This is a genomic window from Weissella thailandensis (assembly GCF_001932615.1).
In the GTDB taxonomy this organism is placed as follows: domain Bacteria; phylum Bacillota; class Bacilli; order Lactobacillales; family Lactobacillaceae; genus Weissella; species Weissella thailandensis.
On the sequence record NZ_CP014332.1, the window covers coordinates 1553764 to 1611434 of the forward strand.

General features: G+C 39.7%; 53 protein-coding genes, 1 pseudogene and 2 other annotated features (2 of these 56 only partly in view). Of the genes and pseudogenes, 1 reads left to right on the forward strand and 53 read right to left on the reverse strand.

The window, feature by feature from the left end:
- The 22 genes and pseudogenes from thrS to FOL01_RS07885 form a co-directional block, all read right to left on the reverse strand.
- A pseudogene (thrS, locus tag FOL01_RS07780) lies at positions 1 to 1530 on the reverse strand (threonine--tRNA ligase); its annotated part reaches 331 nt to the left of the window's first position; the annotation flags it as partial.
- Between the two features lie 82 nt (positions 1531 to 1612).
- Positions 1613 to 1815, reverse strand: a binding site (T-box leader).
- Between the two features lie 44 nt (positions 1816 to 1859).
- Positions 1860 to 2321 (reverse strand): flavodoxin, encoded by a 462-nt coding sequence (locus tag FOL01_RS07785; RefSeq protein ID WP_075270088.1) that lies wholly within the window; start codon positions 2319 to 2321, stop codon positions 1860 to 1862.
- Positions 2322 to 2349: 28 nt separating this feature from the next.
- On the reverse strand, positions 2350 to 4377 hold the full coding sequence (gene mutL / locus FOL01_RS07790) for a DNA mismatch repair endonuclease MutL (RefSeq protein WP_075270089.1): 2028 nt from the start codon (positions 4375 to 4377) through the stop codon (positions 2350 to 2352).
- A gap of 14 nt (positions 4378 to 4391) precedes the next feature.
- On the reverse strand, positions 4392 to 7049 hold the full coding sequence (gene mutS, locus FOL01_RS07795; RefSeq protein WP_075270090.1) for a DNA mismatch repair protein MutS: 2658 nt from the start codon (positions 7047 to 7049) through the stop codon (positions 4392 to 4394).
- Between the two features lie 94 nt (positions 7050 to 7143).
- Entirely contained in the window at positions 7144 to 7689 is a 546-nt protein-coding gene (locus FOL01_RS07800; RefSeq protein WP_075270091.1) for a YceD family protein, read from the reverse strand.
- 16 nt (positions 7690 to 7705) lie between these two features.
- Entirely contained in the window at positions 7706 to 8887 is a 1182-nt protein-coding gene (locus tag FOL01_RS07805) for a nucleotidyltransferase (protein ID WP_075270092.1), read from the reverse strand.
- Between the two features lie 17 nt (positions 8888 to 8904).
- Positions 8905 to 9651, reverse strand: coding sequence for a class I SAM-dependent DNA methyltransferase (locus FOL01_RS07810; RefSeq protein WP_075270093.1), 747 nt, complete (start codon positions 9649 to 9651; stop codon positions 8905 to 8907).
- Positions 9651 to 10025: a ribosome silencing factor gene (rsfS, locus tag FOL01_RS07815; protein WP_075270094.1), complete on the reverse strand. Its 375-nt coding sequence runs from the start codon at positions 10023 to 10025 to the stop codon at positions 9651 to 9653. Before rsfS ends, FOL01_RS07810 begins: the two co-directional genes overlap by 1 nt.
- Before the next feature lie 3 nt (positions 10026 to 10028).
- Positions 10029 to 10625: a bis(5'-nucleosyl)-tetraphosphatase (symmetrical) YqeK gene (gene yqeK / locus FOL01_RS07820; protein WP_075270095.1), complete on the reverse strand. Its 597-nt coding sequence runs from the start codon at positions 10623 to 10625 to the stop codon at positions 10029 to 10031.
- Entirely contained in the window at positions 10615 to 11253 is a 639-nt protein-coding gene (locus tag FOL01_RS07825; protein ID WP_075270096.1) for a nicotinate-nucleotide adenylyltransferase, read from the reverse strand. The genes yqeK and FOL01_RS07825 overlap by 11 nt, the downstream gene beginning before the upstream one ends.
- Before the next feature lie 24 nt (positions 11254 to 11277).
- On the reverse strand, positions 11278 to 11592 hold the full coding sequence (gene yhbY / locus FOL01_RS07830) for a ribosome assembly RNA-binding protein YhbY (RefSeq protein ID WP_075270097.1): 315 nt from the start codon (positions 11590 to 11592) through the stop codon (positions 11278 to 11280).
- Positions 11593 to 11594: 2 nt separating this feature from the next.
- Entirely contained in the window at positions 11595 to 12737 is a 1143-nt protein-coding gene (yqeH, locus tag FOL01_RS07835; RefSeq protein WP_075270098.1) for a ribosome biogenesis GTPase YqeH, read from the reverse strand.
- The gene (locus tag FOL01_RS07840; RefSeq protein WP_075270099.1) at positions 12730 to 13257 is read right to left on the reverse strand and encodes a YqeG family HAD IIIA-type phosphatase; all 528 of its coding nucleotides are present in this window, start codon (positions 13255 to 13257) and stop codon (positions 12730 to 12732) included. Before FOL01_RS07840 ends, yqeH begins: the two co-directional genes overlap by 8 nt.
- Before the next feature lie 212 nt (positions 13258 to 13469).
- The gene (locus FOL01_RS07845) at positions 13470 to 14618 is read right to left on the reverse strand and encodes a D-alanine--D-alanine ligase family protein (RefSeq protein WP_075270100.1); all 1149 of its coding nucleotides are present in this window, start codon (positions 14616 to 14618) and stop codon (positions 13470 to 13472) included.
- A gap of 80 nt (positions 14619 to 14698) precedes the next feature.
- A complete protein-coding gene (locus tag FOL01_RS07850; RefSeq protein WP_075270101.1) occupies positions 14699 to 15682 on the reverse strand; it encodes a DUF2785 domain-containing protein in 984 nt (327 codons plus the stop codon).
- A 130-nt stretch (positions 15683 to 15812) separates the two neighbouring features.
- Positions 15813 to 17648, reverse strand: a complete 1836-nt coding sequence (locus FOL01_RS07855; protein ID WP_075270102.1) for a potassium transporter KimA — start codon at positions 17646 to 17648, stop codon at positions 15813 to 15815.
- A gap of 373 nt (positions 17649 to 18021) precedes the next feature.
- Positions 18022 to 19647: a chaperonin GroEL gene (gene groL / locus FOL01_RS07860; protein WP_075270103.1), complete on the reverse strand. Its 1626-nt coding sequence runs from the start codon at positions 19645 to 19647 to the stop codon at positions 18022 to 18024.
- Positions 19648 to 19680: 33 nt separating this feature from the next.
- Positions 19681 to 19956: a co-chaperone GroES gene (locus FOL01_RS07865; protein ID WP_075270104.1), complete on the reverse strand. Its 276-nt coding sequence runs from the start codon at positions 19954 to 19956 to the stop codon at positions 19681 to 19683.
- A 207-nt stretch (positions 19957 to 20163) separates the two neighbouring features.
- Positions 20164 to 22116 carry an ABC-F family ATP-binding cassette domain-containing protein gene (locus FOL01_RS07870; protein WP_075270105.1) on the reverse strand — a complete coding sequence of 651 codons (1953 nt, stop codon included), beginning with the start codon at positions 22114 to 22116 and terminating at the stop codon, positions 20164 to 20166.
- Between the two features lie 85 nt (positions 22117 to 22201).
- Positions 22202 to 23539, reverse strand: coding sequence for a bifunctional folylpolyglutamate synthase/dihydrofolate synthase (locus FOL01_RS07875; RefSeq protein ID WP_075270106.1), 1338 nt, complete (start codon positions 23537 to 23539; stop codon positions 22202 to 22204).
- 164 nt (positions 23540 to 23703) lie between these two features.
- On the reverse strand, positions 23704 to 26370 hold the full coding sequence (locus tag FOL01_RS07880) for a valine--tRNA ligase (protein WP_075270107.1): 2667 nt from the start codon (positions 26368 to 26370) through the stop codon (positions 23704 to 23706).
- 75 nt (positions 26371 to 26445) lie between these two features.
- Positions 26446 to 26656 (reverse strand) — a binding site (T-box leader).
- Between the two features lie 76 nt (positions 26657 to 26732).
- Positions 26733 to 27350 (reverse strand): LysE/ArgO family amino acid transporter, encoded by a 618-nt coding sequence (locus FOL01_RS07885; protein WP_207649838.1) that lies wholly within the window; start codon positions 27348 to 27350, stop codon positions 26733 to 26735.
- Between the two features lie 134 nt (positions 27351 to 27484).
- On the opposite strand from FOL01_RS07885, the gene trhA reads away from it, so the two are divergent.
- Positions 27485 to 28141 (forward strand): PAQR family membrane homeostasis protein TrhA, encoded by a 657-nt coding sequence (gene trhA / locus FOL01_RS07890; protein ID WP_075270108.1) that lies wholly within the window; start codon positions 27485 to 27487, stop codon positions 28139 to 28141.
- A gap of 97 nt (positions 28142 to 28238) precedes the next feature.
- Here trhA and FOL01_RS07895 read toward each other — a convergent pair whose 3' ends face one another.
- The 31 genes from FOL01_RS07895 to FOL01_RS08045 all read right to left on the reverse strand — a co-directional run.
- The gene (locus tag FOL01_RS07895; RefSeq protein WP_075270109.1) at positions 28239 to 28952 is read right to left on the reverse strand and encodes a hypothetical protein; all 714 of its coding nucleotides are present in this window, start codon (positions 28950 to 28952) and stop codon (positions 28239 to 28241) included.
- Positions 28953 to 29082: 130 nt separating this feature from the next.
- Positions 29083 to 29925 carry a hypothetical protein gene (locus FOL01_RS07900; protein WP_075270110.1) on the reverse strand — a complete coding sequence of 281 codons (843 nt, stop codon included), beginning with the start codon at positions 29923 to 29925 and terminating at the stop codon, positions 29083 to 29085.
- A gap of 157 nt (positions 29926 to 30082) precedes the next feature.
- Entirely contained in the window at positions 30083 to 30553 is a 471-nt protein-coding gene (locus FOL01_RS07905) for a universal stress protein (protein WP_075270111.1), read from the reverse strand.
- Positions 30554 to 30671: 118 nt separating this feature from the next.
- Positions 30672 to 30950, reverse strand: coding sequence for a hypothetical protein (locus FOL01_RS07910; RefSeq protein ID WP_075270112.1), 279 nt, complete (start codon positions 30948 to 30950; stop codon positions 30672 to 30674).
- A 361-nt stretch (positions 30951 to 31311) separates the two neighbouring features.
- Positions 31312 to 32601: a replication-associated recombination protein A gene (locus tag FOL01_RS07915; RefSeq protein ID WP_075270113.1), complete on the reverse strand. Its 1290-nt coding sequence runs from the start codon at positions 32599 to 32601 to the stop codon at positions 31312 to 31314.
- A gap of 30 nt (positions 32602 to 32631) precedes the next feature.
- Entirely contained in the window at positions 32632 to 33081 is a 450-nt protein-coding gene (locus FOL01_RS07920; RefSeq protein ID WP_075270114.1) for a YueI family protein, read from the reverse strand.
- 164 nt (positions 33082 to 33245) lie between these two features.
- Positions 33246 to 34226: a ketopantoate reductase family protein gene (locus tag FOL01_RS07925; RefSeq protein ID WP_075270115.1), complete on the reverse strand. Its 981-nt coding sequence runs from the start codon at positions 34224 to 34226 to the stop codon at positions 33246 to 33248.
- Between the two features lie 259 nt (positions 34227 to 34485).
- Complete coding sequence (locus FOL01_RS07930; RefSeq protein WP_075270116.1) at positions 34486 to 34695, reverse strand: hypothetical protein; 210 nt, start codon at positions 34693 to 34695, stop codon at positions 34486 to 34488.
- Complete coding sequence (locus FOL01_RS07935; RefSeq protein ID WP_075270117.1) at positions 34692 to 36263, reverse strand: peptide chain release factor 3; 1572 nt, start codon at positions 36261 to 36263, stop codon at positions 34692 to 34694. Before FOL01_RS07935 ends, FOL01_RS07930 begins: the two co-directional genes overlap by 4 nt.
- Positions 36264 to 36435: 172 nt before the next feature.
- Positions 36436 to 36990, reverse strand: a complete 555-nt coding sequence (ntdP, locus tag FOL01_RS07940; protein ID WP_075270118.1) for a nucleoside tri-diphosphate phosphatase — start codon at positions 36988 to 36990, stop codon at positions 36436 to 36438.
- 80 nt (positions 36991 to 37070) lie between these two features.
- Positions 37071 to 37865 carry a RecX family transcriptional regulator gene (locus FOL01_RS07945; protein ID WP_075270119.1) on the reverse strand — a complete coding sequence of 265 codons (795 nt, stop codon included), beginning with the start codon at positions 37863 to 37865 and terminating at the stop codon, positions 37071 to 37073.
- A gap of 87 nt (positions 37866 to 37952) precedes the next feature.
- A complete protein-coding gene (phoU, locus tag FOL01_RS07950) occupies positions 37953 to 38627 on the reverse strand; it encodes a phosphate signaling complex protein PhoU (protein WP_075270120.1) in 675 nt (224 codons plus the stop codon).
- A gap of 48 nt (positions 38628 to 38675) precedes the next feature.
- On the reverse strand, positions 38676 to 39434 hold the full coding sequence (gene pstB, locus FOL01_RS07955; protein WP_075270121.1) for a phosphate ABC transporter ATP-binding protein PstB: 759 nt from the start codon (positions 39432 to 39434) through the stop codon (positions 38676 to 38678).
- 15 nt (positions 39435 to 39449) lie between these two features.
- The gene (gene pstB, locus FOL01_RS07960; protein ID WP_075270122.1) at positions 39450 to 40280 is read right to left on the reverse strand and encodes a phosphate ABC transporter ATP-binding protein PstB; all 831 of its coding nucleotides are present in this window, start codon (positions 40278 to 40280) and stop codon (positions 39450 to 39452) included.
- A gap of 18 nt (positions 40281 to 40298) precedes the next feature.
- Complete coding sequence (gene pstA, locus FOL01_RS07965; RefSeq protein WP_075270123.1) at positions 40299 to 41192, reverse strand: phosphate ABC transporter permease PstA; 894 nt, start codon at positions 41190 to 41192, stop codon at positions 40299 to 40301.
- A gap of 1 nt (position 41193) precedes the next feature.
- On the reverse strand, positions 41194 to 42111 hold the full coding sequence (gene pstC / locus FOL01_RS07970) for a phosphate ABC transporter permease subunit PstC (RefSeq protein WP_075270124.1): 918 nt from the start codon (positions 42109 to 42111) through the stop codon (positions 41194 to 41196).
- A 12-nt stretch (positions 42112 to 42123) separates the two neighbouring features.
- On the reverse strand, positions 42124 to 42996 hold the full coding sequence (locus FOL01_RS07975) for a phosphate ABC transporter substrate-binding protein PstS family protein (RefSeq protein ID WP_075270125.1): 873 nt from the start codon (positions 42994 to 42996) through the stop codon (positions 42124 to 42126).
- Between the two features lie 99 nt (positions 42997 to 43095).
- Positions 43096 to 44253, reverse strand: a complete 1158-nt coding sequence (locus FOL01_RS07980) for a hypothetical protein (RefSeq protein ID WP_075270126.1) — start codon at positions 44251 to 44253, stop codon at positions 43096 to 43098.
- A gap of 111 nt (positions 44254 to 44364) precedes the next feature.
- Positions 44365 to 45144 carry a TIGR01457 family HAD-type hydrolase gene (locus tag FOL01_RS07985; RefSeq protein ID WP_075270127.1) on the reverse strand — a complete coding sequence of 260 codons (780 nt, stop codon included), beginning with the start codon at positions 45142 to 45144 and terminating at the stop codon, positions 44365 to 44367.
- A gap of 1 nt (position 45145) precedes the next feature.
- Complete coding sequence (locus FOL01_RS07990) at positions 45146 to 45817, reverse strand: YutD family protein (protein ID WP_075270128.1); 672 nt, start codon at positions 45815 to 45817, stop codon at positions 45146 to 45148.
- Positions 45818 to 45834: 17 nt separating this feature from the next.
- Positions 45835 to 47211, reverse strand: a complete 1377-nt coding sequence (locus FOL01_RS07995; RefSeq protein ID WP_075270129.1) for a bifunctional metallophosphatase/5'-nucleotidase — start codon at positions 47209 to 47211, stop codon at positions 45835 to 45837.
- Positions 47212 to 47215: 4 nt separating this feature from the next.
- Positions 47216 to 47836, reverse strand: a complete 621-nt coding sequence (locus FOL01_RS08000; protein ID WP_075270130.1) for a metallophosphoesterase — start codon at positions 47834 to 47836, stop codon at positions 47216 to 47218.
- Between the two features lie 15 nt (positions 47837 to 47851).
- Positions 47852 to 48304: a phosphoesterase gene (locus FOL01_RS08005; protein ID WP_075270131.1), complete on the reverse strand. Its 453-nt coding sequence runs from the start codon at positions 48302 to 48304 to the stop codon at positions 47852 to 47854.
- Between the two features lies 1 nt (position 48305).
- Positions 48306 to 49403: an aminopeptidase P family protein gene (locus FOL01_RS08010; protein ID WP_335673821.1), complete on the reverse strand. Its 1098-nt coding sequence runs from the start codon at positions 49401 to 49403 to the stop codon at positions 48306 to 48308.
- A 39-nt stretch (positions 49404 to 49442) separates the two neighbouring features.
- Positions 49443 to 50549 carry an o-succinylbenzoate synthase gene (gene menC / locus FOL01_RS08015; RefSeq protein ID WP_237342663.1) on the reverse strand — a complete coding sequence of 369 codons (1107 nt, stop codon included), beginning with the start codon at positions 50547 to 50549 and terminating at the stop codon, positions 49443 to 49445.
- Between the two features lie 30 nt (positions 50550 to 50579).
- A complete protein-coding gene (menH, locus tag FOL01_RS08020; protein WP_083603470.1) occupies positions 50580 to 51383 on the reverse strand; it encodes a 2-succinyl-6-hydroxy-2,4-cyclohexadiene-1-carboxylate synthase in 804 nt (267 codons plus the stop codon).
- Entirely contained in the window at positions 51380 to 53059 is a 1680-nt protein-coding gene (menD, locus tag FOL01_RS08025) for a 2-succinyl-5-enolpyruvyl-6-hydroxy-3-cyclohexene-1-carboxylic-acid synthase (protein ID WP_075270135.1), read from the reverse strand. The genes menH and menD overlap by 4 nt, the downstream gene beginning before the upstream one ends.
- On the reverse strand, positions 53049 to 54230 hold the full coding sequence (locus tag FOL01_RS08030) for an isochorismate synthase (protein ID WP_075270136.1): 1182 nt from the start codon (positions 54228 to 54230) through the stop codon (positions 53049 to 53051). Before FOL01_RS08030 ends, menD begins: the two co-directional genes overlap by 11 nt.
- Before the next feature lie 204 nt (positions 54231 to 54434).
- Complete coding sequence (locus tag FOL01_RS08035) at positions 54435 to 55625, reverse strand: DUF2075 domain-containing protein (protein WP_075270137.1); 1191 nt, start codon at positions 55623 to 55625, stop codon at positions 54435 to 54437.
- Positions 55626 to 55744: 119 nt separating this feature from the next.
- Entirely contained in the window at positions 55745 to 56098 is a 354-nt protein-coding gene (locus tag FOL01_RS08040; RefSeq protein ID WP_075270138.1) for a YisL family protein, read from the reverse strand.
- 293 nt (positions 56099 to 56391) lie between these two features.
- Positions 56392 to 57671: the 3' portion of an ISL3 family transposase gene (locus FOL01_RS08045; RefSeq protein WP_075269323.1), read on the reverse strand. Its footprint extends 61 nt past the window's final position; 1280 of the gene's 1341 nt are visible here — the last part of the coding sequence; its start codon lies beyond the right edge, outside the window; the stop codon is at positions 56392 to 56394.

A 57671-nucleotide genomic window follows, 5' to 3' on the forward strand; every position in this document is an offset into this window, starting at 1 on the left:
ATCTGAACCAACATAAGTCACATCAAAACGCTCTGGTAATAGGAAGTCCAGCTGAATGGTTGATAGTGTTTCTTCACCACCCAAGGCTGTCTTGATTTGTACATCCAACTTTGGACCGTAGAATGCCGCTTCACCTTCGGCCTCAAAGTATGCCAAGCCCATGTCATCCATGGCACCCTTCAACATGCGCTGTGCTTTCTCCCACATATCGTCATCATCAAAATACTTCTCAGTATTCTTAGGATCACGGTATGACAAACGGAAACGGTAATCAGTGATATCAAAGTCTTTGTAAACATCGACCATCAACTGCAAAATCTTCTTAAATTCATCCTCAATTTGGTCAAGCATCACAAAAGTGTGACCATCATTCAATGTCATTTCACGGACACGTGACAAACCAGTCAACGCTCCTGACTTTTCATAACGGTGCATCATACCAAGCTCAGCAACACGGAATGGCAAATCACGGTATGAACGTTGTTGGTGCTTGTAGACCATGATATGTGATGGACAGTTCATTGGACGCAATTCCAAGAATTCACCATCGCCCATATCCATTGGTGGGAACATATCATCACGATAATGATCCCAGTGACCAGATTGCTTATATAGGTTTAGATTTGACAAAACTGGCGTATAAACATGTTGATAACCGTCTTGTACTTCACGGTCAACAATATAACGCTCTAATGTACGACGAATGGCAGCACCATTAGGCATCCATACGGCTAAACCTGAACCAACTTCTTGTGAGGTAAAGAATAGGTCTTGATCGGCACCAATCTTACGATGGTCACGTTCTTTAGCTTCAGCACGGCGCTTCATTTCAGCATCCAACTCATCGGCATTCCAAAATGCGGTTCCGTAAATACGCTGTAGCATTGGATTAGATGACTTACCACGCCAGTAAGCACCAGCAACAGATGTCAACTTAAAGTGCTTGATCCAACCTGTTGATGGCACTAAACCACCACGGTCCAACTCAACATGTTCACCTTGAACAGCAATTGAAATGTGCTCATCAGCAGGTAAATCATTAATTAATTCAATTTTATATGGATCATTCTTGAACATATCCAAAGCTTCATCGCGGGTAATCTCGCGAGATACAATTGGTAAGTTCTCTTTAACGATCCGCTTCATCATCTTTTCAATTTCAGGAAATTGTTCAACTGAAATTTGGTTTCCTTCAACCTTATCAGTATCGTAATAGAAACCATTAGAAATAAATGGTCCGACCCCATAATGAATCTGGTCTGGGTAAAGACGATTCAAAGCTTGTGCCAATAAATGTGACACGGAATGACGAAGTAATTGTAGAGCTTCTTCATCATCTTTTGTAATTAATTCAAAATCACCACTCTCTTTGATTGCATCATGCATACCAACATATTCACCGTTTAACTTTCCAGAAACGGCCTTTTTAGCTAATGATGTTGAAATACTTTTTGCAATTTCTAATGGTGTCGTATCAACTGAAAATGTTTTTTCTGCACCATCTGGAAATGTAATTTGTACATCTGCCATAATTATTTCTCCTTAATATCTGTTGTCGATTAAATCACATCGGAATAAAACAAAAAGCGTCCCATTATCAGAATTTATCTGATAACGGGGCGCTTATACACGGTACCACCCGAATTTATAACAGTAAAACTGTTACACTCTCATCCCTTAACGCGGGAAACGTTGCCGTTTATATCACAGCACACTCGGAAATAGTACCGTCTGACCTATGTTACCAACTCACACCACCGTTGGCTCTCTATTAACATAACCTGTCAAACGACATGTTTTCTTCAACGTTTTTATATTCGACTATTATTATACCTGAAAAGTTTAAAAATAAAAGGGTTTTATTTTGCTTGCTCGTCAGCTGTTACAATGAGTTGCTTTGTAAAGGCCTGTAATGCCTTAGTAGCCGTTGCATCAGGACTCAAATTAACCTTCACACCCTCAGCACCTTTAACGGCACCAGTTTTTTCAAATTGTTGTTCAAATTTATCAATGGCAACCGCAAAATCATCACCATAGAAATCGTCACCTGATCCTGATACACCGTAAACGATGCCGCTAAGATCTGTATCAACTAAGTCTTCATAAAAATCCAATGCTTCATCAGGTAATGATCCCTTATCAAAGGTGTATGGTACCACGACAACAATATCTGTATCTGTGCTTGAAATATCCTGAGGATCAACTAATTGGATATCTTCCTTAGTGACTTCAACTGATTCATTTTGAAATGTCTCAACAATCACATCGGCCACATCTTCGTTATTACCCGTAATCGTTGCAAAATAAACTTTTGCTTGCATTTATCTTTCCCCTTACTTATCTATTAAATTAAAATGGATGATTATCGTATTCAACCCATGATTCATGAGAATCTTGAATTCGCTTAAACATTTTTTCCATATCTGTGTTCGTAAATGATACTAAGACCGGTCGACCATGTGGACAATTATAAGGATTTTTAGCCTGTGCCAGTTGCTTCAACAAGCCACGAGCTTCATAATCATTCAATGCCCAATTGGCTTTAATTGATCGTTTACATGACATCATAATGGCTGTTTTTTCACGAAAATCTTTTGTTGTAATATTACCATCACGAAGTAACCAATCAATCATTTCACGGATAGTCGCTTCTTCTTGACCCTTCACCATCCAACCTGGATGTTCACGGACAATTAAAGCATCCTCGCCAAATGATTCCAAATACAAACCGACCTGTTCCAATTGCGTTTCATGTGCCTGTATTTTTAAAATATCTATTTTGGGATAGTTCAATACAATCGGTACTAACAATTTTTGACTTTCCAGGCCGACCTGGCTAATCTCTTCACGATAATATTCATATTTAATTCGCTCTTGGGCAGCATGTTGGTCAACAATATAAAAACCATCTGGTGATTGAGCAAATAAAAAGGTACCATGCATTTGACCAATATATTGCAAATCAGGAAATGGTTTATCCTGCCGCTGGTCGTCAGCCACTTCCGTATCTGACCACGTTAACGTCACATCTTCTGCAGCTACCGGGTTAGCCATTTCCGTAAATGGCTGAACGTCTTGGCTATCCGAATACTTGGCCACAAAATCTTTTACAGATTTTTCTGATAAATCTGCCGATTTTGTGACAATAACTGGCACAACTTCATCATTTTTCGATTGCGTTAGCATTAAATCCGATTGATTAGCTGTTGGTGTTTCTAACACTTCATTGTTCTCATGGTGACTGTCCTGCGGCTGCTGATCAGCATCAGAATGAAAAGTTACTGAAGCTTCCCGTAACTGGGTCATAAATCGATCATTATCATGTTCTGGCTCAACGTGATTCGCTTGTTGGCCTTGCAGGTAATTCTCATAAGCATCCGGTATCAGATTTTCGTTAATAAAACGCTGCACAATCATTTCTTCAATCAAAGCCATTAACTGGGGCTCTTTTGATAGACGAACCTCGTGTTTTTGGGGATGAACATTCACATCAACTAATAGTGGATCCATTTTAATCTGTAAGACAGCAATTGGAAAACGTCCCACCATTAATTTCGATCCATAACCTTTAACAATGGCCTTACTCAAATTATAATTTTTGACAAAACGACCATTGATTAAGATTGAAATATATGAACGATTAGAACGTGTTAACTCTGGTAAAGAAACAAAGCCATTGATTTCAAAATCATTGTCATGCGTGTTAACAGCCAACATTTTACGGGCTTGCTGGACACCGTACACACTGGCAATAACTTGTTGTAAGTTACCATTACCCGCTGTCTGCAATAACTCTTTACCATTATGCACTAAGTGAAAAGCAACATCAGGGTAACTCATTGCTAAGCGGTTGATCACATCAACAATCTGCGATAATTCCGTTGCTTGAGATTTCAAATATTTTAAGCGCGCCGGCGTGTTAAAAAACAAATCTGACACAGTAATGTCTGTTCCTCGGCGTGCATTAGTCCCCGTTTCAGTAATTAGTTTCCCACCCTGATAGTGTACCTGGGCACCTTGTTGCGCATCATCAGTAGCTGTTTGTAACGTCACATCTGCCACAGACGCAATGGATGGCAAAGCCTCACCACGGAATCCTAATGAGTGCACACGAAATAAATCTTGTCGCGAACTAATTTTTGACGTTGCATGTCGTAAAAAAGCCTGAGCCACTTGATTAGTAGGAATACCTTCCCCATTATCAATAACCCGAATCGATTTAACACCTGCTTCTTCAACTAAAATATCAATTTGAGTGGCATGCGCATCCAAAGCGTTCTCTACCAATTCTTTGACAACAGAACCTGGCCGTTCAATTACCTCACCAGCCGCAATTTGATTGGCAAGGAGTTCCGATAATTCATGAATTTCAGCCATACATTCTACCTCACTTATTGTATTGTTTGTTGCCACTCATTTAGTTTCATCAACGCTTCTAATGGTGTCATACCTGCAACATTAGTATTCTTTAATTCCTCAACAACTTGTTTCGTCGCCGGATCGATTGGATCGGGTAAATCAAACAAAGATAATTGTGCATCCGCTTGTGTTTCTGTTACTTGTGCTTGCTCAATTGGTGTGTCGGTTGCTGACGTGTCAGTCGTTGCCATAGTGGTAACAGTATCAGCCAGTTGCGTCGCTTGCATCGGCGCTGTCTTTAATGATACATCTTGCGTTTCCAAATTTGCCAAAATCTTAGCTGCGCGATCAATTAAACTTTCTGGTAACCCGGCCAACTTGGCAACATTGATACCATAACTTTGGTCAGCTGGGCCTGGTAACACTTTATGTGAAAAAATCAATTCGCCGTTTTCTTCGTTTGCCCCAACATGTACATTACGTAGTGCGGTCAATTCATCTGCCAACGCTGTTAATTCATGATAATGGGTCGAGAATAACGTCTTCGCTTGCGTATGTTGATGAACATACTCAATAATTGCTTGCGCTAACGCCATCCCATCATACGTAGCGGTTCCACGTCCTAGTTCGTCAAACAAAATTAATGAATGCTTTGTTGCATTTTGTAGCGCCGTATTGGCCTCAGCCATTTCAACCATAAACGTTGAATTTCCTGAAATCAAATCATCAGCTGCTCCAATACGGGTAAAAATTTGATCAAAAACTGGTAAGGTAGCTTCTTCAGCTGGCACGAACGAACCAATTTGAGCCATGATAACGATCAAAGCTAGTTGCCGCATATAAGTAGACTTACCAGACATATTCGGACCAGTAATCAATAAAATCGTATCACTCGGTTGCATATCAACATCATTAGCCACGTAAGATTGGTGTCCTAACACTTTTTCCACCACCGGATGACGACCTTCTTTTATCGCAATCGTTTGTTCATCAGTCAATGTTGGCCGTACAAAATGATACTTTTCAGCGACAGTAGCTAACGATTGTAAGACATCTAATTGTGCTAAATGAGCTGCTAATCCTTGTATACGCTGAATATTCTCTTTGATAATACCGCGAACTTTAGCAAATAATTGATATTCCAGTTCACTTGACTTTGATTCTGCTTCTAGAATCAATTGTTCACGTTCTTTTAACTCAGGTGTAATAAAGCGTTCAGCATTAACTAACGTTTGTTTACGTGTATATCGTTCCGGATCCAGCTTTGAAATATTGGCTTTAGTGACTTCAATATAATAGCCAAAGACTTTGTTAAAACCAATCTTTAGTGAATTAATACCCGTCGCTTCACGTTCATGTGCTTCTAATTCAGCCAACCAGGTCTTACCGTTTGTCATAATATCTCGGTAGCTATCTAATTGCTCATCATAGCCCGCACGAATGACGCCACCATCAGTCACAGAAATTGGTGGCTCATCTGTAATGGCATCACTGATCAATGTTTCAATGTCAGCCACAGGATCAATTTGCGCATGGAGTTGGCCAAATATTGCGGGATCCAAGTCTCCTAGAATCGCTAATATTTCCGGAACCTGGCGTAATGAATTACGTAATTGCAATAAATCACGACCATTAGCAGTCCCATAAGCAACGCGACCTGCTAGTCGCTCTAAATCATATACGGCTTGTAGTGCTTCTTGTAGCGCTGCACGACCAAAGAAGTCCTTAATTAGTTCACCAATCTTATCATAACGTTGGGTCAATAAGTCAGCATCTAACAATGGTTGTTCCAACCATTGTTTGAGGGCTCGACCACCCATGGCGGTCTTCGTTTCGTCTAATAACCATAATAGTGTTCCTGACCGTTGTTGCGTCCGTAAATTAACGGTTAATTCCAAATTAGCACGTGAATGCCGATCCATTTTTAAATATTGCGCAACTTCGTATGCCGTCGCTTGCTGCAAATGATCCAATGAGCGCTTTTGCGTCTCAAACAAATATTTTAATAACGTATCGGCAGCCGTTTTATGGGCCGTTTTTGTCAGGTTCTGTATCAAAAAGGCAATTTCCGCATGTTCATCAGTTTGTTGATCAATTTTAGAAACCAAGATACCTAGGTTAGTTAAACTAGCCTGTAAATCACTTGGTAATTCATCTGCTGTGACAACTTCCTTTGTCTCTAAGCGACTAATTTCATTTAAAACACCATTCACACTTTGTAAATCAGTTACTTTAATTTCACCCGTCGATAAATCAGTATAAGCTAGCCCATAGTCATCGATATTTGTAGTGGCTAGACCAACTAAATAATTGTTTTCCTTGGCTGCATCAGCAGACGTTTTCATCCGTGTTCCTGGCGTCACCAGCTGGACAACCTCACGCTTAACCATTCCTTCTGCATCAGCGGGGTTCTCCATTTGTTCAACCACCGCCACTTTATAGCCCTTATCAACCAAAATATCAATATAATTTTGGGCTGCATGATGGGGCACACCGGCCATTGGAATTGGCTTAGCAGAATTTTTATTACGTTGCGTTAATGTTAATTCGAGAATTTGTGACCCAACAACCGCATCCTCATTAAATAGCTCATAAAAGTCTCCCAGTCGATAAAATAAGAAAGCATCTGGATATTGTGCTTTGATTTCATTATATTGGGTCATCATGGGAGTCGTTTTTGGTTTAGCCATTCTAAGCAATCCTTTCTCTAACAAACAAGACCAGAACACGATTTGCTCTGGTCTTGTCCCTATTATATGTTTATCAACAAACAATTACCAAGATTTATTTTTCATCATCTTTCAATAGATCAGCTAAACCTGACAAAGGTGTATTTTGTTGTTTGGTCTCTTGCTTTTTCTTTTCAAACGTTTCTTCTGAAATCACTGACCAGTCTTCACCTGTGGGCATCGCTCCGTTGGTCATTTCTTCCTCGGTCAAAACTTGTAGTGGAATTGATAGCACGATGTATTCAAGGATAGCTTCATCAAAATTGATTTTACCATCATCAACGACAATCACTGATTCTTCATCACTGTAGCGATCTTCATGTTGCTTATCTTGAATATAAATTTCATCAATACCCAAATCAATTGGCAATGTAACTGGTTGTAATGATCTTGTCGAAGGTGTTACTAACTCTCCCGTTACGTGGGCATGAATAAGGACGTCATCATCGTCACTTTGTGCAAAACCAGAAACATTAACTGGTGTAATGTCCTTGATGACATCACCAAATTGCGTTAATAAGTCTTCCTTAAGCGTTACCGTTTCATTAAATGGTAGTGGTTCATCTTTATAAGTTTGTAATTCTGAAAATTGCCACTTCATATATTTACTCCCTTTCTCATTTAGTAAATAGCGGAATACGACCTGTATCCATCGCTTGTCGTACTGGTTGTTTTATCATTAATTCATACAGCTTGCCGGCACGATAATCCAATGTCAAGATGCCTGTCGTATCCTCATGGGTTACATGATTGACAACAGGTATTGATACATGCTTTCGTTGCTGTTTAATAAACGCTCGCCCTGTTTTACTTGCACCTAATAGTCGCAAATAAGGTTGATCTAATGCCTGTTGCATCTCTTGCTGACGAATATTAAGTAACGTGTACAACAATGTTCGTTGTAATCTTGACCAAGTATATCGCTTACTTTTAAACGACGTCATAAACGTTTGGTAGTCAGCATCTGTCTGACGTGTCATCTGTTCTTTTAGTCGATAGGCTAGCCCATCATTCAGCTGATAAATTGTTGATAAGTCTTCAACCGGTGTAGTCAATACCTTATATTGCAACAAATGATACCAATCCGTTGACCATTCTTTTGTTTGTGGTCCCTGACTAAGTAAACCTGCCGCCTGCGACGAAACAAATGCCTCGTATTCATGCGCTGATACTCGCCGTTGCATAAGGTCACGTAAGGCAGTTGCACTTGCAATCTGGCTATCCGTAATTGCAGTTTGGTGGTATGCTGCCCCGATTCGTTGAATTGGTAATAAACGGATTTCATCCGCTAAATCAAGTTCTAAAACCGCTGTCGCATATGCAAATCCTAGCAGATCATTAGGCTCAGAAAGCCGTTCACCAGTTGCCTGAGCCAACACATCATTAAACACAGTGGCATAAGTTTGTGTATAATCTGTCCGAAAAGCCTGATTACTCATTAATAAACTGCGCGCCTGCTTGGCCAAAGCAAGAAAATCTAATTGGGCATGTTCAGCACCGAAGACAATCGTATCTACACCAGCTCTAGCTAATAAGTTAACGGCACCACGCGCAAATAAATGCGCTGGTTGAACAGCAAATGCAAATGGTAATTCATAAACAACATCAGCCCCACCCTCAAGCGCAAGCGATGTGCGTTGCCATTTATCAAATACTGCTGGTACACCACGTTGTACAAAATTGCCTGACATCACGACAACAGCCGTTTCTGCACCGGTTAACATCTTGGCTTGCGCTAAATGATAAGCATGCCCATTATGAAACGGATTATATTCTGCAATAATACCAACTGCTGTCATAACACATCTTTCCTATCTTATGCCTTTGTAGCACTAAAGAACCAACGATCTGACTCTGGTGTCACTTCACTTCTACCAAAGTCTGCGGAAACCTGAATATCTTTGAATCCTGCTTTTTTTAGCAATCGTTGATATGTTTCAATGTCATAAGTGCGTTCTGTATGAATTTCTTGAATTTGTTGGTAGCCATCAATATCCTCGTTATAAACAAAGAAAGTTAATTCATGTTCAACGGTATGCGGCATATCTTCAATACCATACGTCGACCACATAAATGCCGTTTCTTCATCATGCCAGTTATACATATATCCCGGATAGTACACATCTGTCTGCCAAGGTGAAATCACATCAAATAAAAACTGACCATTGGGTTCAAGATGACTAGCAACTTGCTTAAACGTTGCTAAAACTTCTTTTGTGTTTGCTAAATAATTAAAAGAGTCGGCAAATGAAGTAATTGTGGTATATTTCTGTTTTAAATCCGACCATTCACGCATATCACCCTCGATTAAGGGAAGGTCAACTTGTGCTTCTTCAGCATGCTCAGCCGCCAACGATAGCATTTCCGGCGACAAGTCAAAGACGGATACATCTTCAAAACCGTGCTGCTTTAATAAAATAGCCAAACGACCAGCACCACCAGCCAGCTCAAGCAACTTGCCAGTTTTTGAATGAACATGTGTTTGTGCATATGATTGCCAGTCAGCATATGCATCTTCATCGAATAAATCGTCATACAATTTAGCAAACGTTTGATAATTCATTAGAAATCTTCCTTAATGATCCATTGATCAATTTCAACTTCTGGTGCAGCTTGCCAGCTTTTTTCTAGTTGATAGAATTCACGAGTTTCCGTTTTGAATACGTGAACAATCAAATCACCGAAGTCTAATAGTACCCATTGACCTTCAGTACGTCCCTCTTGATTGACCAAGTTAAAACCTGCTTCTGCCATTTTATCGATTATTTCATCAGCAATCGCGATAACTTGTCGTTCAGTTGGGGCGCTTAAAATCAAATAATCATCTGCAATGATACTCATTTCATGAATATCCAATGCGACTAAATCTTCTGCTCGCTTACTATCCGCTGCTTTAACAGCTACTGCCAACATGTCATTAACATTACTACTTATCATTTTTTATTTAACACTCCATGCATTATACGTTAGTAAAGTTCCCGGATAAATTTTTACTTGCTTATCCACAAGATAAGCTAAAGTATGGGCCGTTTGCCAGCCAACACTGGCTGCTAAATCCTTAAATGCCAGTGCTCGTACTTCATCGATACCTGGAAAATCACGAGCTTCTTCAATATAATCTGCCATGTATAGAACCTGACTTAATTTGGTCATGGTCACACCGCCAGTTGTATGCTGACGAATGGCGTTTAAAATATCTTCATGGTTAATACCTAATTCATCTTTAACCATTTCAGCGCCAACAACACCATGCCAAACATTATTTCCCCAATTTTTTAAATCGGTATCTAACTTTTTTTCACTGATTTTGTTCAAAAAATCGATGTCAGAACGCTCTTTAGCATAGTCGTGTGTTAGAGCGGTAATCGAAGCTAACTCTTTATCAACCTGCCATTGATCAGCTAATTTAATAGCCATCTCTTCAACCCGCAAAACATGCTGGAATCGCTTGTCTGATAAAGCTGCTTTAACTTTTTCTACCAACTCTTCTCGAGAACCATTATAAATATTTTTTGTATAAACTAGTTTATCTGTCATTTAAATATAACCCATTTTCTACAATATACGCAGCGACTAAATCAGGGACCAAGTAACGCACACTCTTATGGTGTGCAATTCGATGCCGAATATCTGTTGAACTGATCGCTAAGTTAGGCACATCGACCCATAGAACTGGATACGCAGCCTCCCGTGATTGCCCCGGTCGATTAACACCAACAAATTTTACTAATTTTAATAAATCATCAATGCGATACCAGGTATTGAGATAGGCCACTTCATCCCCACCAATAATAAAGTAATAATCATAGTTAGGATGTTCAATCGTTAATTGCAACATTGTGTTATAAGAATAACTTTTTCCACCCCGTTGTACTTCTAATAGCTCAATATCAAAATGACTATTACCCGCAATGGCGGCTTGAACCATGCGTGCACGGTCAATCGGATCGATTGCTTCCTTTGTATCAACGTGGGGTGGCTTTGCATTCGGCATAAAATATACTTTATCCAAGCCTAGTTTATCTGCAACCTGCTCGGCAATGATGAGATGACCAACATGTGGTGGATTAAATGTGCCACCAATAATCCCTATTTTTTTCTTTTTATCAGCGGACTCAGGCTCTACCTGAATCTGCGTAACAAATTGCTTTAATGTGGTTGCCATACGCCATCTCCCATTGCTTATTTCTTAAATTTTTTGAACAGCCACTGAATAGTGACGATTCTCCTTTTCTTGAGATTCGCCAAACAATACCAAGGTACGACCAATTGTTTGTACAACTTGAATAGACGAATTACTTTCAATAAATTGCTTTAATTCAGTTACGTCAACATCTGCATTTGCTAGAATGTTAACCTTAAAAAGTTCACGTTTATTAATAGCATCGACCAATTGGTTTAACCAATTTTCAGTCAACCCTTGCTTACCCACACTAAATAGTGGTCGCATATCATGTGCAGCTGCTCGTAAATAGCGTTTTTGTTTTCCTCGTAGTGATATCATGTTTAAATCATTGCCCTTCGTGTTAATACTGAAACACCCTTTGGTGCCCATCCTGCGACGACGGTATCAGCTGGTACAGTTATCCAACCCAAACCATCAATCACAATGTCCGTCTTTACTATCGTTTTAAATTCATGCCGTTGTAATGGTGGCAATTCATCTAGGCCTGCTGCCGTTGGTGGTGCCAATAGATCACCAGCATGCTTATCATAAAAATTATCGGCATTTGCCAACTTTGTTCTATGTATCAATAAGTTATTTTCAAAATAAGCTGTAATTCCTGCACGATCACCTTGAATGTAATCAAAGCGTGCTAGCGCTCCCATGAACAATGTTTGTCCAGCATTTAATTGGAACGTTGTCGGCTTAATTTCCTTTTGTGGTGAAACGTATTTCAAGTCAGCAGCACTTAGATAATGTGCCATTTGATCCTGATGAATAATTCCTGGCGTATCAACAATGTTACTTTCATCATCTAACGGAATCTCAATACGATCTAAAGTTGTTCCAGGGAAACGCGACGTTGTAATAACATCGTCACGATCACCAGTAACTTCTTTAATGATTTGGTTAATCAAAGTTGATTTTCCAACATTCGTTACGCCGACTACATAAACTGAACGGCCATGACGATATTTTTCAATTAAATCAAGTAAATGAGCAATTGCATCACCATTTTTTCCTGAAGTCAGGGCAACATCAAGCGGACGTAACCCAGCAATATTTGCTTGCTGTCTCATCCAATCCTTAATTTTTGTGCGCTTTAACGAACGTGGTAATACATCAACCTTGTTTCCTACTAACAACACATCATTATTACCAACAAAGCGGTGCAATCCTGGAATTAATGAACCAGAAAAGTCAAAGACATCCATTACATAAACAACTAATGAGTTCGTATCTGCAATTTGTTCTAACAAACGACGGAAATCATCATCGGTTAAATTAACTGGTTGAATTTCATTATAGTGTCGTAAACGGAAGCATCGTTGGCAAAACACCTCATCATTCTCAAAGCTCTTCAAAAGAGCTGAGATTGGTGTATAACCAATCTCATTTTTATTATCAGTTTGAATCAATGCACCACAGCCAATGCACCGTAATCCTTCATCAATGTACTGACGTACAGTCTCTTCGCTAGTCAAGCTCTTTCCTCCATTGCAATTGTGGGTTATCTTTTAGCATATTGCGCTTTACGCCTTTCTCAAAAAAGCGGTTAATTTTTGTATTCCATTGGTCTGTTTCAATCAGCGGCTTCACTAAAATACTTCGCATGCCAGCATTATGCGCTGACCAAACATCAGTTAACAACTGATCACCTACCATAACAACCTCACTTGGTTGTAATTGTAGAATAGTTGTTGCTTCTTTTAAACCACGTGTCATTGGTTTTAAAGCTCGAGAAACAAAGTTCAATTTGAGCGGATCAGCAACCCGCGCAATCCGGCTTGCTGAATTATTTGAAATAATCATCACTGGTATCTCTGCTTGTTGCATTTCTAACAGCCAATCATGCAACTCTTGTGTCCCATCCGGGTTATTCCAAGCCACTAATGTATTATCTAAATCCGTTAAAACTGCCTTGATATTATGCTGACGTAATTGTTCTGGCGTTACACAATAAATTGCATCAATCATCCAAGTTGGGGTAAATGAATTCGTCATTTTTCGTCCTTTTCCACTATTAATCTTATTATAAAGTATACGCTAAATGAGCAATTTTAGAAAGAACCCAACTACTGGCCTCTTATAACAAATTCCGCGCTCAAGCGTATCTATTTCACTGTCGACTGTCACGTTTATTTTACATTATAATTGTTACTTTTAAACAAAAAGAAACTGGAACACTTACTTATGTCCCAGTTTCATTTATATGTTTATTTAGCTACTTCAGCATTGTATTGCTTTTCACCCATTTGTTCCTCACCAAGAGACACAAAATCATATGATAACTTATTTTGACGATCAAATTCGGCAATTCCGTATGCAATCAATTCATCAATCAAGTTAGTATAACTAATACCAGAAACTTCCCACATTTGTGGATACAATGAAATATTAGTGAATCCTGGCAAAGTATTTGGCTCACCAAGATATGGTACACCATCGTTATCAATCATGAAGTCCATACGTGTCAAGCCAACTAATCCAAGTGCCTTATATGCCTTCAAGGCCATCTCAGTAATTTCATCTGTCAATGATTGATCTAACTCAACAGGCAATTCGAACACCATACCAGAGGCATCCACGAATTTGTTGTTGTAGTCGTACCACACATCGTCTTCTGGTAATACGATTCCCCCTAGACGAGAAGCACGTGGGTTTTCATTACCTAAGATTGAGATAAAGACTTCACGTGGCTTATCAAGAGCACCCTCAACCAAGATTTTATAATCATACTGGAATGAGTCCTTCAAAGCTGCCTTATATTCATCTTCATTGGTTACACGAGAAACACCAACAGAAGATCCTTGGCTAGATGCCTTAACAAACAACACGTTTGAATTTAGTTCTTTAACTAACTCTGCGTATGTGTAATCTTGATAATTTTGATCAGTCAATAGTACGTAATCCGTATTACGTACACCGGCTTGATTCAAAATACGCTTCGTCAAGTCCTTATCAAATGACATTGCAGAGGCTGCAATACCAGGTCCTAGATAAGGCTTTTGTAGCAAGCGGAATAATGCTTGTAATGTCCCATCTTCCCCTAAGTTTCCATGGACCACTGGGTAGAAGAAATCAATATCGGCCATTTCCCCCAAAACAGCAATTGGTGCTAGCGGATTAGACATGTCCATCTTGTCCTTAGCTGCTGCTACGATGGCATCTTCATCTTCGCCCTCGAAAACGCGCCATGAATCTTCAGCATTAATAATAATGCCGTCTTTTGAAATCAAAAAGACTGTGACATTATACTTCTCTTTATTCATCGCATCATAAATGTTATGCGCTGAACGTTTTGAAACATCGTGCTCTGATGAGTTACCACCAAACAACATTGCAATATTTAATTTTTCTGACATAATGGTTAATCTCCCCTTGTCTGTCAAACTGATTTGTGTAGAAACCTAAGTATAACACATAAATCCTGTTTTCGGGAACTTTATGCTAAAAAGTTCCGAGATTCATTTAAATAATCCGTGATTTCCTGTGGTAAATTGTCCCGCATTAGTAATGCTTGCAGGAAACGCTGTTGATTATATAGGCGATGCCAATCACTTTCTGAGTCAGGTTGCATTTGACGGGTCGCTTCTTGTCGCCACTGCTTTAATTGTTTCAAAAAGTACTGAGAATATAGTTCATTAGTCTTCACCAGCTCAGTAATGAATCCAATTAAACGCCGATTTTCTCCCATAATCAGAGGTGTATCCAGACGTTTTAATTTCTCAATCAAAATCGTTAACAAAAAGATTTTATCAGCACGTGGTAATGTCTCATCGTGAGCCAGTTCATCTAATAAATTACCGATGTGCATAAAAGCATGCGCCCAGCCTTTTTCTCCGACAAATCCTCTAGTATCACGCTCTAGGGCAATATAAGTTGCAAAATTTAAAAACAATGTCTCAGCTACTTCTTCGCTAATAAAGTGAACATTTCCTTTGCGATTAGCATAATGCAACATCGACAAAATAAAAATACTAAACGAACGATAGAATACACCATCATTTTCTGTTTCTGTTATGTGGTTAAACAAAACATTATCCTGCAATAAATAACGAACCATCAATAATAATTGATTAGGCTTAAACACATTATTCTGCAAACCATCGCTGATAAAGAAAAATGTCCCTTTATCACGCACTGCTGGATCTGTTTGGCGCAAACTATTCATTAAATCTAAAACATCTTGATTACTAATCGCAACGGGTTGGCCAGCATAAAGTGTTTGCTGCCAATTCAACACCCGTTCCTTAATATCAGTTGCTTCTTTTGCAGATAATTGCACGACTTCAGTTGGTGCATCATACTCAAATTCATCAAGTAATCGACCAATTTCACTACCTAACGAATCAAATAACGTCCCTGCATGGACACGTGATCGAATCATTTTTAGTTCTTCACGAACATCATCAGTCGTATATTCCATGTTTCGATCCTTTCTTTTATTATCTTAGTCTAACTTAGATTAACACAACAATATAGAATAAAAAACATACTAGTTCATTTACTCAAGATTTTGAGCATAAAAAACTAGTATGTCACTCTAAATTTACTAACTATTCCTTCAAATGGAAGTAATAAGTCGAGACCGTGATATCACGAGAAGCTAATGCCGTCCGTAGCTTCAAGCTATTTTGATTGTGTAAAGCGTTTTGCCAGCCATGACGTGGTACAAACTGTGGAATCAAAATCGTTAATGAATAATTACGCTCTTTCGTTCCTTTGGCAATTTCGTCTACAAAACGCATTGCCGGTTTTGTAATCGATCGGTAAGACGAGTGGATGTCCACATAACGCACTTCCGGAAATTCTCGTTTGAACTCAGTCCCCAGTCGATGCTCCTTTTGTGGATTTGAATCAAATGAGACATGCATCGCCAAGACTGTATTCCCAATTGATTTCGCATAATCAACCGCTTCTGCCGTAGCTCGCGTCAAATTTGATACTAAGACAATGACCGTTGCGCCATCATAACGATGCCGTTTGATTGGCTCTTCTGATAAAATCCGTAATTGTTTGGCGACTAACTTATAATGGCGATTGATGCCCCAGAACACGCGTAGCAACATTGGCATAATGATTAAATATGGCCATACTGAACTAAAATGAAGAACAAATAGCGTGACCACTAAAACACCTGATATGAAAGCACCGATAAAATTAATCAACGACTTCACTAACCAATGACCATCCCGCTCACGCCACCAGTGAATAATCATCCCCGATTGTGACAAGGTAAAGGGTACGAACACGCCAACAGCATAAAGTGGAATTAGCGACCCGGTCGATCCTTTGAAAATCACTAATAACACAATGGCACCCAAAGCGAGTGATAGAATCCCATTTGAATAACCTAGGCGGTCTCCTTTATCCATATAACTATGAGGCATAAACTTATCACGTGCCAAGTTATAGGCTAACTGCGGAAAGGCAGAAAAACCCGTATTGGCAGCAACCGCTAAAATCAACGCCGTCGCAATTTGTAAGATATAAAAGAAAACGCCGTGACCAAATACTTGCTGACCAATTTGTGCTAATACAGTCATATGTGCATCTGGTGTAATACCATAATTAAATGATAAGAAAGTGATGCCAATTAGGAAGAACGCCAAAATCAACGCCATAATAACGAGGGTCATCGAAGCATTTTTAGATTTTGGTTCCTTAAAGTTAGGCACAGCGTTCGAAATCGCCTCAACCCCAGTCAAAGATGATGAACCACTAGAAAAGGCCTTCAAAAACAACAGTACTGAGGCACTGCCTGTCGCCACATGTCCCGTAGTCGTTGGCTGATAATTGACCTGGCCAGTTAGAATATTAAACAAGCCCCAGACAATCATTACGACCATCACCACGATAAAGAGATAAACCGGCACCATTAAGGCTCCCGCAGATTCTCGTAAACCGCGTAGATTAATACCAGTTAACGCAAGGATAATGACAACGCCAATTGCGACACTGTATGGATAGAGGGCTGGAATAGCAGATATGATTGCTTCAGTCCCAGCCGCAACTGATACAGCAACAGTTAACATATAATCTACCAGTAGCGAACCACCCGCGACCAGCCCGGCATGCATACCCCAATTTTTAGAAGTGACTAAATAGGCACCCCCGCCCGCTGGGTATGCATGAATAATTTGTCGATATGATAAAGTAATGGCTCCCAAAAGAACCAATACTAATGCAACAACTGGCACCTGCAACCATAATGTTGCCAGACCACCAAATGCGAAAAGTATTGTAATAATTTGTTCTGTTCCATATGCAACAGATGATAATGCATCTGACGATAACAGAGCCAACGCTTTCGTTCGACTAAGATGACGAGCACCTTCGTCTAAGGTTTTTAACGGCTTACCTATTAAAAACCGTTTAAATAGTGGCCACATGTTTCCGCTCCTCAATAAAAAAATTTTTCAATAAATTTCAAAATAGTTTAAATTAGATTGCCCTATTTCTACAAGGGTTTATTCTAGTTCTCTGCCCATTGATTGTCTATCTTTTTGTGCTTTTTTTATTTTACTTTTTCATGACATGATACGCACAAAAGGTCGAGACACATAATGTCTCGACCTTCGTTTACTAAAATCAATTAATTATAAGGCTATAAATTTTATAGCCTAAACGCGTTCCAAAAGTCTGAAGCCTCAATGTAACGCGATTTACGACATTCTTGTCCTTCGCTTTGCTCCGGCCAAAAATGACGCAAATAACGTTACGCACCGGCTTCAAAACAACTTTTGTCTCGCGCTCTTTTTTAGCTTACATCATACCTGGCATGCCGCCTTGGGCTGGCATTTGGGCTGCTGCTGCATCATCCTTAGGTTGATCAGCGATAACGGCTTCCGTTGTTAGCAACAACGCTGAAACAGAAGCAGCGTTTTGCAAAGCTGAACGAGTAACCTTGGTTGGATCAACGATACCAGCCGCAATCATGTCAACCCATTCAGCTGTGGCAGCGTTATAGCCAATACCAATTTTTTCATTCTTTAGTTGGTTAACAACCACTGAACCTTCAACACCCGCATTTTCTGCAATTTGGCGAACGGGCTCCTCTAATGCGCGCTTAACAATGTTGATACCTGTTTGGACATCACCATCTTCAGAAAGCGCAGCAACAGCTGGAATAGCATTGACCAAGGCAGTTCCACCACCTGACACAAAGCCTTCTTCAACGGCTGCACGAGTGGCATTCAATGCATCTTCGATACGGTACTTACGTTCTTTAAGTTCAGTTTCCGTTGCCGCACCAACATTGACCACAGCAACACCACCAGTTAATTTAGCAAGGCGCTCTTGCAACTTTTCACGATCAAAGTCAGAGGTTGTCTCAGCAATTTGTCCTTTAATGACTTCCACGCGTTCTTTGATTGTTGCAGCATTACCACTACCTTCAACAATTGTTGTATTGTCTTTTGTGACAGTAACCTTAGCTGCTTGTCCTAATTGATCAATCGTTGTATCCTTCAAACTCAAGCCTAAATCATCAGTAATAACAGTTCCACCAGTTAGGATAGCAAGATCCTCAAGTTGGGCTTTACGACGATCACCGAATCCTGGTGCCTTAACAGAAACAACGTTGAACGTACCACGCATCTTGTTCAAAACAAGTGTTGGCAATGCTTCACCAGTAATATCATCAGCAACGATCAACAAAGCACGGCCTTGTTCAACAACACTTTGTAATACAGGCAATATGTCTTGAATATTTCCAATCTTCTTATCCGTAATCAAAATATATGGATTGTCCAATGAGGCTTCCATCTTATCATTGTCAGTAACCATATATTGTGACATGTAACCACGGTCAAATTGCATTCCCTCAACAACATCTAGCGTTGTTTCAATACCCTTTGACTCTTCGATAGTAATCACACCATCATTGCCGACTTTTTCCATGGCTTCAGCGATTAATTTACCGACTTCTTTGTTAGCAGCAGAAACTGAAGCAATTTGCGTAATTTCTTCTCTAGTTGAAACCGCCTTTGATAACTCATGCAATGACTTCACAGCCGCTGCTGTTGCTAATTCAATACCATGACGAACACCAACTGGATTAGCACCAGCAGTAACATTCTTCATACCTTCATTAATAATGGCTTGTGCCAAAACTGTTGCAGTCGTGGTCCCATCACCAGCAATATCATTAGTATTTGAAGCAACTTCGGCAACTAGCTTAGCGCCCATATCTTCAAAGTGATCTTCTAATTCAACTGCCTTAGCGATCGTCACACCATCGTTTGTAATAGTAGGTGCGCCATAACCTTGTTCAATCACAACATTGCGTCCCTTAGGACCAATTGTTGTTTTTACTGTATTGGCTAGCTTATCAACACCTGCTTGCATTTTTGCACGTGCATCTTCTGAAAATTCAATATCTTTTGCCATATTTACTACCCTCTATTTTATTAATTATTTTAATTACAACACTGCCACGATATCTTTTTCGTGGACAACCAAATAATCAACCCCATCGACACTAAGTTCATTACCAGCGAACTTATCAAAAATAACACTGTCGCCTTCTTTAACAGCGACTGGTGCTGTCAAGTCGCCAACCGTTTGCGTAGAAACAGCGACTACTTTTCCTGTAACTGACTTTTCTTGTGCATTAGAAGCTAATAAAATTCCCCCAACTGATTGCTCAGATGCTTCTGATACTTGCAATACAACACGATCTCCTAATGGTTTCAACATGTTATCTGACCTCCACAGGTTAATTTTTCTTTTATTAGCACTCTTTAAGTTAAAGTGCTAACTGACACTATTAATAATAACACATTACTAATCATTTGCAAACTTTTGTTAAAATCAGTTTGACGATTATTAACCTTATCCAAAAAAGCATAAAGGCCCGAAATCCGCCAATATTTTCACAGATTTCGAGCCTTACATGCTAACCATTTATTTTTCAGCGACAAATGTTTCCAAAGCCAAGGTTGCTTCAGTCCATTGGTCTTCAATTTCTGCTATTTGCGCATCAAGATCCGCAATTTTTTCAGAAATTTCAGTTAATTTTGTTAAATCAGAACCGTTCTCAGGGTCATTTAACGCTTGATTCAACGTATCATGTTCATCAGACAGAGTTGTCATTTTATCTTCTAATGCCGTTACTGCTCGTTCTAAACGACGTTGTTCACGTTGTTGATCTTTAAGCGCAGCTCTTGATAAAGTCTGTTTTGGCTTATTTGATGGCGCATCATTAGTTGCTTGCTCATCTGTTTTGCCCTTATCGTCCACTTCATCAGCAGTTTTTTCAAGATAATAATCATAATCACCATCAAAGAAACGCGTACCTGATGGTGACAGTTCAACTACTTCCGTCGCAACTTCATTAATAAAGTAACGATCATGCGAAACGAAAAAGATCGTACCATTATACTCATTCAATGCCGTTTCTAACACTTCACGTGAATCGATATCCAAATGATTAGTTGGCTCATCAAGAATCAAAAAATTTGCATGTTCCAATGCCAGCTTCGTCAATAACAAACGCGCACGCTCACCACCTGATAGCGCAGCAACTAACTTTTCTACTGATTCACCTGAAAACATAAATGAGCCAAGAATTGAACGGACATCCTTTTCAGGCATTTTGGGATGTTCATCCCAAATCGTATCAATCACTGACTTTTTATTATCTAACGTTTGTTGTTCTTGATCATAGTACCCAACCGTGACATTCGCACCAATTTTTATTTGACCGGCCAGCAAAGGAAGTTTACCCAAAATTGTCTTAATAAAGGTTGATTTACCAATTCCGTTTGGACCCACCAAGGCAACTGCATGTTGCTTATCGACAGCAACATTGACATTTTCAGCTAAAACATGAGTCATATCATAGCCCAATTTCACATCGTTGACTCTTAGCACTTCATTACCAGAATCTTCATCAGCCACAAATTGAATATGAGCGACGCCAGATTCATTTTTGGGTGCTTCAATACGATCCATACGGGCCAATTGTTTACGCCGTGATTGCGCGCGCTTCGTTGTTGACGCACGCACAATATTACGCTTCACAAAATCTTCTAGTTTTGCAATTTCAGCTTGTTGTTTATCATATGCTTTTTGTTCTTGCAGTACCTTAGCGGCTTTCTGCTCCATAAAATCACTATAATTACCTTTATAGTGGTCTAATTGACCAGAATGCATATCATAAATTTCTGTGACCACGCGATCCAAGAAATAACGATCATGGGATACGATCAACAAGGCCCCTTGATAATTTTTAAGATATTGCTCTAACCAGGCTAACGTTTGCATATCCAAATGATTGGTCGGCTCATCCAAAATCAACAAATCAGGTGTTTCTAACAGTTGCTTTGCAATCGCTAATCGTGTTCGTTGTCCACCAGACAACGCCGCAATTTTCTGATCATAAAAAGTTTCATCAAAACCAAAACCATGCAGAACTGATCTGATGGTTGCATCATAACCATAACCATTCTTTTCATTAAAGTCATGTTGTGCCTGGTCGTACGCTGTCAACAATTCTTGATAAGCATCGCTTTCATAATCCGTCATGGTCGCCATTTGAGTTTCCATTTGTCGCATACGTTCTTCCAACGCAATGACATCAGCAAAAGCCGTTAACATTTCATTATAAACTGACAAATCAGAATCCAAGCCAGAATTTTGTGCTAAATAAGCTAACCGAATGCCTTTTTTCATTGAAACTTCACCTTCATCAGGCGTTGTTTCACCAATTAACATCTTTAATAAAGTTGACTTTCCAGCACCATTACGTCCAACCAAGCCAACGCGACCTTTATTTTGAACTTGCATGGAAATATTATCAAAAAATGTGACCCCGTTAAAACGACGGGCAACATTACTTGCTTGCAAAATAATCATATCTATTACTCCATCTTAGGTCAGAAAATTCTATTCTGACCACTCTCATTCCTCTGTCTACTGTACCAAAACAATGCAACAGGTGCTAGTGCCCGCCAACATTTTCGTTCGCTGTCGCAAAGGCTTGCCGGACTTCAGAAACGAAATACAAGGAACCTGTAAATAAAATCAAATCATCTGGTTGGATCCCCGCACGTACCGTTTGATAGCCTTGCTGCCAGTTTTTATGCATCATTAAATCATCCATAGCTGTTTGTTCAAGTACCTCACTAGGATTGATTGGCTGACGATTATTAGGACCTTGAAAGCCAACGACATGTAACGCAACGTTTGGCAATTCAGCTAATAGTTGCAACATTTTCGGATAATTCTTGTCAGACAATGCCCCAAACAAAACATGAACTCGTCGGTGATTGAATCTTGTTCGTAAGGTCTCCACCAATGCCCTGACACCAGGTTCATTATGGGCGCCATCCAATATTACTTCTGGATTAGTAGCCACTTTTTCAAAACGTACCGGCCACGTAACTGACTCTAAGGCTGAGTCAATCATTGCTTCTGTTAAAGAACGCTTAAAATATTTGGCCACAAGCTGAGCCGTTTGGATGGCAACCGCCGCATTATCAATTTGATATTTACCGATTAAGTCCACAAATAAGTTTTGATAGTTAATTGATCCAGTAACCTGAAATCGTTCGCCCCATTCATCCCCTGCAGCTAAGCTCGTCGCTTGAAACTGTTGTCCCAATCGATAAATGGGTGCTCCCATAGCATTTGCGACAGTATTGAGAACTTGATTGGCATCTTTAGGCAATTGCCCCACAATCAACGGTCGTTGTCTTTGAATAATGCCAGCTTTCTGGGTAGCGATTTCAGTAATCGTGTTACCTAAAACATGCATATGATCTAATCCAACCGTCGTAATCACGGCAGCTATTTTATCTGGTATCACCGTTGTCGAATCCCAGGTACCGCCAACACCGACTTCCAACACAACCACATCCACTGGATGCTCTGTAAAATACATAAACATTAAAACTGTCAATGCTTCGAATTCCGTTAATCCAGTCGGTAACTCTACGTCTAACTGTTCAACAATCGGTGCTAATCTTTGTACCAAATCTAATAAATCAGCATCTTTGATATTGCCGCAATCATCTTGAATCCGTTCATTAAATTTTAAAATGTACGGTGACGTAAATAAGCCAACCTTTAACCCGCTTGCACGTAGTAATTGTGCAATCATCTTACTTGTTGATCCCTTACCGTTTGTCCCCGTTACATGAACATACTTTAATTGTTGTTCAGGGTGTCCTAAACGCGCTAGTATTTTGTTTAAACGTTCAAACGTTGGTGTTTTCGTCCATTTATGCCGACCATGAATATAGTCAATTGCATCACTAACCGTTTCAATTTTTGCCATTTTGGACCCCATTCACTCCATGATAAACAAAAGCGCCGTCTACAATGTAGATGGCGCTTCTGTTTGTGTAATTTACTGCATTGTAACGACGAACCGCTTAAATTCGTTATTCACAATATACGTAAGTATACACTTAAATAGTTTTAATCGCAAGTATTGATTAACTATGCTTTTGCTGCTTGCAATTGTGTCAAACGATCTTGCGTTGCTTGTAACTTGTTTTCCCAATCAGTTAGCTTCTCACGCTCAGCAGCGACAACTTTTTCAGGCGCATTGTTAACAAACTTTTCATTACCTAATTTACCATTAGCACGCTTAACTTCACCTTGGAATTTCTTGACTTCGTCTTGCAAACGTGAAATTTCTTCATCCAGGTCAATTAACTCAGCCAATGGTACATAAATTTCAGCACCAGAAATAATTTGAGTCATTGCTAAATCAGGCGCAACAATGTCGGCAGCAATTTGAAGATTCTTTGGCTTTACAAAACGATTAATATAATCGGCATTTTCCTTGAAAATACGTTGTAAGTTTCCATCAGCCGTCTTGATCAACACATCAATTGTCGTTGACATTGGTGCATTCGCCTCTGTACGAATTGTTCGAACTGCTTTGATTAAGTCAATTAAGCTATTAAAGTCCGTCTCAGCTTGCTGATTAGCTAGGTCTTCGTTAACTATTGGATAAGCTGCTGTCACGATTGATTCACCTTCGTGTGGCATTTCTTGCCAGATAGCTTCAGTAACGAAAGGCATAATTGGATGTAGCAGACGCAATGTATTATCTAATACGTAAGCCAAGATTGACTGTACCGTCGCTTGCGCCGCAACGTCATCCCCATTTAATGTTTCCTTGGTCATTTCGATATACCAATCTGCAAAATCATTCCAGATAAAGTTGTATAACGTCCGACCAGCTTCACCAAATTCAAATTTATCAAAGTTCTTAGTTACTGCGGTAATCGTTGCATTCAAACGTGATAAGATCCATTGGTCAGCTAATGACAATTTACTCTTATCGGCTGGTAATTCAGCCTTTGTATCATCTGCCAAATTCATTAATACATAACGAGATGCATTCCAAATCTTATTGATGAAGTTCCATGCTGAATCCATCTTTGTATATGAAAAACGCACATCTTGTCCTGGTGTTGAGCCAGTAGCTAGGAACCAACGCAAGGCATCAGCACCATATTTTTCAATCACATCCATTGGGTCAATACCATTTCCCAATGACTTTGACATCTTACGACCTTGCTCATCACGAATCAAACCATGAATCAAAACGTTCTTAAATGGACGGCGACCAGTAAATTCCTTTGATTGGAACATCATGCGGGCAACCCAGAAGAAAATAATGTCATATCCCGTAACCAACGTATCAGTTGGGAAGTAACGTTTGAAGTCCTCTGAATCTGTGTCAGGCCAACCCATTGTTGAAAATGGCCACAATGCTGATGAGAACCACGTATCTAACACATCAGAATCTTGTTCCCAGTTTTCAGCATCAGCTGGTGCTTCCATACCAACATACATCTCACCAGTTTTCTTGTGATACCATGCTGGAATTTGGTGTCCCCACCATAATTGACGTGAAATAACCCAATCATGGATATCATCCATCCAACGAGTAAAGGTACCTTCAAAACGTGGTGGGTAGAAGTCGACCCGATCATCTGACTTTTGCATGTCCAATGCTTGTTCAGCCAATGGCTTCATCTTAACAAACCACTGTGTTGATAAACGTGATTCAACTTGGACACCCGTACGTTCTGAATGACCAACGGCGTGAACAATTGGCTCTACTGATAGCATCCAACCACCAGCTTCCAAATCAGCAACCATTGCCTTACGAGCATCAAAACGGTCCATACCAGCATACTTGCCGGCACGTTCGTTCATCGTCGCATCTTCGTTCATTGTGTTGATGCGTTCCAAATCATGGCGATTACCAACCCCAAAGTCATTTGGATCATGGGCTGGTGTGATTTTAACCATTCCTGAACCAAATTCAGGATCAACGTATTCATCGGCTACAATCGGAACTTCACGGTTAACTAACGGTACAAGCACCTTTTTACCAACCAAGTCCTTATAACGTTCATCAGAAGGATGAACAGCTACGGCCACATCCCCAAACATTGTTTCTGGACGTGTTGTGGCAATCTCAATATAATGCTTACCTTGATAAGTGGTTTCTTTATCCACAAATGGATACTGCACATGATAGAAAGCACCTTCATCATCTTGGTGAATAACTTCGATATCTGACAAAGCCGTCCGAGCCTTTGGATCCCAGTTAATGATATATTCACCACGGTAAATCAAGCCCTTTTCATAAAGGGTCACGAACACCTTACGCACAGCTTCTGAAAGACCATCATCCAAAGTAAATCTTTCGCGATCATAGTCCAATGACAAACCTAACTTACCCCATTGTGACTTAATCGTTGACGCATATTCATTTTTCCAGTCCCAAACTTGGTCAACAAACTTTTCACGACCTAAATCATAGCGTGAGATACCTTCCCCTGCTAATCGTTGTTCAACCTTCGCTTGCGTGGCAATCCCAGCATGATCCATACCTGGTAACCATAATGTATCAAAACCTTGCATATGCTTTTGACGGATAATCATATCCTGTAAGGTTGTATCCCAAGCATGTCCTAAATGCAGCTTACCAGTAACATTTGGTGGTGGAATAACGATTGAATAAGGACGGGCTTTCTTATTCTCTGATGGTTTAAATCGTTTCTCCTGCACCCACTTATCATAACGTCCAGCCTCAACAGCTGATGGATTATACTTACCAGGCATATCAATTTCTCGCATAACCTTAACTCCTTGTTTAATCACTCTTTTTCGTTGTTATCCATTAAAAAAGCCCTGAACATACATTATCTGTATGTTCAGGGCGAAATTATCGCGGTACCACCTGAATTAGAGCTATTTCTCTATCTCATTTTGACTTAACGCGTCCTCACGTTACCGACTACTTCATCGTTCATCAGTAAAGCCCACTAGTTACCTTCTAAGTAATCGTCCTCAAAATCTCACACCAAAATGATTTTGTCGCTGTTAGTCACGTTACTTATACTCTCTAGTGCATTGCTATAAGGGCAATTTTACAATGATAAAGTAACAAAATCAACCCTGTACTCTGCCATATGACTGTTGCTATCCAATTATTTCATTTAGAAAATATCCAGTAATGCTTGTACTAATAGATAAGCACCATAAACTAATACAATTAATCCAGATACAATATTGACCCAAACCAATACTTTTTTAGGTAAACGTTCCTTTAGTAAATTCATGACGATCGTGATTGTATTAAACCAAATAAAAGTTGCGATAACCACCCCAATAATAAATGGCCAAACCGCATCTTTTGCCAACGTACCACGTAAGGCACCCAGCATCAAACTACCATCGATTAAAGCTTGTGGATTTGCCCATGAAACAATAAATGCTGACACAATCGCTTGTTTTACTGGCAGTTCATTTTTTTGTGTATTTAGTTGCACACTATCTGCACTACGAAGAATGCCCCAGCCAATCCATAGCACTAGTAGACCACCAACAATCATGACAACTAATCGCAACCAAGTCACTGAACTAATAATAGCGCCCATCCCAAAAAAGGCGGCTAATGAAAATAACGAGTCCGCAATCCACACAAACAACACGTACATCAACGAACGTCGAAAAGAATTTGTCAGTGCATTATTAAATACATACAAATTCTGCATGCCAATTGGTGCCACGAAAGCAAATCCAATCATCATCCCTTGTATTACCGTCATTAACATTTCTAAAACCTCACATATTTCCCACAACCGTTTTATTTAGTTTACAAAACTAGATGTAACGGTTATGATAATCATAATAATTAATTTAACAAAATCCCTACTATTTTTACTTGCGAAAGGAGAATCAATAACCCATGCCTACTTTAACCAATGAAAATCGGCGTTATCTCATTACATACGAAACTTTAAATGCTGTTACCCATGGCATTGGCGTCCTGGCTGCAATAGTTGGTGCAACTTTGCTAATGGTCAATAGTGTGCAACATCATTTTTCAGCTTTTACAATTGTTGCTTTAGCTATTTATGCGACATCAATCATTAGTTTTTTGCTTGCATCCACCTTATTTCATGCGCTTATTTTTACCAAAGCAGGTAAAATTTTCCAATTCCTTGATCATTCCGGCATTTACCTCGTCATCTTAGGTAGTTATACCCCTTATACCTGGTTATTTTTAGAACATAACGTTGGTTGGACCATCTGGGGAACCATTCTATTATGCACTATTTTAGGCTTTGTTTACGACTTATTTTTTGTTGGTCGTTGGCCCTGGTTATCGGTCATTATCTATGTTGTCATGGGTTGGTTGATCGTCCTTGCGTTCCCAGCCTTGCACATAGCCCTAACGCCTTTCGCATTTTACCTGTTATTGGCTGGTGGTATAACTTACACCCTTGGGGCACTCTTATACCTCATCCCTAATCTGCCACTTAGCCATGTTTATTGGCACATATTTGTCCTAGTTGGTGCCACACTCATGTATATTTCAATTTATTCAATACTATTCAGCTAAACCTGCCATTAACTACAAAAGGTCGAAGTCTTCCATAATTGGAATTGGCTTCGACCTTTTCATCTATTAAAAGTTTGCTAACATAGCTACTTTTAAATTATTTATTCTTTTCGATACCAGCTTGGACCCATTTGTTAAAGTCATTGTCGGTTGCTTCAACCTGACCATCTTGTTGGTGATTTTGGTAATCATTCTTCTGTTGTTGCGAAAATGCATCCCAAACAGAACCACCGATTGAATAATGACTAGCACTTAACAAGACATCCTTAATTGCTGGATCAACAGCCAATTTATTAACTGCTGTCAACTGATCCTTTTGCCACTTACCAGCTACAGCATATTCTAAACCATCCTCTAGCTTCACTTGGCGAGCAACTGTCACTGTACTAATTTTTGGTTGCTCATTAGCTGATTTTAAGACGAGGGTCGTTGCCTTAGCATAGGCCTTCATAAAATCATTAAGTGACTGTGTCCCATCATCCGCCAAAACAACCGTTAACTCATTGCCCTTTTGATTAACTGAAGCGACATCAGGTACATTACTTTGCCCTTTAAGCAATTTTTTGACATCCAGAGTTTTTTTTACATCAGTCGTACTTGAAGACTTGGCATCGTCTTTTTTCGATGCTACTTTTTGACTACTCTGGCTTGTTGATTGTTTTTTCTTATCAACCGTCTTAGAACTTTGTGATGAAGTGGCTGCGACCGCTTCTTTTTCATTTGGTGTACTATTAAACACGATTGCAAAAACAGCAACCAACGCTGCAACTGCCATAATCCCAATAATCATCGTAATTTGTCGTTTATGCATTATGATTTACCTTTCTTTTCCTCAAACCATAATATTCTATCACAGATAGCTTTGCGACTTTAATGACAATATCACAATTACATTAATAAATGTTAACTTTTTGTTAAACGATTGCGTTATGTTGTAATAATTAACCCTTCCGTCCAAAAAGACGAGCAAAAAAGCCTCTAATACCACCATGTTTACGACGTGCAACACGTGATTCAGTTGTTACATCATCAGCTTTTTCGACGGTTGCAGATTCAGTCTCCACTTGGACATTTTCTACAGGGGTTTTATCAGCTACTGTTTCTTCACTAGTTGCAGCTACTGATGTTGCATTGTCCGCTGTTTCATCAGTTTTTATCTCATTAGTTGCTTGTTGACTTGCTGCAAGTTTTGCCTCATGTTTAACTTCTTCATTATGCACATATTCGGCAATCATTTCATCTGTTAAGGCTGGCATAGCCACTGTTTTTGATGTCACACCTAGTCCAACAACTGTTCGTCCAGTCTTACCAGTTTGTTGGTTCGTTGCATGGACTTCAATCTGGCTTGGCAAAACTTCATCTGGTAAAACCAATTCGAACTCCAGACCATTGTCAACGGGTAATGAAATCACATGTTCATCGCCAACAAAATGCACGGAAATAGCGACATCGGCTTGATTAACGCGTCCCTCAAGTAGTCGCTGACCATTTTGCGTAGAAATAACCGCAGTGACCACTGGCGCTGGTTGGTCAATAGCTAATGCGATCTCTTCTTTTTCTGACCGGTCAGGAAGAGTGGCTGATAACGTCACTTCGCTATCCGTATTTTCGGTCGGTACCTTAACCATAAAACTACCACTTTTGTCTGAAGTCGTTGTATCAACATCATTGTTGGCATACTTAACAGTGATCACAACATTCTCTGACGCCACGTGACCAATAATTGTTGTTCCCAAACTATTTGTCAATGTCGATGCTACCAAATTTAGTTTTGATTCACTCATATTGCGCTCTCCATCCCTTATAAACTGTCAATAATACATTCATTGTACCAGATATTCATACTAACTAAAAATAATAGTCCTGCCACCATATTCTAAGCACAAAAAAAGGCTGAGATAGAAATTCTATCTCAGCCTTAATTACATATTAATTAAAATACTATTCGTCATCTTCTGATGTGTGACGAACGATTAACGTATCAAACGTTGAAACACGTGTAACGAACTCAGTAACAGAACCAATCAACAAACGCTCAATAGCATTTAGACCAGTAGCCCCAATCATAATCAAATCAATGGCATACTTTGCAGGTGCTTGTGTTGCAATCACGTCCTTAGGTGAACCATACTCAATTGAGTAATCAACATTCTCAACACCAGCATCCTTAGCCTTCTGCAAATAGGCATCTAATGTCTTCTTTGCAGTACCGGCAACTTGCTCAACCATTGTTGTTCTAAAGTCAGTGACATTTTGGAATGAACGTGTATCAATAACATGTAGAATGTGTAGATTTGTGTCTACACCATTCTGCTTAGCCACCTTAATTGCACGATCCAATGCAGCCTCAGCTTCTTTAGATCCATCAACTGGTACCAATATATTCTTGTAGTTTACTTTTACATCAGCCATAACAGTTCCCCCTGTCCGATTGACCATATGCGACTTTTTCTACACTTTTATTATAACGCATCTATCACATTTTTTCACATAAATTACGTTTCTTTTTATCTTTCGTGATATATATAAATTATTTAAATAAAAGACGAACTACCACAATTGCCAATACAGTTGTTAGCAAAGTTGCAATGATAACAAAAAGGCCTCCTGGTAAAGCCGCCCCATTTGTTAAAAAAGTACTTATTAATAATAAAACTGCATCAATCGTAAACAACCAACCAAACCATCGTGCGGGATGTTTAGCCTGCTGAGCAGAAATTCCCAGAAATCCTTGCTGATGCATCAGCAAATAAATGCCAAGTCCACCTACGATTACGGCAAACAATATATAAAGTCCAATAACCATCATTTTATTCCTTTTCTTAACTGATAAAAAAGCCGCTCATCTTCGATATACTTATCGAAAATGAACGACTGATGTCCCTCAAAATATAAAAATTTGAGAAACTATGAACACTTGATTGGCGCCGTTAGTAAATTCGACTGAGTTGGCTCCGATTAAAGGAAAGTGGGTGAATAAGTCCGCCTTGTACAACTACTGAGTGAAACAGCATGTTGTAGCGGCTTCCCGACATCCCCGAGCAAAAAGGTTGTAAAGCAACTACAGATGGTAGAATTACGCGTACGCCCAAGGAATTCATCTATATGTTTATTATACTAACAATTGCTTAAAATGAAAGTCTTGACACATAACTTATCCGATTAATCGTTTACTTTCCCTTTAGCCCATCATGTTGCGCTTTTCTCAATTTAGCGTATTGTTCCTTGTAAGCTCGTTCCACCTTAGAATTACCAGCAGGCTTAAAGTAACTTGATCCCATTAACTTATCAGGTAAGTATTGCTGGGGTACCCAGTCACCAGGATGACCATGAGGGTACACATAATCCACACCATGGCCTAATTGCTTAGCCCCTGAATAGTGTGAATCTTTTAGGTGTGCTGGCACATCGCCAGTCGCACCTTTTCTAACATCACTGATGGCCGCATCAACAGCTGTAATCGCCGCATTAGACTTAGGTGATAATGCCAGTTCAATGACGGCATTAGCTAACGGAATACGTGCCTCTGGAAAGCCAAGCTGTAAAGCAGCCTGAATAGCAGTCACAGTACGAGCAGCCACCGCTGGATTGGCCAAGCCAACATCCTCATAAGCAATCACCTGCAGCCGCCTAGCAATAATTGGTAAATCTCCCGCCTCAATCAACCGTGATAAATAATGTAACGCTGCATCTGCATCACTACCACGAATAGATTTTTGAAGGGCAGAAATAACATTATAATGTCCATCACCATTTTTGTCCGCTGTGATCGCTTTACGCTGAACAGTTTCTTCAATAATTGGCAACGTAATGTGTACGCGACCATTTTCATCTGGGTTGGTTGACTTAACAGCCAGTTCGAGTCCGTTCAAAGCTGATCGCAAATCACCATTCGTTGCGTAAATCAATTGTTGCCGCGCCTCTTCGTCTAAGTCAACCGCAAAGTCACCTAAGCCACGTTCTTTATCTGACAAGGCACGGTCAACAGCTAACTGCATATCCGCTTCAGATAATGGCTTCACTTCAAAAATCTGGGTTCGCGAACGAATAGCTGGCAAAATCGTTAAATAAGGATTTTCCGTCGTTGCACCTATCAGAACAATACGGCCACTTTCTAAGTGTGGCAGTAAGAAATCTTGTTTAGTTTTGTCTAATCGATGAATTTCATCTAGCAGCAACACGACCGTACCAGACATTTTGGCCTCATCTGCTACGATTTGTAAGTCCTTTTTGGTATCGGTTGCCGCATTTAAAATACGAAAAGCATACTTTGTTGAACCAGCAATCGCACTAGCAATGCTAGTCTTTCCTGTTCCAGGAGGTCCATATAAAATCATCGATGACAACATTTTAGCTGTCACCATCCGATTAATAATTTTCCCTTCACCTACCAGATGTTGCTGACCAACAACTTCACTGATATTGCGTGGGCGCATGCGGAAAGCCAATGGCTGTTGCATCCGAATTACCTCCTTTGATCAATGATTTAACTAGAATAGCTTTTTATACCAAGGTTTTTTAGGCTTGGTCTGATCATCACTATCCTGACTGTCTTTATCATCAGTAATCGTTTCCTCAATCGAAACTGGCTCCTGATGAACTGCTGAATGACCTGCTAGGACCACCACAATATCCGACTGATCATAAATCGCATCTGTTTTTAATGTAAATTTTGACTGATGTTTAGCAGCTAATTTCATATACTGATTTAATACATCACTATCGATATGTCCATTTAAATAAAGAACCGCATCAGGATGAGCCTCTAATTGCTCCTCCCACGCCTGTAGATAGCGACTATCACCAACAGTCGCACGTTTTTGTAATGCATAAACACGTTCGCGAAAGTTACCTAAGTATTGATGTTTTTCGTCGGGATTAATTTCAGGGGTACCATATAGTCCATTTTGAACATGGGGATCCATTTCTTGTTTAGCCATCAATGTCTCTCCTTTTTCATTATTAGGTTTATTTTAACATACTCATTGCATACCGACAATTTACCTCATTATACTAGCCCAGCCCCCAATAAAAAAGGATTGGAACAACTTGATTGTCCCAATCCTTTTACGTTCAATTTGTATTAATTTTGATGGTCCATAGACTACTCCGCCACATTCTCCTGAACTTGATGATATTTACGCATCATTTCTGCCATGTGTACTTCATGAACAACAAATTCATGAGTGCGACAAACGTAGTCATGTTCACGTCCTATTTTTGCAATATAGCCATTAATATAATCTACCTCAGTTGGACGTCCTTTTGAGAAATCCTGATACATTGAAGGATAATGGTATTTATATTCTTGACTAACCGTGATTACTGAATCAACTTGTTCCTGTCGTGTGGCAATCACATAGATACCAGCTCGTTCGCAGGCATCATAAGCCTCATCAAACAGTTGCTTAGACATTTCTCTAACACCATCATACTCAATGAATTGACCCATCTGCATTTCAAACATGGTACATAGCGTATTCGTCACCGCATTAAAGACAACCTTTGACATACACATACCCAACCATTCATCCACTACAACTGGGTTTAACTTTGCCTGTTTCAAGTCAGCGACCACGGCCTGAAATGTTTCGTCGTCTGCTTGTTGATCATATTTGGCGATGTGCATAACTTCAGTTCCTTCAGCACCCATAAAGTCCACGTTAGCCGGACCATCCAAGCGAGTAGCAATCATTGCTGTTCCACAGTAAATATGGTCTTTAGGAAAATATTGGGCAATCTTTTCAAAATGTCCCATACCATTCATCGCAGAAACAACATACTGATCATCATGAAAAATACCTGCCGCAGCATCACGTTTTAACTCTTCTGCCAGTTGCATCTGCTTTTTAAAAATAATCCAAACATCAGGATGACCTGTATATTCTTCGGGGTAAAAAATATTAATGGGTTCAATATGACGATTCTCATGATCACGGGCGACAGAAACACCGCCTTGTTCACGAACTGCTTCGACATTAGGTTCCCAAGTGTCAATAAAGTCAACGTCAACATCGGCGTTCTTTTGTAACATGATCCCAAACCTATACCCCATTGCGCCTGCACCGATAACTCCGTACTTCATATTGACCACCTCTTTTTCATTATTTTTAAACTTAACAACAAATCCACTCATACGAAACATGTTTTTAAATTTAAAGGTTGAATGCAGTTTAATCTTTTTAACTAGTAAATGTCAATAATATATTAGAAAAAATAACTTAACAATCTAATTTAAAACAAATAAAGTTCATTATTTTTTAATGATATAAATAACAAAAAACACCTGTGAGCATAAACGACCCAGCTAGCCGTTCGCTTATTGCTCACAAGTGTTTAAATTTTTAGCTAATTAACAAAGTTGCCACGCCAGCAACAATTAAATAAATTAAATACGCCCCAAACAACCAATGTAAGGCATTGAGTAATTTTGGAAACCGCCTTAACGCCGAATGACCAGCAAAATAAACTGCTGTAGGCATTAATAATACCACGGCAAACACCAATGCGCCCATCAGCCAATTAGTTGGCATAACAGGTAACATTAATGTCATAGTTTGGCCTCCAATTCAACATCCGGATACTTATTTGTAAACCAGCGCTCCGCAAATTGATTCTCAAATAAGAAGACTGGATTTTCATAGCGATCACGGACAAGTAAGTTTCGTGACGATGCCATTTTTGGATCTAACTGCTCTGGGTTTATCCAACGGGCAATCTTTGGTCCCATCGTTTCTAATGAAACCTCAGTATTGTATTCATTTTCCATACGGAATTGGAAAACTTCGAACTGCAAAGCACCAACGGCACCGATAATGTAATCACCCGAATCCCAAGCTGTATACATTTGAATCGTTCCTTCTTGAACCAATTGCGTCACACCCTTATGGAATGATTTTTGCTTCAAGACATTTTTAGCATGCACACGCATAAATAGTTCAGGTGTAAATGTTGGTAGCTCTTCGAAAGCGACTTCATGCTTACCAGCATAAATCGTGTCGCCAATTTGGAAATTCCCCGTATCATAAATACCAATAATATCACCTGGATAGGCAGTTTCAACATTCTCACGTGTATCAGCCATAAACTGAGTCACATTAGCAAGCCGAATTTTCTTTTTGGTTCGTTGCAACGTGACATCCATACCACGCTCAAATTTCCCTGAAGCAATCCGCAAAAAGGCAATGCGATCACGATGATTTGGATTCATATTTGCTTGAATTTTGAAAACAAAACCTGTAAATTGCTCATTTTCAGGTACAATTGCTTCACCAGTAGTGGTATTTTTCGCTCCTGGTGCTGGCGCAAATTGCATATAAGTTTGCAAAAATGTCTCGATTCCAAATCCACGTAGCGCTGAACCAAAGAAAACCGGTGTTAGCTTACCATTCATAACAGCTGCTTCATCAAATTGATTACCCGCATCTTGGAGCATCTCAATTTCATCACGTGTATCATCCCATAATGAATTCTCTTGAATAGCATTTGGCTTAGCTAGATCAACACCCTCATCATTAAGTGGCAAGAAGCGTTCTGATTCACTAGCTGGTCGATAGACTTCAACATTGTTATGGTAACGATCAAATAATCCAGCCAAAATTTGACCCGAACCAATTGGCCAATTCATTGGGTAGGCATTGATACCTAACGTAGTTTCCAATTCATCTACTAAATCCAATGGCTCCCGACCATCGCGGTCAAGCTTATTGAAGAAAGTAAAAATAGGAATGTGCCGCTTACTAACAATCTCAAACAATTTCTTAGTTTGTGGCTCAATTCCCTTTGCTGAATCGACTACCATGATAACTGAATCAACAGCCATCAATGTACGGTAAGTATCCTCAGAAAAATCCTCGTGTCCTGGGGTATCCAAAATATTAATTCGTTTACCGTCAAAATCAAATTGTAAAACAGATGATGTAACAGAAATACCACGCTTTTGCTCAATTTCCATCCAGTCAGATTTCGCAAAGTTTCCTTTACGTCCCTTAACCGTACCAGCCTCACGGACAACTCCTCCAAGCTTTAGTAACTGCTCTGTAATTGTCGTCTTACCAGCATCCGGATGCGAAATAATAGCAAATGTACGCCGGGTTTGCGTTGCTTCTTTTAATGATGCCATAATTAATCGCCTTTTTATTATTTTATATTATTTTTAAAATTCTTAACAATTTAGTATAACGAATATTAGCATTTGTTTCAATAGCTCAAGAATCAACGCTACCATTGTCAATGGCGACAAAAAAAGACTGGCACCATTTCATGACCCAGTCTTTTTATTTATATTATGACAACTATTGTTGACTATTTCGACGTTTAATTTCTAAATAACGCCGGTACCACAAGTCAATATAGGCATCGGAAAACGGCCCTTGCTGATTGTTGATCCAATCGACTAAGATTTTGACATGCTCACGCACAATATAATCAACATCTGCTGGATAACGCCAACGTGCTTTATGTAATTCATATTCGTCTGTATCTAACAAACGTTTCTCACCATTTGGAAAAACTTTCACATCCAAATCATAATCGACATACTTCAACGCTTCTTTATCCAACACAAATGGTGATGCCAGGTTACAATAGTACGACACACCATTCTCTCGTATCATAGCAACAATGTTAAACCAATACTTTCGATGAAAATAAACGATTGCCGGTTCCCGTGTCACCCATCGGCGACCGTCATCTTCGGTCACTAATGTATGATCATTTAAGCCAATAATTGCATTCTCACTGGTTTTCAACACCATTGTGTCACGCCAAGTCCGATGTAAACTCCCATCATGCTTGTAGCTCTTAATAGTTACGAAGTCGCCTTCACGTGGTAATCGACTATCTTTCATTATCTTGAGCTTTCTGTGAATTTCACCAAATTTTTTTCTATTTCATTGTATCACGCGAGCCGTCAAAAAACACTGTCAACTTAGTCTCTTTGCTTTAGCCATTGATCAACTAAATTCAAATTATAGCCTTTACGATACATTGCTGCTTTAACTTTTGTTTTAAATTCCCAGCCAGTAAAAGATGCATAACGATCAGCTGCAATTGTCGCATCTCGATCTAGATTTTCCCACTCTTGATCAGTATCAAACGCTTCATTTTCCCGGTACTCACTAATCGCTTGCTGAATCAAATGTTGATCAAAACCTTGTTGTAACAATTTTTGCTGTGTTTTCTGTTCCGCTAAAAATTTTGAGTGACGAGCGTTTTTCTCCAATAAAGACCCCACTCGTTCCGCCAATGCATCTATTTGATCATCAATTGTGTAAGCCACTAAAGCATCTTCAATGACAAATTGATCAATACCTGCTTGTTGTAATTTAAATTTAACACCTCGTGGTCCCAACTTACCGGCTGACTTAGCTTGATCAACATACGTTTCAGCATATGTCTCATCGTCAAGGACATGATCATTTTGCAAACGCTGTACCACATCCTTAATTATCACCCAGTCATAACCCTGGTCTTTCAGTTTACGAGATACTTGCTGGCTTGTCCGCATTTGACTAGTTGCATAAAGCAACGCCTTCGTATAAGCTTTTTGGCTAAATTCGGCTGTCTTAATTTCATCAATAGCCGTTTCATCTAGGGTCGTACCTTTAAATAAGTTATACGAGATTAATATTTTTTCATCAACTGCAAAGGCATACTCATCATCTAAGTAGACATTATAACGTCCCTTACGCCGTTGACGTGTCACCTTCGTTACTGTTTGCATCGTACCCTCCATTCATGTTCATTTTAACTGAAATAGTAAAAACAGTGAACCAAGATTTAGATCCACTGTTCCTTACTTTATAAGTCATTAAATAAATGAAGATGTCCCAGGATTTAGCTCAACGATTTTTCCTGTTCGCTTATAGATAATCCATTCGGCAATGTCAGTTACGTAGTCTGATGTACGCTTTAAATATCCAGCAACAACTAAGTAATCCGTTGCCGCAGTCACTTGTTCTGGGTCAGCTTTACTAGCTTCAATAGCCAGCTCACGGATATGTCTGGTCGTCTCTGAAACCCCCGAAGCAACTTCGGAAATACTTTCAGCAGCAACGGCGTCATCGTTAACATAATAATCCAAAACTTGTGAAACCATCTTGGCAACAACTGTTCCCGTATTACCGATAGTTTCTTCAATTTCTGCGACACGCTTGTTACCCTTAACGTGAATCGTTGATATGGCAATATTTCGCGCATTATCCCCAATACGCTCTAAAACAGATACTGCTTTTAGTACCGTCATAATTTCACGTAAGTCAGTTGTCACGGGTTGATACAAAGCAATCATTTCAAAGCTTTTCTTCTCAATAGCAATTTCACGTTGGTTAATTGCCTTGTCACGATCAATGATTTCTTGTGCGACACCGCGGTCATGATCTAAAAACGCTTGAACAGCTTCATCCAAAGTCTCAGATACAAGCAACCCCATTTCTTTAAAGGACGTATCCAAGTCTGCTAATTCATCATCAAAATACTGGCGCATATCAATATTTCCTTTCTATGTTTCCCTTATCATACCCTAAAAGTCAATTTATCCAAAGCGACCAGATATATAATCTTGTGTTTCCTGCCGATCCGGATCTAAGAAAACCTTCTTCGTATGATTAAATTCAACTAAATGACCATCCATAAAGAAAGCCGTTTTATCAGATATACGTGAAGCCTGCGCCATTGAATGGGTCACAATAATCATTGTTAACTGATTACGTAGTTGCATCATAGTATTTTCAACTTTACTTGCTGAGGCTGGATCTAGCGCAGCTGTTGGCTCATCCAACAATAAAATCTCAGGACTAGTGGCCAAAGCACGCGCAATTGAAATTCGTTGCTGCTGACCACCTGATAATGATAAGGCCGATTTGTGTAAATCATCTTTTACCTCATCCCAAATAGCAGCTTGCTTCAAAGACTTTTCAACAATTTCATCCAGTTCAGCTTTACTTTTCTTCTCAGCAGTGCGAACGCCAAATGCAACATTATCGTAGATTGAAAACGGAAATGGGTTAGGCTGCTGAAAGACCATGCCAATTTTTTGGCGTAAGGCAACTGTATCAGTATTGGGCGCATAAATGTCATGACCATTGAACATGAAAGTACCATTGACAGTCACAGAATCCGATAAATCATGCATGCGATTTAAAGCGCGTAAATAGGTCGACTTTCCTGAACCAGATGGACCAATCAAAGCTGTTATGTCATTTTTATTAAAGTCAAGATTTATCCCATGCAAGGCTTCTTTTTTACCGTAATAAAGATGCACATTCTCAGTTGTTAAAATTTTTTGTGTCATCTGTTAGCTCCCCTTTTAACCAAAGTTACCGTTCACATAATCAATTGTCATTTGGACCTTTGGCCGTGTAAATATTTTTCTGGTCAAGTCATATTCAAGTACTTGACCTGTGTGAAAGAATGCTGTGTAATCCGAAACACGACTTGCTTGTTGCATATTGTGCGTCACAATAATAATTGTAAATCGCTTCTTTAATTCCATCAGCGTGTCTTCTATTTTAGCAGATGAAATTGGATCCAATGCAGAAGCTGGCTCATCCAGTAACAAAATATCTGGCTGCATAGCAATTGCACGTGCAATCACTAGGCGTTGTTGCTGACCACCTGATAGCGATAAGGCTGACTTTTTCAAGTCATCTTTAACCTCATCCCAAAGGGCAGCTTGTTTTAAGGATGTCTCCACAATCTCTGCCAGTTTTGCTTTATCGTGTACACCATGTTGCTTTAAGGCAAAAGTGATGTTATCACTGATTGACTTAGCAAATGGGTTAGGACGCTGAAAGACCATACCAATATGTTTACGCATTTCATAAACATCGATATCGTGCGAATTAATGTCCAAACCACGGTACATAATGTTTCCCTTAACAGTCGCAACATCATCATTCATCCGATTCAATGAACGCAAAAATGTTGATTTCCCGGATCCAGATGCACCAATCAATGAAGTGATTTTAAATCTTTCAAAAGATAAATCAGCCCCCTGTAAAGCTAAGTGGTCGCCATAATAAACTTCTAAATTTTTGGTAGACAAAGCAATTTCATGCTTATTTTCGTCCATATGATAAATATGACGATCTGGTTGTTCATTTGTTAAATTTAAAGAACCTTGTGTTCCTGCTGCCATAAATGACCGTCCTCTTTTCTATTTTGTCGCTGTTAGACGTTTATACAAAACGTTACTCAAGAACCGTGCCAGGAAATTAAATAACAACACGGCAATAATCAAGACTGCAGAAGCACCGGCTGAAACAGCTGCTGCATCTGGCATAATGCCTTCTGAATTGACTTTCCAAATATGCACAGCCAAAGTTTCAGCTGGTCGCATAATATTTAGTGGGCTCGCCGTATTAAATGGATTCCAATCACCGAAATCTAAAGCCGGTGCAGATTGTCCAGCGGTATAGATCAATGCGGCGGCTTCACCAAAGACACGTCCGGCCGACAAAACAACTCCGGTTACAATCGATGGTACAGCGGCAGGTAAGATAATATGCCCAACTGTCTCCCACCGTGACAGGCCTAATGCCGCGCCAGCTTCTCTTTGTAAATCAGGAATACTACGGAGAGACTCTTCAACTGATCGTGTTAATAGCGGTAAGTTAAAGAATGTTAACGCAATGGCTCCTGATAAAATCGAGAAACCTAACTTGAATTGCACAACAAACAATAAGAAACCGAACAGTCCCACAACAACGGAAGGTAACGACGACAAAATTTCGATAGCTGTTCTAATGAGTTGAATCAAGCGGCTCTTTTGATTAGCATACTCGTGCAAGTAAACCCCTGCTCCCAAAGCAATTGGGAAAGAGATTAGCATCGTAATGATCAGTAAGTAGAATGAGTTGAACAATTGCACACCGATACCACCACCAGCAGTAAAGGCAGATGATGGTGACGTTAAGAAGTGCCATGATAAATGGGGAACACCTTGAACAAGAATGTAACCAACTAATGCCGCCAAAATCAATATAACCAAGCCAGCAATTGTATATAAGATGATGCTTGCTAATTTATCACTTTGTTTTGGGTTTAACATCTTACATTGCTCCCTTCTTCGCGATTGCTCTCATAATGATATTAAAGACTAATGACATCAATAGGAGGATCAAAGCCAAACTCCATAGGGCATTATTCTCTAACGAGCCCATCACCGTGTTTCCAATCCCTTGCGTCAGGATAGAGGTCAATGTTGATGAAGGTGACGTTAGTCCCTTTGGCATCAAAGGCGCATTTCCAATGACCATTTGAACAGCTAAAGCTTCACCAAACGCACGCGCCATACCGAATACCACCGCTGTTAAAATTCCCGGTGTTGCTGAACGCAAAATAACTTTATAAATCATTTGCCATCTAGTTGCCCCCAATGCCAATGCTGATTCACGATAGTGGCGTGGCACAGATTTCAAAGTATCGACGGTCATTGATGTCACTGTGGGCAGAATCATAATAAATAGCACCATGGCCCCTGCTATGATACCAAAACCAGAACCACCAAAAATATGACGCATAACTGGCACGATTACTGATAGTCCAATAAAACCATAAACCACTGATGGAATACCAACCAATAGTTCAGTAACCGGACCTAAAATTTTGGCACCGTGCTTAGGTGATATTTCTGTCATAAACACCGCCGTACCAATCGCAAATGGGGTCGCAACTAATGCTGCAATCAATGTTACCAAAAATGACCCAGTGATCATTGGCAAAGCACCAGTAAAGGGTTGTCCCTGCGCATTTGTTTGGCCAGGGGCCCACTTTTTACCAGACAAGAAATCCCAAAGATTGACCTTGTTGGTGAAAAATGTCGCCAAGCCTTTTGAAGCGACAAACAAAAAGATTGAGATAACAACGACAACGATCAATAACAGTGCCGAAAAAGTAATCACACGACCAAATCGATCTTTCTTAGTTGCCTTTGATTTCTTTAATAATGATTCACGAATTGAATCCATGGCCTAAACTCCTTAATCTACTGTACTTAACTTACCATTTTCATCACGAGATACCTTCATATCATGCACTGAGATATATCCTAATTTTGGTACCAGCGTTTTTTGAATATGTTCTGAATCAATATAAGCTAGGAATTGTTTAACTTCTCCGGTTGGTTGACCATTGGTATAAATATGCTCATAAGACCAAATTGGCCACTTACCTGAAATAACATGCTCATTAGTTGCGGTAACACCATCAATTTTTGGTGCAACCACTGAATCATTCAGATAACCAAATGAAGCATATGATATCGCGCCAGGAGTTGAACCTACCATTGACTGGACTGTTCCCGAAGATTCTTGTTCTTGAGAGTCAGATGATTTAGCGCCGTCAAGTCCCCATTTTTCAAACGTAGCCCGTGTTCCTGAGCCAGTCACACGATTAATAAGAATAATTGGCAAATCAGCACCCCCAACTTGGCGCCAATTTGTCACCTTTTTTGTAAAAATTGCAATCAATTGCTGTTTTGTTAAATGATCAACCTTGGCCTCTTTATTGATCATTGGTGAAATACCAACGACACTAACCTTATGATCGACCAATTTTTCATCATTGATAGCGTCTTTTTCACCAGCAAACATATCTGAATTGCCCAAGTCGACTGCACCTGACTGAATTTGTGCTAGACCGGTACCTGTACCCCCACCTTGCACGTTAACGTAAACACCCTTATTTTCACCAGCAAAGTCCTCTCCTGCTGCCTCTACTAGTGGTTGTAATGCTGTGGATCCCACTGCTGTGATATTCACGCCATTATCTTTTTGTCGCGTTGCGTAGCCAAACGTTAATAGGCAGACTGCAACAATCACGATTGCAGCACTTATCAACCAATTGCGTTTCATTAGTGAACGCCTCCTAAATTTATTTTGCTATGACCATACATTTATTATCCCTAATCTTTGTAAATGTGATACCTATTTTTTGTAAATTTTTCCTTTACATTAACCATTTTGCCAAATAACTGTCCAACATTGTCGTGGGCACAGTATTTGCCGTTGCTGACTGACAACACTTAAGGGCTTACTTGGCTGTACCGCCATTTGCCATTCAGTTAGTCTGATTTTGAATTTTTGCTGATCCAAATGGATTGTTAACTCACGCTTCCCCAGTAGCGGCAATTGCGGCCAATCGACAATCACTAATTGCCCGTCAATCATATGACCACCAATTAATTGTCGCCAGAATCCAGTCAACACTGGTTGCCAATCACATTGCCAAGCCAAACAAGCAAAATCTCCAGTAACATCTAATGGTGGTGCCCATAATAGGTCTTGGATTTCTTGAATTGATTTTCTGAGATAGATTTCATACATTAAGCGCTGATATAATCGTGCCCAACGATAGTCCTTTTCCCACGCAATCGCAAATAATTGCCAGTAATGGTGCCATAATCCCCGTTGCTGTTCAAGCTCTTCCTTAAATAAACGTGTTTCTAATACTAGTCTATCATGTGACACATAAAATGTTTGTTGACCAATTTGTCGTAATTGGCCATTACTCGTCCAATCTACTTGCTCAACTTGATTTGAAAGCGCCAATGCCATAGGCGTTGCTTGATTAGTGGTCATTGTAATTCGTTGTCCTAACCATTGTTGTGTCCCAACTGAACGTAACTTTAAAATAGTTAACTGACAATGATTGGTTAAGACATATGTCATCAGTTGACAGCCATACAGATATTCCTCACTTATACTCCAAATGGATTGCTCATCAACTGTCATATCTTGTTGATTGACAGCGATTTTCACCAAAGGTATTGGTATCCTGGCATCCATTTTGTCATTGAGACCGTAACAGCGCCGTTCGCACCATTGCGCACTGTCATTGATTTCTAACCACTGCGTTGCCTGTTTTATAGCAACCCGCCAAGACTTTGCCCAGTGATAAGCCCAAAGTTGTGTTAAGATGGTCCATTTTGTCTGATTATTTTCGGCAAGTCCCTCATCAATAATTTGTATATAACCATTTGCATCAAGTGTCTCACAGGCTAAAGTTAATTTATCATATATCTTTTGGTAATTGGCGTCTGTCCAATGCCCCAAAAAATGATTGTTACTATAAATTACCGTTGCCTTGAAACAAAATACTATTTTTTTCATCAATGTACCCTCAGCACAATTTACTATGCCATTGATTATATAAAAATAGTCTATAAAATAAAACGCCAGCACTAGCTAATTTTTATTAACCAGACTGACGATACGTCGATGTTATTTTTCAATGGTCCAATCATCTAATGAATCAACCCAATGTGTCGGTTGCTTGGCTTGCTGCGACACATCAGCTTTTTTCGAGACACCCGAATAAACTAATAATGTATCGATGTCCGCACTTAACCCGGCTTTGATATCTGTATTATAGTTATCTCCAACCATAATCGCTTCATCACGTTTAAGTTGTAGTTTTTCCAGGGCACCGTCCATAATAATGTGCTCTGGCTTGCCGATGACGACTGGGGCTGGTCTCACCGCAGTTGCCAAGAAGGCAACCACCGATCCGGCACCGGGTACCATCCCCCGCTCTGTTGGCAAATTAGTATCTGGATTCGTTGCAACAAACATTGCCCCTTGTTGAATCGCTAAGGTACCTTGCAGAATTTTTTCATAAGTAACTGATCGATCTAAACCAATGGCCACTGCATCTGCCGGTGCTTCAGTCACTAATTCAAATCCCTTGTCTAACAAAGCTTGTTCAAGGCCTTCCTCACCAATCATTAGTACTCGATGAATATGGTCAAACTTTGCTAAATAATCAGCCAACGCCATACCAGAAGTATAAACTTGCTCAGGAGTCGTTGGAATCTGATGATTATTAGTTAAATTTTCAGCGACAGCTTCCGGCGTTTTCGTTGAATTATTAGTAACAAACAGATATTTTGTATCATTAGCTGCTAGCCGACTGATAAAACGACGACCACTAGGAATTTTTTTGGTCCCTTGATAGATCGTACCATCTAAATCAATTAAATAACCATCATACTGTGTTGCCATGTTATTCTTTTCCCTTTGTCTTATTTTTTGACCGCTCTCTTACTTGGAAGTGACGACGTTTCTTTGAACCAGAAGTCGCCACAGAATTTGAACGGTTAGCCACATGCTTTTCAGGATGATTTCCTGAGTTAACTTTTTCTTTCGTGGCTGGCGTGTTTTTATGCTTCTTATTGTCGCGATGCTGATTACCATGGTTGTGTTGCTTGTTACCACGTTTAGCTTTTGGACCACCGTTATTACCATTGCGATGTTGGCGACGACGGCGCTTAGGCTTGGCATTTTCCTTGTCTGCCGGGTCAACAACTTCGTGCGGCTCCAAATTCTCTAATACAAAATAGGGCGCCCCAAAGTTTGCTTCTTCATACAAAAAATCTTGTAATGATGACATTTGTTGGCTCCGGGCAATGCCCTTGGTCCCATCCTTGTAAAATCCCTGTAACCGTAATTGGTCTGCTGCAATATCACCCACAATAAAATCATACTTTTCTAGGAAATCACTAAAACGAGCTGCCATCTTTTGCTGATCATAAGCTTCTCGATAGTTTTTTAATAATCGATATGGCCGCTCATTGATAAAGATATCTTCTGGCGTATCTCCCGTTGTAATTGCTGTACTAGCTTGACGTTCAATAAATTGCGCATCAGCTAGTTCTTTCATGCGTTCTCGATTCATAGTTTTTCTTTCTATAATTATGGTGCAAATTCCTTATGTAGGTAGTTTGCAAAGTCTTCTCTTAATACAGTATCGTACGATAACGTATTTTGGCCCATAATTTCCAAGGTTGGGAAATATGGAATAAACAAATAGTGGTCCAAACCACCAATTGTATAATAGGTCTCCATTTCAAGTGGTTGGTCATGAATCCAGACATCGCCATTGTCATCAACAGTTAGACCTGACCAAACAACGCGACCCCACAAATTACCACGGAATCCCATGCCCTTTAAGCGATGGTTCTCCAAAAAACGTTGATTTTTCAACACTTCATGCACCAAACGCCATAATTCACGTCCTTGTAAAATCGTCCGCATCGGATGAACGGCATGCGGTAATAAAGCATGTAAATCATTAGCTGTCACCACACCAGCGGGTAAGTCATGTAAAAACATTCCCGTTGATAACATGGCAATGTCAGTTTTTGTACGGTCCATTAACGCCGCCAAGCCCAAGTCAATCAACTGATGATCAAATCCTAACTCCATATGATAATCAGCCGGCAAAGTAGCAACCACTCGTTTGGTCAATTGTTCTTCACCACTTGCCTGATAACCATTGATTTCTACTTCATCACCATAAACAGGTGGTAAATCATCCGTCACGATTGTACGAGCTTGCATATTAATCAACTTGCCATCGGCAAATTCGAGATCAATGCGACCAATATGATCACCATAACGGCCCGCTGCTGCAAGTAATGAGTTAGCATGCTTCTCACCATGCTCTAGTAAGTGATGAGTATGGGCACCAATAATCACTTGTATCTCACTATATCTTTCAGAAATATAACGGTCCACCGGTAGTCCCAAATGAGATAGTAAGATATTAAAATCTGTTTTACCAGCTAATTTCGGTAATATTTTGGCTAGCGCAGCATCAACTTGTTCTGGTGTCCATCCTAATAAGGGATAGGTCAACTCAAATGGTGCCGTAAAACCTAAAACACCGATACGAGTACCTTTATGAGTTGTAATAATGTGATATGGGATTGCCCAACTAGGTAATTCATCGGTCTGCCGATCACGTAAGTTGCCTAAAATGACCGGAAATTTAGCCTCATCATATAAATGATTGAGTTGATCATGATTTAGCCCTAATCCCTCATTATTACCAATGGTAACGCCATCGTAACCAATTTCATTCATTAAGCTAATATTCGCTTGCCCAAAGGTTGCTTCAGTTAATGGATGTTGTCGATCCATAAAATCACCAATATCAAAAGTTAAGACGCTACGACCATCTCTAATTAATTGACGTTTACGAGTCAACAAGTGACGGCGAATTTTTGGCCATCGTTCCAAATGAGAATGCAAGTCATTGGTATGGAGAATTGATATTTTATCCGACATTCTTTTACCTCCGTTTTGCAAAATCGTCTTTTTTACGCTGCATCATCATTTCAATCTCTTCTAAAGATAAAGGACTGCCCCAAGCTGGCTTTTCGCTGGTTGTTAAATAATCTAAATCAGCACTATCAACACCAACATTAATATTCTCGGGGACGGCGACCATTGTATGGTGAATGTGTCCATGTAAATTGATACTATTTTGCGTTTGCCCTAGAATCAACGGGTAATGTGTCAAAAAGAATTGATGATGATTGGCTTTCACGATACGACCAACATCCTCAAAATCAAACTTTGCACGACCATCTGCTAAAACAGGATTATGTGCCGTTAAGTACTTAAATAATGATCGTGAATCATGATTGCCTTTAATGAACACAATATGCCCCTGCAGTTGATTTAAAATGTCCGCCACCAGTTCATGAGCACGTCTTTCTGGACGGACATGATTCATCATGGCAATATCACCAAGATGATAGACCGTATCATTTTCATCAACCCGCTGATTCCAAACTTTAATCAATCCAGCATGTTCGTCCGCTAAATTGTCATATGGACGTGGTGAAAAATGTTGGCTTAATAATAATTTCTCATGATAGAAATGGGTATCTGCCGTAAAAAAGTCCATCATCAACCTCTTTTCTTAACGCAACTTACCACCAGCGTAACTATTTAACCACTGGACCAACTGAGAAAAATTCTCCGGATAATCATTATAACCAATGATTTGACGGGGCTTTTCTTCATCAGACCACTTCATCGTTAAGCCCCATTCTTTAACTGGCCCTGGGACTTGTTGCTTATATTCTGACTGCCAATCAGCCGTAATCATTGTCAGTTGACGCTCAATATTTGGCCACTGAAAAGTAATGTTCTGCCAAACTGATGAAAACTGACGCAAATCCTTATCAGTTAAAATTTTCAAATGATTCTCTTGTGAAAAATCAAAACTATCTGCTGTAATATCCATGATTGATGCACCAAGACTCGCTGGTGCATTCACATAAAATGCGTGATTTGCAACTTTCTTAGCATAGATGTAATCAAACCCTGTTGCTAAATTACCTTGATAAAAAGTTAAGTATTCTAATGCCATATTATTTATCAATCACAATCAAATCAGTTGTGATTCCCTCAGTCAAGTTTTCATAACCATCTGATGTTACGATAACATCATCTTCTATTCTAACGCCACCTTTGCCGCTAAGATAAATGCCCGGCTCAATCGTTAAAATCATGCCCGCTTTAACTTGGTCTTCTGCTGGTGCATGTCCAGAAAGAATTGGTCCTTCATGAATATCCAGTCCAACACCATGACCTGTCGAATGTGTGTATTGCTCACCATAACCAGCTTCGGTAATAATTTGACGAGCCACATCATCCAAGTGACTGACTGAAACCCCGTCCTTAGTAGCGGCAATGGTTGCTTTTTGTGCACGTAACACAACGTCATAAATCTTCTGTGACTCATCATCTAATTCACCAAAAGCAATCGTACGAGTAATATCAGAAGTATAGCCATCAACATAATAACCAAAATCAATTGTAACTAACTCGCCCTCAGCAATTGGCTTATCAGAATAAGTACCGTGTGGTAAAGCACCGCGATATCCCGACGCAACAATTGTATCGAATGATGGTTTATCAGCACCATGTTGTTTCATTTTATAATCTAATAAGTTAGCAACTTCACGCTCAGTCATACCAACGTGTAATTCTGATAATAAGTCATTAAAGCCGGCCACCGCAACATCAGCAGCATGGCGCAACTTGTCTAATTCGCTATCATCTTTAATTTCTCGTAGGGCTTCAATTAAATCAGGTACTGGCGCAATGTCAGTCCCAACGAAATTTTCATCAATATAATCAAAATCCCGGAAAGCCAGGGTATCTTCAAATCCTAATTTTTCAATTTTAAAACGACGTGCCGCAGCCATGGCGACACCCCAGTAATTACGGGTCACTAGTAATTCAACACCTACTGGTAATTGATCACGATAGGCATCTTCATACCGCGAATCTGTAATCAAAGCCGCCTTTTCAGGACCAACCAAGACAAGTCCATCCCCAGTACCACCAGTAAAGCCCGTCAAATATTGCATATTAGTACCATCAGCCACTAACACCCCATCAATTTTTAAGGGTGTAAATACTTGTCGTACATTTTCAATTCTCGTTGTCATAGTAGCCCTCATTTCTATATTACTTCTATTATATCAAATTGTAACACTTGCTTATTGGTAAATAATTGGTTCATGTACTAGATATTTGGCCACCGTTGGCCAATCAATTGACACACCGATACCATTTTCGGCAGGCAAAGGTAAGGTACCTTGTTGCACATACGGTAAATTTTCCCCAATATCAGCTTCAAAATAATGATCAAATTGGGCACTGTCAGCCGGCACTTGATTTGCTCCTGGTAAACTAGCTAACGCTAAATCCACTGCTCGTCCCAAACCACTGCCTAACATACCACCTATCCATGGATTCAAGTGGGCCTGAGTTGCTGACATAATTGCTTGGCTTGCTGATGCAATGCCGCCCAACTTACCTTGCTTAATGGTCAACGCCCGCGTTGTCTGATTTGCAATGGCATAGTTCACATCGGCTAAACTATTTAATGACTCATCTAAACTCAACTGTAACTGTGTCAATTGTTGTTGGGCAACTTGATGTTCAGTCCAGGCATTAGAGTGAAACGGCTGCTCAATCAAGGCTAAACCAGCCTGATCTAACGCTTTTAACCGCTCAATATCAGTTGTTGCCCATGAGGCATTGGCATCCAATGAAAACATTTGCTGTGGAAATTCTGACACCAATTGTCTAATAGCCATGATATCCGTCTGTTGATTAATTTTAATTTTTATCCGTTGATAACCTTGCTGATTCAGCTTGTTAACTAAATGGGATGTTTGTTGCCAATTGGTCTGCATACCGACAACCGAACTGACAGCAATTTGTTGTTGCTGCCCGCCCAGCATCGTCCATAGTGGTTGGTGTACCTGTTTACCATAGGCATCCCAAAACGCCATCTCAATAGCAGCCTTGGCAAATGATTGATTTGTCTGATTTGCTAACCATGTTGCAACCGCAAACGGTGTCTCAAAATGACGGGTTAGCAAATCCTTGCTCAAACGTTGCACCACTGCTAAAGACTGGGCATGCGTTTCAGGTGCATATTGATTATCCGCAAAAGACTGAATTTCACCATAACCCGTGATGCCATTCATTAAGGTGATCGCAACTAACGTCAGCGGTCGCTTTAAAGTCGTCCCATGAGCCGTTTTAAATGGCGATTTCATCATCAATGCTAGCGGATAAATCTTAATTTCTTTCACCTGCAAACCAAACACCTCCAAAGATGCAAATTAATTATTAATATTGTTCAAAATAGCAGTCACTTGACTGGGTTGTTCGAAATGAACATTGTGTCCTGCTTGAGGCACTTGCTGCCATTTGACGTTAGGTAATCGCTCCTGCATATTTTTATTGATACGAGTAAATTTATCATCACTCGTCCCAGTAATTAAAGTGACCGGTAATTTCACATACGCTAATTCAGGCCATAGATTAGGCATCGCTCCCGTACCAAAAAAGCGTAGTGAATTGGCAACATTTTGTGCATTTTGATTAATACGTTGCTCATGCATAAATGATTGTTGCTGTACCGACATATTCTGTTGGCTTTTAAAGAGTGGTAACTGTTCCCATTCATGAATAAATGTTGGCATACCTACCTGTACCACATGTTCTGCCTTATGCGTATCAGCAATAATACGCTGTTGACGCATTGGTTGCGTTGGTAACCCAGCCGTACCGCTTTCTAAGACCAAATGATTGATTCGCTCGGGCATCATAATCCCCATCGCAAGTGCTAATCGAGCCCCCATTGAATACCCCACTAAATTTACTTGGTGAATGGCCAGTTTATCTAGTAATTGGTGGATATCAGTCACTTGTTGCCGAACCATAAAGCGTTTTGGTTCCGCTACAGTCTGGGATTTAGTCCCAAATCCAAATAAGTTCAAATAGATACGCGTACCCGTAGGACCAATGCCTTGATAGTCTGCCAAACTCCCCATAAAGCCATGTAAAAATAACCAGGTGGGTTGACCAGTGCCTTGAATTTCTAGTTCGTACTCGTAACCATTGATTGAAACCTGCTTTTTCATGATAAAGCCTCGTTAATCGCCGTGGTCAAATCACGATGAGCGGTAACATTCTGTTGACGGTTACTCTGGATTTCAATGATACGCAAGCGAGTAGCTGGTTTGCGTATTAAGTCTGATAAGGCTGCAAGGTCGTCGACTAATTTATATTCGGCATCATACAAGCGGGCAATTCGTTCAATCACGATTGGTAATGGCGTCCCAAACATCGGTTCAAAGTAGGCTGCTGCCTCAGACTGTGGCAAAAATGAAAAAATGCCACCACCCTGATTGTTAACAACGACAATCGTCATGGGCACATGTGCCTGATGACTTAACATTAACCCATTCATATCATGGAATAATGTCAAATCACCCGTTAATAAAGTCGTTGGCTGACCAGACATTGCCATCCCAAATGCAGAAGAGACTGTGCCATCGATTCCATTAGCACCACGATTAGCAGCAATCTGCAGCCGTTGCTTAGGGACAAAGTAATTATCCATATCTCTGATTGGCATTGAATTTGCAATGAATAACTTGGCATTTTCAGGTAATTCTGCTAATGCCGTTGGCACTTGATATTCCACTGTGTTAGCTACTTCTGTTGTCACAACTGACATTAATTTGTCGGTCAAATCTTGCCACTTTTTCAAGAAAGTCGCATTTTTAACACCTGGTTCAGCTAATAAGTCAGATATGACGGTATCTGGGTCCGCAACCACCGTCGTATGCGTATGCCGGCCATGATCATGACCCGCATGTTCCTGACCAACTTGAATAACTGGAATTTCTTTCTCACGTAACCAGGTAATGACTTTTGCCGAAACCGGTGTACCACCAAAGCGGAGGACAACATCCGGTATTAGTGAATCATCAATGACATCAGCCGCTATTAAACTATCAATACCATTAACGGCATACTGACTTGGACGGAAATTGCTCAAAATATCAGCCAAAACAGGCAGTTGATAGTGAGCTGCTAGTTGTTCTATTTTTTCAGTCTGCCAACCAATTTCATCTGGTCCTAATAACATCATAGCCTTTGGCTTTCGTAACAATGCCGCAATGGCTTGAATATCTTGCCACCCTGCTTGACGTTGGCCAACTAAAATTCTTTGTGGTGTTACTTCCGGCCATGCTTCACCCAACTTGGGCATCAGTGGCTTTCGCAAGGGTAAGTTGATTTGGATGGGTCCCATTGGCTGAGTTAATGCACGACCAACTAATTCCTGTACGTGATAGTCAATATATGCCGTCACATCTGCATGATCATCTTGCATTTCAATAGCAGTATATGCCTTTGCATGCTCACCATATAAATGTTCTTGATGCACCGTTTGGGGTGCGCCGATTTGTTGTAATTCGGTTGGTCGATCAGTTGTCAACGCAATCAATGGAATGTGTGAAATACTAGCTTCCATAAAGGCTGGTAAATAATTACCAGTGGCCGTTCCTGAAGTAGCCAGTAAGACAACGGGCTGATGCGCAGTTTTAGCAATGCCTAGCGCAAAAAAAGCTGCCGAACGTTCATCGACATCAACTGTCACGCGCACGTCATCACGAACTTGTTGCATTTCTGCTAGTAATAATGCCACCGGGGTTGTTCTTGAACCCGGTGAAACCACAAAGTCGTGCACACCTTGTAAAACAAGGGACGTTAGTAAATGTTTAATGTTGCGTGTTAAGCTATCCGTCATTTTCTGTTTGCTCCTTCAATAAGTTCATCATTGGTAATAATTTTAATGCCGTTTCTTGGTACTCCATTTGCGCATCTGAATCAGCTAAAATACCTGCGCCAGCAAATAAAGTTGCCAGATTTTCACGGTACCACATCGATCTAATACCAACAATAAATTCGCCATCGCCATCAGGATCGATCATCCCAATCGGTCCACTGAATAGGCCTCTTGGTTGTTTTTCAATCTGGGCAATTTCTGCAAGTGCCCAATCACGTGGCTTACCACCTAATGCAGGTGTCGGATGTAGTGCTGACGCAATCTGTAATAGATTTGAGTCAGGGGCTAATTGACCAGTAATTGGCGTATACAAGTGCTGTACCTGTGGATTTTTCATAATTTGTGGTTCATCCGGTACCGTCAATGCTTGCACTTGCGCCGCTTGCAGGCGCTCCTTAATCGTGGCAACGACCGTTTCATGTTCAATCCGATTCTTTGCATCATGCCACAATGTATCAGCTAGTGCTTGATCACTCACCACATCGGTACCACGCTTAATCGTACCCGCAACAGCCGCTGTTGCTAGTTGACCATTAGTTATTTTAACTAATCGTTCTGGTGTTGCAGATACAAATAACTCGTCACAATGTTTTAAAACAAAGTGATAACTCGTCGATTGTGAACTTTGTAACTTTTCAAGCAATTGCTTTTCATCTAATGGATCTGATAAAGCAACTTGACACTGACGTCCCAACACAACTTTTGCATGTTGTTTATTTTGCTTCATATCATCAATCGCTTCTTGGATGCGTACTGGCCAATCGTTTTCGTCCGTCACTTGCTTAATAGTGGTATTAAAACTGGTTTGGTGGCGCACCAAATCAATTGGTTGGCCGATGCTTTTATGATTAACAACATCATAGACAATTGCTGGTTGCATGAAATAACCATTCATCAATTCTGAATCAGCGACTTGCTGGTCATCAAAGGCAAAACCACCAAATACTGGTTTTGGTTCATCCTTTTTAAGGGTGGTTAGCCACTCTTGTACCTGATCAAAAGAAGCACCAATTAATTCAGCCTGCTTTCCAAAACCATAATACTTCGTCTGCCCATCAGGTGTTGCAAAATAAACCGCATCACTAGCTAATGCAAAAGTATTTTGTAGCTCTTCTTCCGTCAAAAATCCCACTATGATACCTCACTTATTTTTAATAATTGTTTCACTATTGCAACGATTGCTTTGATATAATCTTGCAATTTGTTACCCATTGAGCAAAGTTTAGCGTATACTAAATTCATACGGGATAACAGTAGCGTAATACCCCTAACTGTTTTCCTGTATCCAAAGCATGGAGTGGTTGGTACAAGTAATGTCCTAACCACTTTTTGCGCTTCATAACCGCTCAAGACGTTGCCGTAGGTCGTCATCTGCTGCTGTTAAATATAAACCCCTGGTGCCACGCGTTAATAAAACATTCAAGACATGAAACATGACTGATTGTTTCATCTGCTGCATGGATTTTTCATCAGTAACATGCGGTGTTTTCTTATATATTTCACGATGGGTCACTTTATCTGTATCAATATATAATTGATCATTGTCCTCATCGTATTTAAAAGGTGGTCCTAAAATTACCCCCGCATAATTCAAATCAAATCCCTGAATCGTATAAATTGATCCAACCTCATGAATAGACTCTGGTCGTTCTGCCCAAGGCGTCGTTTGAACATCATATTCATCCCAAGGTAAGTCAAAATCGTCGAGGTAAACATTGTGTTCGTTTGCTGTTCGTTTAGTAAAACCCGTCGTTGCTAACATACGTGACAAACCAAACGACTCGTTTTTCTCCTTGATCAATTCATACATATCAGCTGCTCGCGAGAAAATTCTTAAATCATAGTCGTCCAAATCCTTTGGTAAGGCTGATAGCTGTCCCGCTGCCAATGCTTTTATCCAAGCTTGCACACTAGCTGGTGCTTGCATGCGATACTGCATTGTTAGATTAAATGTTTGATGCGGATACGGCGCTAGGCACTTTTCTAATAATGAACGATTCCAAAACATTTTTGATTGCATGACTTGTTGGAAATCAAACACAACAATCACCACTTTTGCCAGTTTAATTAATTCGCTCAACTGGTTATCCTGTGTAAATCGAATATAGGGTTCAGGTTTAGAAAGCAGTAAATGACCTTCATCAACAACGATGACATCATAACGTTGGTTATTTTTATGTGCCTGATTGATTAAAGACGTTGGTCGAATATAGTCGCCCTTTTTTAAACTAGGAATGGTTGTCGATAACTCTTGGTATACCTTCAGTAACTCTGGATGATTCACTGTAAACTTATTTTTTAATCCATAATATGGGCTGGTCGAACTTTTAGCCCCCGTCTGTAATTTTTCAAATAATTTTGTTAAGATGACACTTTTTCCAGTCCCAGCAGCTCCTTCAATGACAGCGATACTAGACTCAGATTGTTGCAATTGTTGTTGGACAAACCCTTCTATCTTAGTTAATTGCTGTCTTTGATTTTCTGTCAAATCGGTTACATTAAATTTTTCTACTGCAGAATTTTTCATAATTCTAGTATACAATATGCAAACAAAGATTCACGGACCATTTCACTGATTATGTAATCCAAAGCAACTAAAAAAAGCTGAAACATTATATCGTCTCAACCTTTTATCAAATTAAATATTTAAAAAGGGAAGCCACTTGCTAAGTAAATGCCAAATAATCCCAACAATAAAATTAGAATTATAACGCCGATCGCAAAGTTTCTGTTTAACCGTCGTTGCTTTTTCTTAGCAAAACTCATTTCGATAATGCCCATCAATAAGATAGCAAAAATGACTTTAACAATTGTTAATACTGGACTTGATTGATAAGCATATTGAAACAGTCCAATCCCTGTTATGATTGCCACGATGTAAGAAAGACGGGCAATCATCATACTAATGACACTAACCTTCTGATTCGAGCTAAAAATGGCAATTGCCGCAACGATAATTAAGACGATCCATGTCACAAAATGAACCCACATATTTACCATAACTATTCCCTCCTGAAGAAATACTCTCTCTATCGTACACCTATTATTAGAGAATGACTCCCCCTTTAAATAAATTATCAATAAATAACAAAAAGGTTGAAACGGGCAAAAACGTTTTGAACTGAACCCCAAAAATTGGAGAGAAGTTTAAGCAACTAGCTGGTCGGAAAGACTTCGGTATTGAACCGGAGTTTTTCCGGCCAGCTTTGTTTTAATGGCTCTGTGTCAAATAGCGTGAAAAACAGTAAAATCGATTAATTAGGTTTGTGAAAAGCGACTGTGAATCTGACAGATTATATCAGATTCATGGTCGTTTTTTGTGTTAATAAGTTCATGAAGTTTACTTTAATTTGGTGACGATTAAATAGTTGTAGACGAATTCTGAAAAAGTAATTATGTGGGTTACCATAGCCGTAGGCCGTCCGGCCAATCTGTTTAATACGACGATTTGTTCCTTCAATACGTCCATTGGAAGCAGGATTTGAAAAGGCATTCTTAATACCTTTATAGTTTTTCTTGTAGCTTAAAATAACCTGATCCATTGCAGAATGGTTTGGTTTATACTGAGCTACAATTGCGGAGAAGTCATCAAAGGAATGATTCTGCTGGGATGTTAATATTGCTTGATAAACTTCATAAGCTTGCTTAAAGTGATGCGATAAACCAAACACTAGTTGTAAAGCATCCTGAGGGTACATGTATTCATTAATGCCTTTGAACCAACGAGTTTGGTTTAAATCCAGTTTGGTAAGGTTGGTAATGAAGAACTGCCAATTTGATTTCAGTAATTTGTAAACACGACTGTGTTTATTGTTAATGGCTCGTTGGATAGTGATTCTTGTAGATTGCACAGCTTTCATTGCCAGTTGAATAATGTGGAAACGATCAATAATTATTTGAGCATTGGGAAACATCTGTCTTAGAGGAGTACTATAGTTAGCGTTCATGTCTGTGACAACGTACTCTACTCGTTGTCGATTAGTTAAAGCATAATTCGACAAGTACTTTCGGATATTTGTGCTTGTTCTATTTGGGAAAAGCTCAATTAGTTCACTAGTACGACCATCGATCATTTCAAAACTATATTGATACTTAGCGTAATGAAATTCATCAACACAAATAACCGTTGGTAATTTTTTAGTGTAATTTGTTTGGTAGGCCTTGGCTGCGTGATGCATTAACTGATTCACTTTACTTGTTGATAAATGTAAAATATAGGCAATATTTTTTTCGGAAATATCACGTTTAGCCAAATCAATGATTTGGTGTAGTAAGGGTCGTGAGATTGATGACCTTTCCATAAAATCTGGTGATTGTGCAACAAAGGTACTCCGGCAACGACGACATTGGTAACGTTGTTTCGTTAAATATAAAATTTGTTGATAACCATTAGTGGTAGGTAATTTATACTTAGCGCTATCAGTACCCGATAAGTATAAATGATCAGTTAAACTAAAACCGCATTGTGGGCAGTATTCAGGAGGAGTAGCTAGACTGGCTTTATATAGTAAAACTAAATGATGATAATGCCCGTAAGGGACTAACTCATTGAAATTACCATCTTCAGAAATTA

Bases quoted from the DNA above. Each gene is read 5' to 3' on its own strand.
- FOL01_RS07785 (WP_075270088.1), bottom strand. From the start codon at position 2,321: ATGCAAGCAAAAGTTTATTTTGCAACGATTACGGGTAATAACGAAGAT.
- mutL (WP_075270089.1), bottom strand. From the start codon at position 4,377: ATGGCTGAAATTCATGAATTATCGGAACTCCTTGCCAATCAAATTGCG.
- mutS (WP_075270090.1), bottom strand. From the start codon at position 7,049: ATGGCTAAACCAAAAACGACTCCCATGATGACCCAATATAATGAAATC.
- FOL01_RS07800 (WP_075270091.1), bottom strand. From the start codon at position 7,689: ATGAAGTGGCAATTTTCAGAATTACAAACTTATAAAGATGAACCACTA.
- FOL01_RS07805 (WP_075270092.1), bottom strand. From the start codon at position 8,887: ATGACAGCAGTTGGTATTATTGCAGAATATAATCCGTTTCATAATGGG.
- FOL01_RS07810 (WP_075270093.1), bottom strand. From the start codon at position 9,651: ATGAATTATCAAACGTTTGCTAAATTGTATGACGATTTATTCGATGAA.
- rsfS (WP_075270094.1), bottom strand. From the start codon at position 10,025: ATGATAAGTAGTAATGTTAATGACATGTTGGCAGTAGCTGTTAAAGCA.
- yqeK (WP_075270095.1), bottom strand. From the start codon at position 10,625: ATGACAGATAAACTAGTTTATACAAAAAATATTTATAATGGTTCTCGA.
- FOL01_RS07825 (WP_075270096.1), bottom strand. From the start codon at position 11,253: ATGGCAACCACATTAAAGCAATTTGTTACGCAGATTCAGGTAGAGCCT.
- yhbY (WP_075270097.1), bottom strand. From the start codon at position 11,592: ATGATATCACTACGAGGAAAACAAAAACGCTATTTACGAGCAGCTGCA.
- FOL01_RS07840 (WP_075270099.1), bottom strand. From the start codon at position 13,257: ATGACGAATTCATTTACCCCAACTTGGATGATTGATGCAATTTATTGT.
- FOL01_RS07845 (WP_075270100.1), bottom strand. From the start codon at position 14,618: ATGTCAGAAAAATTAAATATTGCAATGTTGTTTGGTGGTAACTCATCA.
- FOL01_RS07850 (WP_075270101.1), bottom strand. From the start codon at position 15,682: ATGGAATATACGACTGATGATGTTCGTGAAGAACTAAAAATGATTCGA.
- FOL01_RS07855 (WP_075270102.1), bottom strand. From the start codon at position 17,648: ATGTGGCCACTATTTAAACGGTTTTTAATAGGTAAGCCGTTAAAAACC.
- groL (WP_075270103.1), bottom strand. From the start codon at position 19,647: ATGGCAAAAGATATTGAATTTTCAGAAGATGCACGTGCAAAAATGCAA.
- FOL01_RS07865 (WP_075270104.1), bottom strand. From the start codon at position 19,956: ATGTTGAAACCATTAGGAGATCGTGTTGTATTGCAAGTATCAGAAGCA.
- FOL01_RS07870 (WP_075270105.1), bottom strand. From the start codon at position 22,116: ATGATTATTTTGCAAGCAAGTAATGTTGCCCGTCGTTTTAACGGGGTC.
- FOL01_RS07875 (WP_075270106.1), bottom strand. From the start codon at position 23,539: ATGGCAAAAATTGAAACGGTTAGTGATGCAATTGACTATATTCATGGT.
- FOL01_RS07880 (WP_075270107.1), bottom strand. From the start codon at position 26,370: ATGCGAGAAATTGATATGCCTGGTAAGTATAATCCATCAGCTGTTGAG.
- FOL01_RS07885 (WP_207649838.1), bottom strand. From the start codon at position 27,350: ATGTTAATGACGGTAATACAAGGGATGATGATTGGATTTGCTTTCGTG.
- trhA (WP_075270108.1), top strand. From the start codon at position 27,485: ATGCCTACTTTAACCAATGAAAATCGGCGTTATCTCATTACATACGAA.
- FOL01_RS07895 (WP_075270109.1), bottom strand. From the start codon at position 28,952: ATGCATAAACGACAAATTACGATGATTATTGGGATTATGGCAGTTGCA.
- FOL01_RS07900 (WP_075270110.1), bottom strand. From the start codon at position 29,925: ATGAGTGAATCAAAACTAAATTTGGTAGCATCGACATTGACAAATAGT.
- FOL01_RS07905 (WP_075270111.1), bottom strand. From the start codon at position 30,553: ATGGCTGATGTAAAAGTAAACTACAAGAATATATTGGTACCAGTTGAT.
- FOL01_RS07910 (WP_075270112.1), bottom strand. From the start codon at position 30,950: ATGATGGTTATTGGACTTTATATATTGTTTGCCGTAATCGTAGGTGGA.
- FOL01_RS07915 (WP_075270113.1), bottom strand. From the start codon at position 32,601: ATGCAACAGCCATTGGCTTTCCGCATGCGCCCACGCAATATCAGTGAA.
- FOL01_RS07920 (WP_075270114.1), bottom strand. From the start codon at position 33,081: ATGGCTAAACAAGAAATGGATCCCCATGTTCAAAATGGACTATATGGT.
- FOL01_RS07925 (WP_075270115.1), bottom strand. From the start codon at position 34,226: ATGAAGTACGGAGTTATCGGTGCAGGCGCAATGGGGTATAGGTTTGGG.
- FOL01_RS07930 (WP_075270116.1), bottom strand. From the start codon at position 34,695: ATGACATTAATGTTACCTGTTATGCCAACTAATTGGCTGATGGGCGCA.
- FOL01_RS07935 (WP_075270117.1), bottom strand. From the start codon at position 36,263: ATGGCATCATTAAAAGAAGCAACGCAAACCCGGCGTACATTTGCTATT.
- ntdP (WP_075270118.1), bottom strand. From the start codon at position 36,990: ATGAAAGATAGTCGATTACCACGTGAAGGCGACTTCGTAACTATTAAG.
- FOL01_RS07945 (WP_075270119.1), bottom strand. From the start codon at position 37,865: ATGCAAACAGTAACGAAGGTGACACGTCAACGGCGTAAGGGACGTTAT.
- phoU (WP_075270120.1), bottom strand. From the start codon at position 38,627: ATGCGCCAGTATTTTGATGATGAATTAGCAGACTTGGATACGTCCTTT.
- pstB (WP_075270121.1), bottom strand. From the start codon at position 39,434: ATGACACAAAAAATTTTAACAACTGAGAATGTGCATCTTTATTACGGT.
- pstB (WP_075270122.1), bottom strand. From the start codon at position 40,280: ATGGCAGCAGGAACACAAGGTTCTTTAAATTTAACAAATGAACAACCA.
- pstA (WP_075270123.1), bottom strand. From the start codon at position 41,192: ATGTTAAACCCAAAACAAAGTGATAAATTAGCAAGCATCATCTTATAT.
- pstC (WP_075270124.1), bottom strand. From the start codon at position 42,111: ATGGATTCAATTCGTGAATCATTATTAAAGAAATCAAAGGCAACTAAG.
- FOL01_RS07975 (WP_075270125.1), bottom strand. From the start codon at position 42,996: ATGAAACGCAATTGGTTGATAAGTGCTGCAATCGTGATTGTTGCAGTC.
- FOL01_RS07980 (WP_075270126.1), bottom strand. From the start codon at position 44,253: ATGAAAAAAATAGTATTTTGTTTCAAGGCAACGGTAATTTATAGTAAC.
- FOL01_RS07985 (WP_075270127.1), bottom strand. From the start codon at position 45,144: ATGGCAACACAGTATGATGGTTATTTAATTGATTTAGATGGTACGATC.
- FOL01_RS07990 (WP_075270128.1), bottom strand. From the start codon at position 45,817: ATGAATCGAGAACGCATGAAAGAACTAGCTGATGCGCAATTTATTGAA.
- FOL01_RS07995 (WP_075270129.1), bottom strand. From the start codon at position 47,211: ATGTCGGATAAAATATCAATTCTCCATACCAATGACTTGCATTCTCAT.
- FOL01_RS08000 (WP_075270130.1), bottom strand. From the start codon at position 47,836: ATGGACTTTTTTACGGCAGATACCCATTTCTATCATGAGAAATTATTA.
- FOL01_RS08005 (WP_075270131.1), bottom strand. From the start codon at position 48,304: ATGGCATTAGAATACTTAACTTTTTATCAAGGTAATTTAGCAACAGGG.
- FOL01_RS08010 (WP_335673821.1), bottom strand. From the start codon at position 49,403: ATGAGGGCTACTATGACAACGAGAATTGAAAATGTACGACAAGTATTT.
- menH (WP_083603470.1), bottom strand. From the start codon at position 51,383: ATGAAAAAGCAGGTTTCAATCAATGGTTACGAGTACGAACTAGAAATT.
- menD (WP_075270135.1), bottom strand. From the start codon at position 53,059: ATGACGGATAGCTTAACACGCAACATTAAACATTTACTAACGTCCCTT.
- FOL01_RS08035 (WP_075270137.1), bottom strand. From the start codon at position 55,625: ATGAAAAATTCTGCAGTAGAAAAATTTAATGTAACCGATTTGACAGAA.
- FOL01_RS08040 (WP_075270138.1), bottom strand. From the start codon at position 56,098: ATGGTAAATATGTGGGTTCATTTTGTGACATGGATCGTCTTAATTATC.